The following is a 57671-nucleotide window of genomic DNA, read 5'->3' on the forward strand; positions in this document are numbered from 1 at the left end:
AGATGTGTATAAGAGACAGTTTTAGCCCTTGGCCCTTAACCGCCAGACAGAAAAGGAAAGGGTCGCGCATGAAGGTTCTGTTGATCGGATCGGGCGGACGCGAGCATGCGCTCGCCTGGAAGCTGGCGCAATCGCCGTTGATGACGGAATTCTACGCCGCACCCGGCAATCCGGGCATTGCCGAACACGCCGTCCTCGTGCCGGTTGATATCGAGGATCACGAAGCGGTCGCGGCCTTCTGCAAGGACAAGGCGATCGATTTCGTCGTCGTCGGCCCGGAGGCGCCGCTGGTTGCCGGCCTCGCTGACCGGCTGCGCGCCGATGGCCTGGCGGTCTTCGGTCCTTCCGCTGCCGCAGCCCAGCTTGAGGGCTCCAAAGGCTTCACCAAGGATATCTGCGCCCGCTACGACATTCCGACAGGCGCCTACCAGCGGTTCAACAATGGACCGAAGGCCAAAGCCTATATCCGCGCTGAGGGTGTGCCGATCGTCGTCAAGGCCGACGGCCTCGCCGCCGGCAAGGGCGTGACGGTTGCGATGACGCTCGATGAAGCCTTGGCCGCGGTCGACGACTGCTTCGAGGGCGCCTTTGGCGCCGCCGGCGCCGAAGTCGTCGTCGAAGCCTATCTCGATGGCGAGGAAGCGAGCTTCTTCTGCCTCTGCGATGGCAAACATGCGCTGCCGCTCGCAACCGCCCAGGATCATAAGCGGGTGGGCGAGGGCGATACCGGCGTCAATACCGGCGGCATGGGCGCCTATTCGCCGGCGCCTGTCATGACCGCCGAGATGGTCGAGCGGACGATGAAAGAGATCATCGAACCGACGATGCGCGGCATGGCCGAAAGCGGTCATCCCTTCTCCGGCGTCTTTTTCGCCGGGCTGATGATCACCAAGAAGGGGCCGGAGCTTATCGAATACAATGTCCGCTTCGGCGATCCCGAATGCCAGGTGATGATGATGCGGTTGAAGAGCGATCTTCTGCCGCTGCTGCTCGCCACCGCCAATGGCACGCTCGATCAGGTGAACGCCGAGTGGAACGACAATCCGGCACTGACGGTGGTCATGGCCTCCAAGGGTTATCCCGGCACCTACGAGAAGAACACGCCGATCGTTTCCCTGCCGGACGCAGGCGCGGGCGAGAAGGTGTTTCATGCCGGCACGGCTCTGAAAGACGGTGCACTGGTTGCGACTGGCGGCCGCGTGCTGAACGTCACCGCGTCAGGCGGCACGGTCGCCGAGGCCAAGAGCCGCGCCTACGCGCTGCTCGACAGGGTGAGATGGGAAAACGGCTTCTGCCGGCGCGACATCGGCTGGCGGGCGATCGAGCGCGAAACCGGCTCGGAATGAGTATAAACCGGCCCGTTCTTTAAATTTTTACCCTTTCCCCTGACGGGATGGAAACAAAGCTGCGCTATACCGCTCCCAAGATGAGACGGAGTGGCATTGATGCGTCAGATTTTCCTCGGTGCGGCAATCCTGCTGATGGCAGGCTCTGCGATGGCGTCCTCGATAGAGGTGGTCGGCAAAACTGCGCCGCGCGCTGAGGGCAGCATCGTCACCGAAACCTGTGCCGATTGTCCGCCGCTCCAGGCCGAATTGACCAAGAAGGACTATACGGTGCCGGAGCTGAAGCCCGGCGTCCTCCAGGCGAGTGAAATCCGCGATGTCGGCGGCGAAAAGAAGATCTATCGCACCGAAGGCTGGATGGGCGGCTCGCCGGTCGTCTTCGTCAGCAAGGCGACGCCTGAATCCATGATTGCCGCCGCGCCGCCGGCGGCGCCGGTAGACGGTATCGACATGAATGCAACCACCGCGGCCGTCATAGGCGGCGACGCCAGGCCCGTTGCGGCAGGTATGGCGGAACAACCGGCAGCAATTAACGTTTCCGAGTTCAAGCTGCGTTTCTAAAACATAAAGTTCCCTGCCCCTGCCTGATCAAGGTTTCGATCGCTTGGGGTTCCACCACCGGTGGACGAATGCACCCTCGATGAGCAGCGGGGGTGCATTCCTGTTTTGATGCGCCGGGCACGCTGAGAATTCGAAAAGAAATGATATTAGGCCGCCGGATGAGAATCCGGCGGTTTTGCTTTGTAAGCACCCCTGGATTTTTAGGGAAACTCGTATCGCGTTCAATAAAGTTAAAGCTTTTTTATAGGATGGGCATCAATTGTTGCTTACCCGGTCGCAGCATGTTTGTTTTAGCAGCGGTAGACGCGTCGTCTTGTTTGGCGCGCTCGCACAGGCGGTAGAAAACCGCACCGGAATGCAGCTACCCATTCCCGTTGCGAGGCGTCATGAAAAATTTGAAAATATCAAAGCAGCTCATATTGCTGGTCGTCGGCCTGATGATCGCCTTTGCGATCGCCACCTCCCTGCAGATCCGCTCCTCGGTCGATGCGATCTACAAGGAGCGCTATGACATGCTCCGCGCCGAGGTTCAGTCGGCGGTCTCGGTTCTCAAAATCTACCAGGCAAAGGTGACTGCCGGCGAAATGACGCTGGAAGACGCCCAGAGGCAGGCCTACGCCACGGTCAATGCGATGAAATACGACCCCGATGGCTATTTCTTCGGCTATAGCTACGACATCCAGATGATGTTCCATTATGATGCCGCGAAAGTCGGTCAGGTCAACAAGGGCCAGCCGGACAGCAAAGGCAAGCTCTATCGCGAAGAGCTGGTCAAGCTCGGGCAGCAGGGCGGCGGTCTCGTCGAATATTATTCCACAGCCAAACCGGGCCAGCCCGCCGGCGATTTTCGTAAGACGGCCTATGCACAGGCCTTCGATCCCTGGAAGGTCGTCGTCGTCACCGGCGTCTACATGGACGATCTCGATGCTCAGATAAACAGCACGATCCTGACCGCGCTCTCCGGCAGCATCGTTCTGTTCTTCCTCGCCATGGCCGCCGCCTACGTCGTCATCCGTGGCATATCGGGACCTCTCAACAACGTCCATGCCGCCCTGCAGTCGGTCGCCGAAGAGGATGTCTCCATCACCATTCCGCATATCGGCATGAACAACGAAGTCGGCATGATGGCGAAGGCGACGCAGTCGCTGCAGGAAAAGATCAGGGAGCGCCATGCGATGTCCGATCGCGAGGCGGCCCAGCAGTTGGCGCTGGAAAGCGAGCGCGAAAACAATCTGCGCCAGCAGCAGGATGAAGCAACGCTGCAGGCGCGGGTGGTGACGACGATCGGCCAGGCGCTGGAGATGATCGCCCGCGGCGACCTCACCGTGCGTTGCGCCGATCTCGGCCAGAAGTATGCCGCCCTTCGCGACAACTTCAACGATGCGCTGTCGCATCTCGAAGCCGCCATGGCCAAGGTCAGCGCCAAGGGCACCGACATCGGCACCAGCAAGGAAGAGATCCGCCGCGCTTCCAACGAGCTGTCGCAGCGCACCGAGCGCCAGGCCGCCAGCCTGGAAGAAACCTCGGCTGCTCTCGATGAGCTGACCGTCGCCGTCCGTCAGACGGCCGATGGCGCCCATGAAGCGAGCAAACGTGTTCACTCGGTCAGCACCGAGGCCACCCATAGCGATGCGATCGTCACCCAGGCGATCGAGGCAATGAGCGGCATCGAGAAGTCGTCGTCGGAGATTACCAAGATCATCGGCGTCATCGACGAGATCGCCTTCCAGACCAACCTCCTGGCGCTGAATGCCGGCGTCGAGGCGGCTCGTGCCGGTGAATCCGGTAAGGGTTTTGCGGTCGTCGCCCAGGAAGTCCGTGAGCTTGCCCAGCGTTCCGCCGCTGCCGCCAAGGAGATCAAGGACCAGATCGCCCGCTCCTCCAGCCAGGTGGATCACGGCGTCCGTCTGGTCGGCGAGGCTGGCGAGGCGCTGAAGCGCATCTCCGACCAGATCAAGGCCGCCAACGAGATCGTCGCCAAGATCGCCCACAGCGCCTCCGAACAGGATACGACGCTGCGTTCGATCTCCTCGTCGATGAACCAGCTCGACGCCGCCACCCAGCAGAACGCTGCCATGGCCGAAGAGACCACCGCATCGGCCGAAACGCTGGCCACCGATACCGACGAACTGATCGACCTCATCCGCGGCTTCCGCGTCAGTGGCGAAAGCGCTGCCCCGGCCATGCATCAAGGTCGCCGTGCCGCTTAAACGGCGCGGGGACAAAAGCGTTTTTATCACCAAATTTTTAGCGGCCGTCGGTTCTCCGGCGGCCGTGCCTTTTGAGGCTTATTGCGCGATACGTTCGATCAGCCGCGCGATCTCATGATCGGAAAACACTTCGACACCGGCCGCTTTCAGCGCCGCCGCCGTCACGCCGGCGCCGGCCTGCTTGTGGCCGGAAAAGGTGCCGTCATAGATGAAATCGGATCCGCAGGACGGGCTGCCGTCGATGAGCAGTGCATAGCGGCAGCCGGCCTGCCTTGCGAGCGCCACGGCATTTTCCGCCGCCAGCAGGAACTCTTCCGTTACGTCGGCGCCCGTCAGCTCGACAACCCGCGCCATGCCGGCCAGCACATCCTCGCCGGTCGCAGCATTTCCAATCTCGGCCGGAGGGCGCGGCACCTTCATGCCCGCCGACATCTCCGGACAGATCGTCACCAGCCGGCCCTCGGCCCGCCATGTCTCGATTACCGGGTGAAGCAACGGCTTCGCCCGCCCGTCATAGCGGACGGGGTGGCCCATGAGACAGGCGCTGACGAGAATCTTGCTCTGCATGTCTCTTGAATAACGCTACGGCGGCCGCAATACCAGACCGCCGATGGCGGCCGAATATCACCCCGAGATCTTCGAGAAATCCGCAACCGTTCCCGTCGCCTCGCGGATCAGCCGCAGCAGGGCGAGACGGTTGGCGCGGATGGCGGCGTCCTCGTCATTGACGAGCACGTCTTCGAAGAAGCGGTCGACCGGGCCGCGCAGCTTGGAAAGCGCTTCCATTGCCGAGCGGAAGTCCTCGCCGGCGACGGCGTCCGAGGCATCCTTCGAGGCGCTGGAGATCGCGGCGAACAATTCCTTCTCGGCATCGAGCTTCAGAAGCGCTTGCGAAACGCCGTCGGCGATCACGGTGCCCTTCTTTTCCTCGGCGGCGAGCAGCTGCGTCGCCCGCTTGGTGCCGGCGAGCAGGTTCTTGCCGTCTTCCGAGGTGATGAAGGCCGTCAGCGCTTCGACGCGGCGCGCCACCATCAACAGGTCGTCGGCATCGGGTGTCAGCACGGCGTCGATGAGATCGTGGCGGGCGCCCTGGTCGCGCAGATAGACCTTGAGACGGTCGTGGAAGAAGGAGAGCAGGTCGCCATCCCTTGTCGTTGCCAGCAGCGGCAGGCGGATCCTTCGCTCCAGCAGGATCCTGACGACACCGAGGGCGGCACGCCGCAGCGCAAACGGATCCTTCGACCCCGTCGGCTTTTCATCGATCGCCCAGAAGCCGATCAGCGTATCGAGCTTGTCGGCAAGGGCGATGGTGATCGCCACTCTGTCCTCAGGCACGCGGTCCGACGGACCCTGCGGCTTGTAATGGTCCTCGATCGCTGCGGCAACGGAAGCATCCTCACCCTGCAGCACCGCATATTTGCGGCCCATCAATCCCTGCAGTTCCGGAAATTCGCCGACGGCTTCGGTGCGCAGATCGGCCTTGGCGAGCACGGCGGCGCGATCGACGAGGGCTGGGTCGGCACCGGTGGTGTCGGCCAATTCCTTGGCCAGCGCCCGGATGCGGGCGACGCGCGCGCCCTGTGTGCCGAGCTTGGCATGGAACGTCACGTCGAGCGCATCGAGCTTGGCCATGCGCTGGTCGAGCGGCTTCTTGATGTCGAGGCCGAACTTTGCCGCCGACGCCGTCAGCGTCTCGAGATCCGGCAGATTGCCCTGGTCGCGCTTCCAGAAATGCAGCGCATCCGACAGCCGGGCCCGCACCACCTTGCCGTTGCCGTGGACGATTTCCTTGCCGCCGTCGCTTGCCTGGATATTGGAGACGAGGATGAACTTGTTCGAAAGCGTCTCTTCACCCTGTTTGCGGGTGACAAAACACTTCTGGTTGGTCTTGATCGTCAGCCGGATGATTTCCGAGGGGATTGAGAGATAATCCTCCTCGAAGCTGCCCATCAGTACCTGCGGCCATTCGACGAGGCCGGAGACTTCCTCCAGCAGGCCTTCGTCTTCCACCAGCTCCAGCCCGTTGGCAAAGGCGATGTCGCGGGCGTCATGCAGGATGATGTCCTTGCGTCGCTCGGCATCGAGGATGACCTTGGCCCTTTCCAAATTCGCCGCATAATCGTCGAAGCGCCGGACGGTGATCGCCTCGGGCGCATGGAAGCGATGGCCGTAGGTGATATTGGAAGCGGTGATACCGTCGATCTCGAAGGGGATGACGGTGGTCTCTTCATGCTCAGGCCCGAAGGTGCAGACGATCGACTGCAGCGGCCGCACCCAGCGCAGCGCGCCGGGCTTCGACGAGGCCTTGCCCCAGCGCATCGATTTCGGCCAGGGAAAATCGCGGATGATGCCGGGCATGATATCGGTGACGATCTCTTCCGTCGCGCGGCCGGGCTTGGAGATGACCGCGACGTAGAAATCGCCCTTCTTCGGATCGCTTACCACCTGCGCTTCGGAGACCGAGGAAAGGCCGGCGCCGCGCAGAAAACCCTCGATCGCCTTCTCGTTGGCGTCGGTGCGCGGCCCCTTGCGTTCCTCGCGCACATCGGCCGAGCGCGCCGTCAGGCCGTGAATGTCGAGCGCAAGCCGCCGCGGCGTCCAGTATTCGCGCGCGCCCTCGTAGGACAGGCCCGCTTCGACAAGCGCATCGGTGACGAGCTTCTTCAGGTCGCCGGCAGCCTTGCGCTGCATGCGGGCCGGAATCTCTTCGGAGCGGAGTTCGAGAAGAAGGTTTGGCATGTCAATCTTTTCCTTGCGCCCGCGGGCAGGGCGATCCAAAAACGTTGCTTCTGCTATCAAAGAATGCCGCATCTGCACAACCGCAAAAACGGAAGAGAGCGATGGGGTGGGGTGACCGGCAGGTGTTGCCGTGTGGCCCCCTCATCCGCCCTGCCGGGCACCTTCTCCCCGATGGGTAGAAGGGGAGTTGCGGCAGCGGTCTACTCTTGCCGCCGCCGTTTGTTATGGAGGAAACCAGTGCGGCATATCCCTTCTCCCCTCGGGGGTCCGAAGGACGGACGAAACCGGCGGCTCGCCCCGGTCGATGCCGGCAGGCAGATGAGGGGGCCACACGGCAACACGCGATGGTTCCCCAATCCATTAACTTCCGCTGTGAAAACCACAGTCGGGCATTGCCTTGCCGCTTTTCGCCGCTATGGTCCCGCCACCTCTGACGAAACAGGAAATCCCATGGCCGCAGACCTCCGTTTTCTCGCAGCCCGCATCTCCGCCGAAATCAACGCCCGGCCCGAACAGGCCAAAGCCGCCATCGAGTTGCTCGACGAGGGTGCCACCGTGCCCTTCATCGCCCGCTACCGCAAGGAAGTGACGGGCGGGCTGGATGATACGCAGCTGCGCAATCTCGCCGAGCGGCTGGTCTATCTGCGCGAGCTCGAAGCCCGGCGCGACGCGATCGTCGAATCGATCACCGGCCAGGGCAAGATGACCGATGAGTTGATGACCAAGGTCGCCGGCGCCGAAACCAAGGCCGAGCTCGAAGATCTCTATCTGCCCTACAAGCCGAAGCGCCGCACACGCGCCGAAATCGCCCGTGAACGCGGCCTCGGCCCGCTCGCCGAGACGATCCTGGCCGACCGCGCCAGGGAACCGGCGGTCTTGGCCGAAGGCTTCATCACATCTGATGTGCCCGATGTGAAGACGGCGCTCGAAGGCGCGCGCGACATCATCGCCGAAGGCATTGCCGAAAATGCCGACCTGCTCGGCAAGTTGCGCGCCCATATGCGCCAGGCCTCGCTGCTGAAGGCGAAAGTCGTCGACGGCAAGCAGGCGACCGGCGAGAAGTTTTCCGATTATTTCGACCATTCCGAACGCTGGGCGACCGCCCCCGGCCACCGCGCGCTCGCCATGCTGCGCGGCTGGAACGAGGAGGTGCTGACGCTGACGATCGAGGCCGACGCCGAGACCGCCTCTCCGAACAAGCCGGTCGAACGCATGATCGTGGCGGCTTACGAGATCGGTACGAGCCGTCCCGGCGACCGCTGGCTGATGGAGGTCGCAAGCTGGACCTGGCGCGTCAAGCTTTCCATGTCGCTCTCGCTCGACCTGATGCGGGAACTGCGCGAAAGGGCCGAAGAAGAGGCGATCCATGTCTTCGCCCGCAATCTCAAGGACCTGCTTTTGGCAGCGCCCGCCGGCTCGCGCGCGACGATGGGTCTCGATCCCGGCATCCGCACCGGCGTCAAGGTCGCCGTCGTCGACGGCACCGGCAAGGTGGTGGCGACATCGACTGTCTATCCCTTCCAGCCGAGGAACGACGTGCGTGGCGCCCAGGTCGAGCTCGCATCGCTGATCCGCAAGCATAATGTCGAGCTGATCTCGATCGGCAATGGCACCGGCAGCCGTGAAACCGAAAAGCTGGTGGCCGACATGCTGGCCGAGTTGCCGGCGCCGAAGCCGACCAAGGTCATCGTGTCGGAAGCCGGCGCCTCGGTCTATTCCGCCTCGGCGACCGCAGCGGCAGAATTCCCTGATCTCGACGTGTCTCTGCGCGGCGCCGTCTCCATCGCGCGGCGCCTGCAGGATCCACTCGCCGAACTCGTCAAGATCGAGCCGAAGTCGATCGGCGTCGGCCAGTATCAGCACGACGTCGACCAGCAGAAGCTGTCGCGTTCCCTCGATGCGGTGGTGGAAGATGCGGTGAATGCCGTCGGTGTCGATCTCAACACCGCGTCTGCGCCGCTGCTGTCCCGCGTCTCCGGCCTCGGCCCGTCGATCGCCGACGCCATCGTCCGCCACCGCGACAGCGAAGGCCGTTTCGAGACGCGAAAGGATCTCCTGAAGGTCGCCCGCCTCGGCGGCCGCACCTTCGAGCAATGCGCCGGCTTCCTGCGCATTCCCAACGGCAAGGAGCCGCTCGATTCCTCCTCGGTGCACCCGGAGGCTTACGGCGTTGCCAAGAAGATCGTCGCCGCCTGTGGCCGCGATCTGCGCGCGCTGATGGGCGATAGCGCGGTGTTGAAATCGGTTGATCCGCGCCAGTTCATCGACGAGAAATTCGGTCTGCCGACGGTCAAAGACATCATCGCGGAGCTGGAAAAGCCCGGCCGCGACCCGCGTCCGAGCTTCAAGACCGCGACCTTTGCCGAGGGCGTCAACGAAATTTCCGACCTCAAGCCCGGCATGGTGCTGGAAGGCACGGTGACCAATGTCGCCGCCTTCGGCGCCTTCGTCGATATCGGCGTGCACCAGGATGGTCTGGTGCACGTGTCCCAGCTTGCCGATCGCTTCGTCAAGGATCCCCACGAGGTCGTCAAGGCGGGCGATGTCGTCAAGGTGCGGGTTGTCGAAGTCGATGCCAAGCGCAAGCGCATCGGTCTTTCCATGCGACGCGATGACGGCTCATCAGCGCCGCCGCCGCGTGGTGATTCTCGCCCAAGCCAAGGGTCGCGGCCGCAGAACGAGCGCCGGCCCGCGGCTCAGAAACCGGAGAGCCAGGGCGCATTCGGCGCGGCACTTGCCGAAGCCATGAAGCGAAAATAAGGGTTTAACCGGTATTTCGGCAAAAATGCAACAGTTTGGCAGCGTTCTGAACGGAGTGCTAAATCCGGCGCTTGTAAGGCGAAAGAGAGCTACTAAGTTGATGTGACCATCCTGTCACATTTGCGAGGCGTCCATGGCGTCGGCATTCTTATCGATCGTCCAGCAAATCGTCCGCAAGGGTTCGTTGAAACTTACCCTTGCCAATGGCGAAACCCATACTATCGGCGACGGCACGGGTGAAATCGTCGCCGCCCGCCTTGCCGATCAGGAGGCAGAGGACGCCATCCGGCGCGATCCGGCCATGAAGCTCGGCGAAATGTACATGCAAGGCCGGTTCGTTCTCGAACAGGGCGACATCTACGATTTCCTGTCGCTGGTGAAACAGAACACCACCAACGAAATCTTCGATTTCAAGATGGCGGCACTGCTCCTCGGCCGCATTGCCTGGCAGCAGCTGAAGAGCCGCGTGCCGGTCAATCGCAACAAGCATAATGTCGCCCATCATTACGACCTGTCGGCCAAGCTCTTCGATCTTTTCCTCGACGAGGACTGGCAATATTCCTGCGCCTATTTCGAGCCGCCGGGCATCAGTCTCGACGAGGCGCAGCTCGCCAAGAAGCGCCATATCGCCGCCAAGCTGCTGCTCGAGCCGAACCAGCGTATCCTGGAGATCGGCTCGGGCTGGGGCGGCATGGGCATGTACCTGACGGAGGCGACCGACGGTGCCGATTTCACCGGCATCACGCTGAGCGAGGAACAGCTCAAGGTCTCGCGTGCGCGCGCCGAAAAGCGCGGCCTTGCCGACCGGGTGCGTTTCGAACTGCAGGACTACCGCACCATGACGGGCAGGAAGTTCGACCGCATCGTCTCGGTCGGCATGTTCGAACATGTCGGTATCGGCAATTACGGCAATTTCTTCCGCAAAGTATCGGATCTGCTCGATGACAACGGCGTCATGGTGCTGCATTCGATCGGCCGCCCGAAGCCGAGCTTCGGCACCAATGCCTTCATCGAGAAGTACATCTTCCCCGGCGGCTACATCCCCTCCGTCGGCGAGGTCCTGCCGCCGCTCGAAAAGGCCGGGCTGCTGGTCAAGGATGTCGAAATCCTGCCGATGCATTATGCCTATACGCTGCGCCATTGGCGTGAACGTTTCGTGGCGCGCAAGGCCGAAGCGGTGGCGCTTTACGACGAGCAGTTCTTCCGCATGTGGGAATTCTATCTGGCGGGTTCGGAAATGGGCTTCCGCTGGGACGAGCTCTTCATCCTGCAGATCCAGATCGCCAAGAACCAGTTCGCCGTTCCCGACAATCGCAATTACATCGCCCGCAACGAAGCCAAGCTGAAGGAATTTGAGGCGAGGCGCGCACCGCTGGAAAAGGTGACGTTCTGATCCCGCGGAAGTGCCGCTTCCACTGGCGGTTTTGCCGAGGGACCGGTTCCAATGAAAGGACGTGCCGATGAGCAATGCGTTTCCCGAGATCTATCTGGTCCGCCACGGTGAAACCGAATGGAGCCTGTCCGGGCGCCATACTGGACGCAGCGATATTCCCTTGACGGCGAACGGCGAGGCCGCCGCCCGCAAACTCGCCGACCGGCTGGCGGGCCTTACCTTCTCCGCCGTCTGGTCGAGCCCGTCCGAGCGGGCCCGCAAGACCTGCACGCTCGCCGGGTTCGGATCGGGCGCGGTGATCAAGGACGATCTCGCCGAATGGGACTACGGCGCTTATGAAGGTATCACCACCAAGGCGATCCTTGCCGACCGCCCCGGCTGGCAGCTCTTTCGCGATGGTTGCCCGAATGGCGAGTTCGCCGCCGATGTCGGCGCCCGCGCAGACGCCGTCATCCATGCGCTTCGCGAAACGGCCGGCACCATTCTGATCTTTTCGAGTTCGCATTTCCTGCGGGTCCTCGCCGCCCGCTGGCTCGGCCTGCCGCCGGAAGACGGCTCCCGTTTCGTGCTCGATACGGCCAGCATCAGCGTGCTCGGCTACGAACACGATCTGACCGAACCGGTCATCCGCCGCTGGAACCAACGGTAAAGCAATTGCGGGACCGGTTTTGCGGAATTCGATAGCAGATACCACCAGCCTTTCATTAGCGCCCTTTGCTTCGCCGTGGTTAACATTGGGGTAACGAGATCAGGATAAATGTAGCGAGCGCCGCCCTCCGCGGCTTTGTTTTTGCGTTTTCTGGAGTGCGGACGTGTCTCATCGATCAGTCGTATCGATCTCATTGGCTATTGCCCTTTCTTCTTTTGGTTCGGCCGCCGCGCAGGAAAGCGGCCAGCACTTCTGGTCCGGCGACTGGTATCTGAGCGTCGGCGTCGCCGGCTTTTCGGCCCCGAAATTCGAGGGCTCGTCGCATAATGAATTCAAGTTCAGCCCGCTGATCTCGGTCGGCCGCCAAGGCGCCGGCCCGCGTTTTTCCTCGCGCAACGACAACCCGTCCTTCGCTCTCATCGACAAGGGCGCCTTCCGTGCCGGCATCGTCGGCAAATTCGTGCCGTCGCGCGATGACGGCGATGGCAGCGAGCTGAAGGGCTTGAAGAAGGTCAAATGGGGCGCGGAAGCCGGCGGCTTCGTCGAAGTCTACCCGACCGATTTCCTTCGCGCCCGCGCCGAAGTCCGCCAGGGCATCCGCTCGCATGACGGTATCGTCGCCGATCTCGCGGTCGATGCCTTCACCGATATCGCGCCCGACCTGCAGCTATCAGGCGGCCCGCGCGCGACATTTGCTACCAGCGGCTATTACGACGCCTATTACGGCGTTAACGCCAAGCAGGCGGCGGCAAGCGGCCTTGATTCCTATAAACCCTCGTCGGGCATCCAGTCCTATGGCGCCGGCACGGCTCTCACCTGGAAGGCGACGGAAAATCTCTCGGCCAGTTCCTTCCTCGAATATAAGCGGCTGGCGGGTCCTGCTGCCGACAGCAGCCTCGTGCGCGAGCGCGGCTCGAAGAACCAGGTCCTGATCGGCGTCTCGGCGACCTACAAGTTCAATTTTTCCCTGCAGTGATTGCCGCCGCCGCGGGTCCTTTCAGACGTGCGGAGCGCCGTGACATATTGAATTTACGTATAATTTTACTCTTAAATCGATTCCGATCTAGGGAGGGATGCAACTGGAAATACAATGATCGCTTCTTGACCGGATCGGCGGCCCGCCGCTAGATGAGCGGCATGCACGATACTGGCGACTTCAACGATCGCGTCTCCGACGCACCTTCCGATAACTGGGTCTACCGGATCCTGCCGCCATGGCTTTGGCCCTATGCGCAGCTCGCGCGCTGGGATCGCCCGATCGGCTGGCAGCTCTTGATGTGGCCGTGCTTCTGGTCGGCGACCCTTGCCGCCAATGCGGCGATCGGTGAGGGGATCTATTCCGGCAGCCTGCTGGTATCTCACCTGTTCCTCTATTTCATCGGCGCGGTCGCCATGCGCGGCGCCGGCTGCACCTACAATGATCTGGTCGACCACGAGATCGATATGGAAGTGGCGCGCACGCGGTCACGTCCGCTCCCCTCCGGCCGCGTCACGCGCCGTCGGGCGAAGATCTTCATCGGCTTGCAGGCGTTGGTCGGCCTCTTCGTGCTGCTGCAGTTCAACTGGCTCAACGTCTTCCTCGGCGTGCTCTCGCTCGGGATCGTGGCGTTTTATCCCTTTGCCAAACGCTTCACCGACTGGCCGCAATTCTACCTGGGGCTTGCCTTTTCCTGGGGCGCGCTGATGGGTTGGGCCGGCATTTTCGGCGGCCTCTCCTTTGCAGCCATCCTGCTCTACGCCGCCTCCGTCGCCTGGACGATCGGTTATGACACGATCTATGCGCATCAGGACAAGGAGGATGACGAGCTGATCGGCGTCCGCTCCACGGCGCGCCTGTTCGGCGACAGGACGCGGCTATGGCTGATCGGCCTTTATGGGCTGACGCTGGTGCTGATGTTTATCGCTTTCGCTCTGGCCGGCGCCAATCTCATCGCGTTTCTGGGTCTGTTCGGTGCGGCCGGCATGTTCGCCTGGCAGATCGTCCGGCTCGATATCGATGATGCCGACCAGTGCCTGGCGCTCTTCAAGTCAAACAACCGCGTCGGGCTGATCATCTTCTTCGGCCTCTTCATCTCGCTGCTGTTTGCCATTCCCTGATTGGGACGACGAATGAAACGATAAACCCGGCGCGAGCGCCGGGTTTCAAAATGGTTCCGAAGCGATGTCGCCAAATGGAACTGTCGCGTTTTTGTTCAGTTGCGGGCGATGATTTCCTTACCTTCGATCTTCATCGCGACGCCCAGCCGGCCGGTGGTACGGCGCACGAGGAAGCGCGGACGGCGATTGGCGAAGTAGGAATGACGGCGGCGAGGCTTGAGATCGCTGGTGCGTAAGGCGCCAATATGGTCTTCGAGCGGCCGGGCAACACCGTCGGCCTCGACCATCAGCATCGGAATGCGGAAGGCCTCGGACCAACTGCGCCAGTCGGCGGCGATGTCGCTGAGATCATGGGCGACGAGCAGCGGAATGCAGAGCTCCGGATCGGCGTGATGGAGTTCGAGGGTTACGGTGACATCGCCGTCGCCATGGTCGATGGCGCGGGCGGCGACGCCCTTGAAAACGCGCTTCGGCAGCGCAATCGAGAGCGGTAGGCCGCTGGAGGGGAGGACCTTGCGCAGGACCGCACCGCGTTCGTCTATCGTGATATTGACGTCATCCGAACAATCGTGGATGGCGTAGCTGACCTGCTGGGGAAAGCGGGACGGATCGAGGCGTAACGTCGTGCCAGCCCAAGCGGGCTTCATAACGGGATTGTTCATTTCATTCTACCCTTGTCTTACCTGAGAGCCGATTTCCGGTCTTCTCCTTGGGACTTTTCGTCCTCTGTGGCCGACAATAGGCAGCCGCCGTTCCGTACAGCTTAAAAATTGCGGTTAAGAAAACTTTGCCTCCTCTGATGGTTATCAAAACCGAATCCGGCAGGGTTTCCGGAAGGTGAACGGCGTGGTGTTCTGAAATGATGCATCCAGAGGTAAGCCTCAGGTAAGTTTTCCATGGCAAAATGTGCTCACCAGCAGTTCGTCGTTCTTTTAGAGATTTTGCCGAAAAGGGCGCTTTTTATGATCACGGCTTCCCTCGCTTACACGATCCTGTCGCGAGATATGACGTCCAGCCTCAACAAGGTTGCGTCGCAGGCGACGGTCAAGAAGGATGCCCAGTACTACGCTGACCATATCAACAAGGTCACCTCCGTCGACGACTTCCTCGGCGACTACAAGCTCTACAGCCATGCGATGAAGGCCTATGGCCTCGAGGACATGACCTACGCCAAGGCCTTCATGAAGAAGGTGCTCGAGAGCGATCTCACCGATCCCAACAGCTACGCCAACAAGCTTTCCGATACGCGCTACCGCGAGTTCGCCTCCGCCTTCAATTTCAACGAGCCGGCCAAGGACGTGCAGACGGACGCGCAGGAGGACGACCTTATCGGCCTCTACAAGCAGTCCTTCATCGATGCCGACAAGGCCGCGACCGCCGAGAGCACCTATTACAGCAACAATATCGATAGCGTGAAGACCGTCGACGACCTGGTCAACAACACGCGGCTGCGCACCTATGTGCTGAAGACCTTCAAGATCGATCCGACCTATGCGTCGAAGGATTTTCTGCGGCAGGTACTGACGAGCGATCTCAGCGACCCCACGAGCGTCGTCAACACGCAAGGCGGCGACAAGTACAAGGCGCTTGCCGCCCAGTTCAGCTTCAATGCAGATGGTACCGTCAACGGCACGGCGCAGACCGCCGCGCAGAAGGCCTCGGTCATCGAGTCCTACACCCTGAATTCCCAGTCCCTCATCATCGACAATTCGGTCGGTTCGGATGTCTACTACGTCGGCCAGACGGCGGCGGACTACAACAAGGCCTATTACACGGCGAAGATCGGCACGATCACCAATGTCGACGATCTGGTCGCCGACAAGCGCCTGGTCTCCTACATCACGACGGCCTACAGCATGGGCGCCGACTTTACCGCGGCAGCGCTGCGCGCGGTGCTGACCGATCCCAGTTATGCCCAGCTGATGGGCTTTACCAATGTCTACAATGCTTTCAACTTCAAGGCTGACGGGTCGACCTCCAGCACTGCGCGCGTCCAGTCGGTCGACCAGGCAAACAGTCTGAAGGCGGCCGCATCGAGCACCAACAATTATTATTCCGTCACCTCGCAATCGACCGCCATCACCAACGTCGACGACCTGCTCGCCGACAACGTGCTGGCGCGCTACATCAAGGATGCGTATGGGCTCGGCACGAGTTTCAGCAATGCCGACCTGAAGAACATCCTGACCGATTCGGCCTATGCCGCGGCCCAGGGCCATGCCGACCTCAATGCCGACTTCAATTTCCAGGCAGACGGCTCGATCAACGGTTCCGCGATCCAGACTGCGGCGCAGCGGAAGTCGACCACTGACAAGTCGGCGGCGAACGCAGCGCATTTCAACAGCATGATCGGCAGCGTCACCAACGTCGATGACATCATGTCGGATGCCGTTGCGGTCAGCTACATCAGAAACAGCATGCAGATCGCCGACAGCGTCTCCGATGCGACGTTGAGGACTTTCCTCGTCGATCCCGCCGCTGCCAGCGCCCAGGGCTACAGTGACGTTCACGACCTCTTCAATTTCAAAGCGGACGGTTCGGTCGCGACCCTTTACGCCTCGCAGAGCGCGACGCAAAGCGCCAGCACCACCAGCAAGGCCGACGATGCGGCGGTCTACTACCAGGCAACCATCGCCGGCATCGCCAATGTCGATCAGTTGCTGGCGGACCAGAAGCTGAACAATTTCGTCCGCAACGCCTTCGGCATCCCGTCGACCGTCACCGACGTCGCTCTTCGCAATATCCTGACCGATCAGAGCGGCACCGGCACCTATGCCGACGTTGCCGCCGCCTTCAATTTCAAGGCGGACGGCACGCTTGAGGACGGTATGACTGCGCAGACGGCCAGCCAGATCAGCAGCACGAAATTTACCGCCGCAGCGCGCACGGACGATTATTCCACCCGGATGGCGACGATCGCCAATGTCGATGATCTCATCGCCGATGGCACCATCACCAATTTCCTGAAGAGCACCTACAATCTGTCGTTCGATATCTCGGATGCCGATCTGAAGAGCATCCTGACCGATGCGACGGCCGCTGCCGCAGCCGGTCACGCCGATCTCAACGCCGACTTCAACTTCGCCGCCGACGGATCGCTTCCAGTGGTGAGCTCGGTCCAGACGGCCGATCAGGCACAGACCACCAACGACAATTACGCGGCCCGTTATGACGACGAACGCGACGAGGCGATCGACGAAGTCGCATCCAACTACCAGAAGCTTATGGCTGACAGCAGCAGCCTGCTGAATTTCTCCGACGTCAAGAGCGTCAATGATTTCCTGCGCAGCAATTCGTCCGCCGATTTCAGCAAGAGCAATGACAATCTGCCGGATCTCTACCATGTGGCGCTGCAGGCCTTCGGTCTGACCGACCAGGACGTCCCGCGCTCGATGATGCGCAAGATCCTGACGAGCGATGCCTATGATCCGGATGGCTATATCGCCTCGCTCAAGGATGAGCGCATCACCAACCTTGCCCGCGCCTTCAACTTCGGCCCCGACGGCAAGGCGGCGTCACCCTTCCAGGCGCTTCCCGACGCGACCATGGCCAAATACGCCACCGACTATAAATCGCATATCACCATGCTGATGAAGGACGGTCCGGTGAAGGACAAGGCATCGAAAGATGCGACAGCTGAAGTCGACTATTTCGCCAAGGGTATGGCGAAGGTGAAGTCGCTCGACGATTTCCTGGATGACAGCCGCCTGACCGACCTGGTGCTGAAAGCGAACAACCTTGACCCGAAGGATTACGACAAGGCCACGCTGAAGAAGATCTTCACCTCGGATCCCGACGACAAGAAGAGCTACCTCAACACCAAGGCCGATGCGCGTTTCCAGGATATCGTCGCCGCCTTCAACTTCGACAAGGACGGCAATCTGACCCGCGCCAAGATCGGCACGATCCAGAACAAGGCGGCCGAGGACCATACTCAGGAGCTCTACGTCCAGCAGACGATGGAAGCCCAGCAAGGCGAAAGCAACGACGGCGTTCGCCTGGCGCTCTATTTCAGCCGCAAGGCCTCGAGCATCACCTCGATCTATTCGATCCTCGGCGACAAGGCGCTTTATCAGGTCATCACCACGGCCTACAGCCTGCCATCGCAGATCTCGGGCATGGATGTCGCCAAGCAGGCTGATCTCATCAACCGCTTCGTCAAGCTCGAGGATCTCCAGGATCCGAAGAAGGTCGACAAGCTGCTGCGCCGGTTCACCGCGATGTACGATGTCCAGAACGCTGCCCAGCAGTCGCCGGCGCTGATGATCCTGACCGGCGGCGGCACGCAGCAAAGCTGATCGCCCCGACCTGCTGCACGCAGCAGGCCTTATCGCTCTGACTGTCGGCCTCACGGATCGAGGCTGACAACCTTTCCCGGGTTCATGATATTGGCGGGATCGAAGGCGCGCTTGATGCGACGCATCAGTTCGATTTCGATCGCAGGCCGGATCGCCGCCAACTCGTCGCGCTTCAGCTGGCCGATGCCGTGCTCGGCCGAGATCGAGCCGCCATGCGCCAGCACCAGCCCATGCACGATGTGGTTCATTTCGCGCCAGCGGGCGATAAAGGCGGCCTTGTCGGCGCCGAGCGGCTGGGAAATATTGTAATGAATATTGCCGTCGCCCATATGGCCGAAGGCGCAGATGCGGGCGCCCGGCATCGCCGCCATCACAGCTTCTTCAGCCTCGGCCATGAAATGCGGGATCTTCGATACGGGCACGGAAACGTCGTGTTTGATCGACCCGCCTTCCGGCTTCTGGGCATCCGACATGCTCTCGCGCATGTGCCAGATCGCTTTCTGCTGGGCCACGGATGCGGCGATTGCGGCATCCAGCACCAGCCCCGCCTCGAAGCCCTGTTCCAGCACGCCATTCATCATCCGCTCCGCCGTCTCGGCCGAATCCGAGGTCGAAATGTCGATCAGCACGTACCAGGGATAGGCCGCGTCCAGCGGATCGCGCACGCCGGCGATGTGGCGCGTGGTGATCTCGACACCGAAACGTGGCATCAGCTCGAAACCGGTGAGCGAGGCGCCGCAGAGGCTGGAGGCCAGGTTGAAGAGGGCAAGCGCATCCGCCACCGAATTCAGGCCGGCGAAGGCCACCTGATGGCCGAGCGGCTGGGGAAAGAGCTTCAGCACCGCGCCGGTGATGATGCCGAGCGTGCCCTCGGCGCCGATGAAGAGATCGCGCAGATCATAGCCGGTATTGTCCTTCTTCAGGCGGCGTAAGCCGTCCCAGATCTCGCCGGTCGGCAGCACCACTTCGAGGCCGAGGCAGAGCTGGCGCATATTGCCATAGGCAAGCACGGCGGTGCCGCCGGCATTGGTGGAAAGGTTGCCGCCGATGCGGCAGGAACCCTCCGAGCCGAGCGACAGCGGAAACAGCCGCCCATGCGCCTCGGCCGCCTTCTGCACCTCGGCCAGGATGGCGCCGCCATCGGCCACCAGCACGTTCGCCACCGGATCGACATCACGGATCTTGTTCATGCGCTCGAGCGACAGGATGATATCGGACTTGCCCTGACGCGGCGTCTGGCCGCCGACGAGACCGGTATTGCCGGTCTGCGGCACGATCGCCGTTCCGGTCTCCGTCGCAAGCTTCATGATATCAGAGACTTCCTCGACCGAGCCGGGTTTCAAGAGGAGAGGCGAGGAGCCATGATAGAGCCCGCGGTTTTCGATCAGATGCGGCGCAAGATCGGCCTCGCTGCGCAGCGCGTACTTTTCGCCGACGATGGCCGTAAAGCGGTTGAGGAGTTCGGTGGAAATGCTGGAATTGCTCATTCAGGCTCGGTCCTCCATCATCATGCGCGGTCTTTTCAGTCGCGGGGTGCCGCCGCCCGCTGCAGGCGGTCATTGATCGCCTCGCCCAGCCCCTCTTCGGGAATCGGCGAAAAGGCGATGCTCTGGGCGCCGCTGGCATCGGCCCGCTTCATGTAGTCGAAAAGATTGGCGGCCGCCTCGGCCAGGTCGCCGCGCGGGCTGAGATCAAGCACGATCCGTGCACCGTTTGCGCCGGAGACCGCAGCGCTGCCGAAGGCGATCAGCGCCTCACCGGGTTCCACCGCTGTCGCATTGAGGCGCACGGAAGCGCCCGGCGCATAGTGCGAGGCGAGCATGCCTGGCGCCTCGATGGCCGCCGATGCCGTTTTCGCGCGCAGCAGCGGCTGGCCTGCGACGCGCTCGATCTCGCGCGCCGCCAGTCCACCCGGCCGAAGCAGCCTCAGCCGGCCGCCCTCTGCCTTGACGATCGTCGATTCGACGCCGACAGCGCTTGGGCCTGCATCGAGGATCAACGGGATCCTGGCCCCGAGATCGGCTTCGACATGGGCGGCACTCGTGGCGCTTACCCCGCCGGACGTGTTGGCGCTGGGGGCGGCGAGCGGCCGTCCGAAGGCGCCGATCAGCGCGCCTGCGAAACCCTTCGGCACACGGATGCCGACGCTGTCGAGCCCGGCGGTCGCCAGCGAATGGATCGAGCTCTGAGGCTTCAGCGGCAGCACGAGGGTCAGTGGGCCGGGCCAGAAGGCTCTGGCGAGCGCCCGTGAGACCGGGTCGAATTCGGCATGCTCTTCGGCCATGGCGAGGTCGGCCATATGGCAGATCAGCGGGTTGAAGCGCGGCCGTCCCTTTGTCTCGTAGATGCGGGTGATGGCTGCGGGATTGGTGGCGTCGGCTGCCAGTCCGTAGACGGTCTCGGTCGGGATGGCGATGGCAAAGCCGTCGGCAAGAGCGGCTGAGGCCGCCTCTAGTGCTGCCTGCCTGTCTGCCGTGATATCGATCGTGCGTGCCATATCCTGTCCGGTATCTGCAACTCGCCCTTTGTGCGTCTGAAAAGACGCGCGGCGCTGTAATCCCGGCAGTCATTAGGCTTTCCGCCGCCCGCGATCAATCGCGTTGTTCATCTATGCATGTCGCCCAAAAGTGTGCAGCGGTTTTGGGATCACGACATGCATCAAGCAAGGATTATGCATGTTGCCCAAAAGTGTGCAGCGGTTTTGGGACCACGACATGCATCAAGCAAGAACCTAAAGCGCGGCGCGCTTTAGAGTTGGCGGATGATTTCGCGCAGCTGTTCGTTGCGGGCGCCGAGCAAGAGGATGTTGCGGATCGCCGCCTGCGGATCATGGGTGCGGAAGAGCAGGCCGTTGCCGCGCACCGACCGGTCGATGCTCATCTTTTCCGCGGAGTTCTCGCCGGGTTTGATCGCGACGGCGAAATACATGCGGGAATAACCGACATCGATGCGCTCGAAGAAATTATCGTTCTCGCCGATGTCGGAATAGAAATTGGAGATGTAGAAGGCCCAGCTGACCTCTTCGTAATGGGCGAATTTCGTCCGCGCGGCAGTGACGTGGCAATAGCCGAGATGCGGGCTGTCCTCCAGCGTCCGGTGGAAGATCATCTTCGGAAACTGGATCGAGTGGTGAAAGCCGTTGATGTGCTGATGCGTCTTTTCGCCGGCGACCTGCAGCTTGCGGCCGGTCTTTGCCGCGACCTCATCATGGGAGAAATAGCGTTTTTCCTCGGCCAGCCAGTGCCGCCGCTCGCGGGGGATGCGACCGGTGCGCAAAAATTCGGAATGCGCGGCAATCAGCTGCGGCTCTTGCTGTTTGCCTGCTTCTTTCGCGTCGAAATAACGGAGTTTGGCCATGGTTCGCGTTCTTCGGTCGGTCTGAATCAGCAACAGGATAGGACCGTATGCTTAAGGCGATGTTAAAAAATCGCCATGGCAGCCGGCCGGCTGAAAGGCAAATGCCGACAGATGTCGCAAACGCGACTGACATCGATGCCAGGCAGCCGGCCTCTTTGCGCAACGGGTCTTTACGCCATGTCGCAATTGACGATAATTGCCGGGAGAGTCGGGCGATGTCATCGACCGGGATGGGCCGCTTGAGGCTTGCTGCATCCTGTCGTCAATTTCGAAGCCGATGTCGCATTACAACCAAGCGGCAGCCATGCTCGGTGATTAAATGGCGCCATGAACAATTCTCCCGAAGGAGAAGGAAGCGGGCGCGCTTCCGCCGGCCTTCCCACGCGAGGGTGGCAACCGGGTGCACGAGGACATGAAGATGGATATTCGCAGCAACGTTTTGCGTCAGCTCAAGAGCCGCCGTGAGGGCTTCAGCCTCGAACAGCCGTTCTATACCGACGAGGATTATTTCCAGCTCGACATGGAGATGATCTATTATCGCGACTGGCTGTTTATCGGCCATGATTGCGAGCTGCCGAAGCCGGGCGCCTATTTCACCGTCCAGATCGGCAGTTATCCCGTCGTCATCGTCCGCGGCCGCGACAATATCATCCGCGCCTTCCACAACAGCTGTCGCCATCGCGGCTCGCGCGTCTGCACCAAGGAGCACGGCTCCTCCGTGCGTCTCGTCTGCCCCTATCATCAGTGGACCTATGATCTCGAAGGCAAGCTCGCCTTCGCCCGCCACATGGGCGATGATTTCGACAAGACCGGCTTCAATCTGAAGCCCGTCCATTGCGAGGTCGTCGCAGGCTATGTGTTCATCTGCCTGGCCAACGCCGCGCCGGATTTCCAGCCGGTGCGCGACAAGATCGAACCCTATGTCGCGCCGCACCGGATCAGTGAGAGCAAGGTCGCCTTCCAGAGCACGATCATCGAGAAGGGCAACTGGAAGCTTGTCTGGGAAAACAACCGCGAGTGCTATCACTGCGCGGCCAATCATCCCGAACTCTGCCGCACCTATCCCGAAGCCCCGAGTGTCACCGGCACGGATGGCGGCGCTGATGATCCCGAGATCGCCGGCCATTGGGCGCGCTGCGAGGCTGCCGGCCTGCCGAGCAAGTTCCAGATTTCGCCGGACGGCCAGTTCCGCACCGCCCGCATGCCGCTGATCGAAGATGCCGAGAGCTACACCATGTCGGGCAAGCGCGCCGTCCAGCGCCAGCTCTCCGACGATATTTCGATCAGCCATATCGGCGCCATGCTGCTCTTCCACTACCCGACGACGTGGAACCATCTGCTCGGTGACCACGCCATCTCCTTCCGCGTGCTGCCGCTCAGTGCCAACGAGACGGCGGTGACGACCAAGTGGCTCGTCCACAAGGATGCCGTCGAAGGCGTGGATTACAATCTCGAAGAACTGACCCACGTCTGGACCGAGACCAACGATCAGGATCGCCGCATCGTCGAGGAAAACGCCTTCGGCATTCACTCGCCCGCCTATGAGCCCGGCCCCTATTCCGCCTTGCATGAAGGCGGCGTCATGCAGTTCCTCGAATGGTATTCGAACTTCATGGTGAACCGTCTGCAGGGTGACCAGGCGAAATTCTCGGTCGTTGCCTGATAGCGCTAAAGCATGTCGCGCAAAAGTGTGCAGCGGTTTTGCGGCAACGACATGCGGGAAACTAGGACCTAAAGCGTGGCAGCGAATCTGAAAGATCGCGACGCGCTTTAGCCGCACCGGTTAATGTCCGGTTCAGTTCAGCTGATCTAAAAGGGAGAGCAGCCGGCCCCGGCCGCTTTCGGAACCATTCAGACGCGAAAGCGTTGCAGGCAGGCGGTGATCACTGTTGTATGGGAGTTGAAGCAATGATCGGGCTGAGAAACAAGATCGCGACTGCAGTTCTGGCTGCCGCCGTGGTGCTGACGGGTTTTGCGCCGTCGCAAGCAATCCAGATGCCTACCGCCCCGCAGGTGGAAAAATCCTCCGCAGTCGAGAATGTCCAGTACCGCCGCTATTATCGGCCCGGCTATCGTCCAGGCGCCTATTACCGGCCTGGCTATCGCCCCGGCGCCTACTATCGGCCCGGCTATTACGGCGGCTATCGCGGATATTCCTATTACCGCCCGGGCTATCGCCATTATAACGGTTATTGGTATCCGCTCGCCGCCTTCGGCGCCGGCGCAATCATCGGTGGCGCCATTGTCGCGCAGCCGCGCTACGTCGAGCCTGCCCCCCGCATGGGTTCGAGCCACGTCGCCTGGTGCGCCAACCGCTACCGGTCCTATCGCGCTTATGACAACACCTTCCAGCCCTATAACGGCCCGCGCCAGCAGTGCTATTCGCCGTATTGATCGAAAGCGTCTGCCCCTCACCCTAACCCTCTCCCCGTAAAAACGGGGCGAGAGGACGTGCCCTGCGAGAGGTGGGCGGGGGACGGAGAGGTCGCGGCATATCACCTTCTCCCCGCGGGCGGAGAGAAGGTGGCGGCAGCCGGATGAGGGGCTGCGCGCACCCAGAATGCTGCACGTTCACCCTCAAAGAATATCCACGCGCCTCAACAGCCACCAGGCAAAGGCGATGGAGGCGACGATGAGGGCGACGGCGTATTCGGTGCCGTAGTCGCCGACGGCGAAGGGCAGGTTTGCCGTGTTCATGCCGAAGAAACCCGTCACCAGCGTCGGCGGCAGCAGGAAGGCCGTCATGATCGACAGCAGATAGAGGTGACGGTTGGTTTCGGAGGATTGTTTCGAATCGATTTCTTCGTGCAGCAGGCGTGCCCGATCCTGCAGCGCATAGATATCGTGGTCGACCGTTTCCAGCCGGCTCGTCAGCCGCCGGGCCACATCGTCGAAGCCGAAGGGCACCTCGTCGTCGTCGGCCGCCGCCGCCCGGCGCATCAGCGCCAGCACGGTGCGCAGGTGCCGATGCAGCCTGACAACGGTGCGCCGGACCGGCGCCAGGCGCCGGCGCTCGTCGCGCTGCGCACTGTCGTAGACGATATCCTCGATCTGGTTCAGCTCTTCGGTGAGTTCGATGACGATCGCGATCAGCGTGCGCTGGAACTCGATCACCAGCAGTTCGAAGAGATCGACCGGCCGGGAGAATTTGCCCGGGTTTTTCTCGATCAGCGCCCGCGCCCGTTCGACGCTGCGCAGCGGCTGCAGCCTCGTGGTGATGAGGAAGCGGTCGGACATGGCGAAATGCAGCCAACCAAGATTGTTGGTATCCTGGGCAAAATCGCGCTGGCAATCGACGAGCGTCCCATAGAGCATCTGCTCGTCGACGGTGATGGCCGCATGCGTATCGCGCGTCGTCAGCGCCGATTTCGCGTCCTCAGTCAGCCCGTCCAGCGTATCGAGCAAGGCCGGCACGCGGGCGTCGACAAGATTGAGGTGCAGCCAGTAGAAACAGTTGTCGGCGGTCAGTTCCGCCACCGTCGCACTATTGTTCAGTCGCACTGCGGTCTTTTCCTCAGGCGAGAAGCGATAGGCCCAGACGAAACCGGGTATGTTGACGGGCAATGTATCCATTGGTCGCCGATCCTTTGCGAAGGCGATGTCATTCCTTAGAGTGTCTCCATGACGTTCATTTGTGCAAGGGTGCAAGAACAAAGCGTCATGTCAGGTGATTTATCGCATGGCGGCCGAGGAAATCGAAATTGACGTTTACGTAAAAATCAATTAGCCCTTGCCTCGGAGGGGCTTTGCCGCGTGTGAGGCCGGTCTGCGGAGGAAAAACCATGTACAAGGCGCCCGTCGAGGAAATCGCTTTCACGTTGAAGCACGTAGCGGGTATGGGCGAGGCGATTTCCAAAGGGCTGCTCGGCGATCTCGGCGAAGATCTGGTCGATGCGATCCTCGCCGAGGCGGGACGTTTTGCCACAGAAGAAGTGGCGCCTCTCGCCGAAATTGGCGACCGCCAGGGCGCCCGTCTGATCGATGGCGAGGTCAGGCTGCCGGATGGCTGGCGCGATCTCTATCGCCATTGGATCGCCGGCGGCTGGAACGGCCTGACCGCGCCCGAAGCCTTCGGCGGCCAGGCCTTGCCGCATATGCTGAATGTCGCGGCGCTTGAAATGTGGAATTCCGGTTCCATGGCCTTCGCGCTCGCTCCGACGCTGACGATGGGCGCCATCGAGGCGGTCAGCACCCATGGCAGTGCTGCGCTGAAAGACAAATATCTGGAAAAGATGGTCTCCGGCGAATGGACCGGCACCATGAACCTGACGGAGCCGCATGCCGGCTCCGATCTCGGCGTGCTCAAGGCTCGCGCCGAGCGCCACGATGACGGCAGCTACCGCCTCTTCGGCCAGAAGATCTTCATCACCTGGGGCGAGCATGATGCGGCCGCCAATATCATCCATCTGGTGCTGGCCCGCCTGCCGGATGCGCCGGCCGGCACCCGCGGCATCTCGCTGTTTCTGGTGCCCAAGTTCCTGGTGAACGACGACGGTTCGCTTGGGCGCCGCAATGATCTGTTCTGCCACTCGCTGGAGCACAAGCTCGGCATCCATGGCTCGCCGACCTGCACGATGATCTACGGTGACGGAAAATTCGGCGGTGAAAAGGGCGCAGTGGGATGGCTGGTCGGCGAGGAGAACAAGGGACTGGCCTGCATGTTCACGATGATGAACAATGCCCGCCTTGCCGTCGGCATGCAGGGCGTGGCGATCGCGGAGGCCGCCACCCAGAAGGCTGTCAGCTATGCCAGGGAACGCACGCAGGGCAGGGCGCCGGGCGCAAGCGGCGCCGGCATGAGCCCGATCGTCGAACATCCCGATGTCGCCCGCATGCTCATCACCATGAAGGCTCTGACCCAAGGCGCGCGCGCCATCTCCTATGCCTGCGCCCATGCGATCGACATGTCGCACCGGGCAGGTGACACCAGCCGCCACTGGCAGGAGCGCGCCGCTTTGCTGACGCCGATTGCCAAATCCTTTTCGACCGATGCCGGCGTCGACGTCGCCTCGCTCGGCATTCAGGTGCATGGCGGCATGGGCTTCATCGAGGAGACGGGTGCGGCGCGTTATCTCCGCGATGCCCGCATCGCCCCAATCTATGAGGGCACTAACGGTATCCAGGCGATCGACCTCGTCACCCGCAAGCTGCCGCTCTCCGGCGGCGATCAGGTGAAGGGCTTCATCGCCGAGCTTAAGCAAATCGCTGATGGCGTTCGCCGCTCCAATCTCGATGGTTTCGGCGAAACCGCTGCGAGGCTCGACGCTGCGATTGCTGATCTCGAACAGACGACTGCCTGGCTCATCAAGACGCTTGCCGAGAACAGCACCGCCGAGGCGCTCTCGGGTGCGACGCCCTATCAGCGCCTGTTCGGCCTCGTGCTCACCGGCTGTTATCTTGCCAAGGGCGGCCTCGCCGAGGCAGCCGATGGGGCCGGTGAAGGCCGCATCGTGCTCTGCCGCTTCGCCGCCGAAAACCTGCTCGCCGAAACCGCAGCCCTTCGCGACCGGGTCGTCAATGGCGCGGCAAGCCTTGCCGCTGCCCGCAGCCTGCTTGCCTGAGGAGAAATTATGACCGATCACATCATCGTCGAGCAGCCTTCCGCCCATCCCGGCGTTCAGTCCATCCGCTTCAACCGGCCGGAAAAGAAGAACGCCATCACCCGGGCCATGTACCGGACGATGGCCGATGCGCTGAATGCGGCCAACACAAGCCCCGATATCCGCGCCACCGCTTTCCTCGGCACCGAGGGCTGCTTCTCGGCCGGCAACGACCTGAACGATTTTCTGGCTGCCGCAATGGGCGGCCGCGGTCTCGAGCAGGAGATCCTCGATTTCCTCTATGCGCTGGTGAAGGCCGAAAAACCCGTCGTCTCCGGTGTCGACGGTCTGGCGGTCGGCATCGGCACGACAATCCATCTGCATTGCGATCTGACCATCGCCTCCAGCCGCAGCCAGTTCCGCACACCCTTCGTCGATCTGGCGCTGGTGCCGGAGGCAGGTTCCAGCCTCGTCGCGCCGCGGCTGATGGGCCATCAGCGCGCCTTCGCCATGCTGGCCGCCGGCGAAGCATTTTCGGCCGCAGAAGCGAGGGAAGCCGGCCTGGTCTGGAAGGTCGTCGAGCCAGGCGAGGTCGATTCACTGACGCTTGGCCTCGCCGCAAAGCTCGCCGCCAAGCCGCCGGAGGCGCTGCGCATCGCCCGCGACCTCATTCGCGGCGATCGTGGCGAGATCATCGCCCGCATCGACGAGGAGGCCCGCTATTTCTCCGCGCGGCTGAAAAGCGCCGAGGCCCGGGCCGCCTTCGAAGCCTTCATGCGCCGCTGAGCGCCGATCTCGGTCGTTTCCGAAGTATCCATGGCAAGCAGGCCGGCACCAACACCAGTCCGGGAGCAAACGGATGCCGATTAGACCGCCGGCACGTTGAATACCTCGCCGGCCCTGAGCGGCCGGAACCGTTCCGGGGGAATATCATGCTCGCTCATTGCGTCTTGCAACGCTCTTGCCGGCGCGTCGACCGCTTCATTTGTCAGCTGGAACGTGGCGAAGTGATGCCCGGCCACATAGGCCGCATTTGCCAACTTCATCCCGATCACCGCCTCCTGCGGATTCTGGTGCTGCCCTTTCATGAACCAGCGCGGCTCATATGCGCCGAAGGGTAAAATGGCCAAACGAAAGCCGCCATGCTTCTGCTGTGCCGCTTTGTAATTGATGCCGTCGTGAAAGCCCGTATCTCCGACGTGATAAATTTTTCCGGCTGGAGTCGACAAAACGAATGACGCCCAGAGTGCCATCCGGCGATCGGCGGTTCCGCGCGCGGACCAATGGTGTGCAGGCTCCGCATCAATGCTTATTCCGGCGTGCGAAATGCGCTCGCCCCAGTCCATCGATGTCGTCTGTATATCGGGCACGGCACGGCGAATGATCGTGTCATTGCCGAGTGGCGTCACGACACGCGGCCGATGCTTCGCACCCAACCGCCTGAGCGTTGCGATATCGAGATGATCATAATGATTGTGCGATACCAGCACGAGATCAATTGGCGGCAAATCATCGAACGCGATGCCCGGTTGGACGACGCGCCTGGGTCCAGCAAAAGCGAAGGGACTCACGCGCTCTGACCACACCGGGTCGGTGAGGATATTGAGCCCAGCGACCTGCACGAGCATTGTTGCATGACCAACCATGGTCACCCTTAGATCCTCGCCGTCTACGCATGGATCCGGCTTGGCCGCCGGGTATGGACTTGGGACCGACTGCGGCCAGCGCTCACGGCCACCGCCGAATTGCCACCGCAGCAGATCGCGGAAACCAAGGGGCTCAATACCGTCGGGATTGAAGAAATGTGTGCCGTCGAAGTGATCGGACACCGGGCCGTTATAGTAGGGGTTGCGTCTTTTGGTCTTTCCGACAGGCACGCCTATTTCTCCAGCGTCGCCACCACCTCGACATGCGAGGTCCAGAGGAACTGGTCGATCGGCGTCACTTGCGTGATCCGGTAGCCGCCCTCGACGAGGATCGCCAGGTCGCGCGCCAGCGTCAGCGGATTGCAGCTGACGGCCACGATCTTCTTCACCGCCGAGCGGGCAAGCTCCTGGCACTGGAACTCGGCACCGGCGCGCGGCGGATCGAAGACGACGACGTCATAGGGCTTGAATTCCTGCGTCATCAGGGGACGGCGAAAGAGATCGCGCTTCTCGACGGTGACCGGCTTCAGCCCCTGCGTGGTGCGGGCGGCATGGTCGAGTGCTGCGAGCGCCTTTGCTTCGGCTTCGACGGCGTGCACGCGGCCGATCCGCGCCAGCCGCAGTGAAAACGTGCCGGAGCCGGCAAAGAGATCGGCGATCCGCTTCGCCTTGCCGGCATGAGCCGTGACCAGCTCCGCCATCGCCTCTTCCGCCGGCTTGGTCGCCTGGGTGAAACCGCCCGGCGGCGGTGAAACCTGGACGCCGCCGAATTCGACCATCGGCTTCGACGGCTCGACGAGGATTTCGCCGTTCAGCGAAACACGGGCGATGCCGCGCAGGCCAAGCGCGGTCTCGATCGCCTTGCGCCGCTGCGGGTCGGAGAGTTTCTTCACGTCGTCGACGGATATGTCGAGGCCGGAAAGCGTTTCGAGCACCGCGACGCGGAAGGGTTCGGCGCTGGTCGCCAGCGAAGCTGCAACAGCCCTGATCGCCGGCAGCCGGGCGATAATCCCTGCTGACGAGATCGGACATTCCTCGATGGCGACGATATGGTGGCTTTCGGCCTGGTTGAATCCAACAAGCATGTCCTTCTCGGTCTTGCGCGCCGCAAACACCACGCGCCGCCGTTCGCCCGGCCGGGCCGGAACGATCTCACCGACCTCGGGTGTCAGCCCCTTCGATTTCAGCGCATCGATGACCAGCTGGCGCTTGAAGGCGCCGTAGGGCGCATCTGCCATATGCTGCAGCGTGCAGCCGCCGCAGGTGCCATTGACGCCATCCGGGCCAAAATGCCGGCAGGGCGGCTCCTGCCGGTCGGGCGATGGCGTCGTGATTGACATGATCGTGCCCTGGCTCTTGACCCGGGCAATCGCCACCGTTTCCCCGGGCAGGGAAAAGGGCACATAAACAGGTCCGCCGGCGCTGCTGGCGATGCCGTCGCCCTGGGCGCCGAGCTTCTCGATCGTGACGGTTTCGGTGCTCACGGTTTCAATCCTGCCAGAAGGAATTCCTGATTGCCGTCGCCGCCGGAAATCGGGGAGGGGATGAGGCCGAGGCTTTTCCAGCCCATGTCCTCGACGAACCAGCGCTCCAGTTCTGCAGCAACGGCGGGAGCAGACGTGGGGTCCTTCAGCATCCCGCCCTTGCCGATCGCCTCGCGCCCGGCCTCAAACTGCGGCTTGACCAGTAGCACGGCGACAGCGCCCGGTTCGGCGATCTCAAGAGCCGGCGCGAGCGCCAGCTTCAGCGTGATGAAGGAGACGTCGGAAACGATGAAGGTGGTGGGATGGCCGATATCCTCTGCCGTCAGATTGCGGGCATTGAGGCTTTCTTTGTTCGTCACCCGCGGATCGCCTGATATGCGCGGATGCATCTGCCCATGGCCGACATCGATCGCGGTGACATGCGCAGCACCGCGCTGCAGCAGCACCTCGGTGAAGCCGCCGGTGGAGGCACCGACATCGAGACAGTGATGGCCGGCAGGATCGAGCCGGAAATGGTCGAGGGCAGCGGTAAGCTTCAGTGCGGCGCGCGAGACATAGTCCTGCGCCGGATCGTCGATCTCGATTGCCGCGTCCGCACCGAACAGCGCGCCGGCCTTCGTGACCACCTGGCCACCGATCCTGACGGTGCCGCGCTGCACGGCGTCGCGGGCGCGTGAACGGCTGGCAAACAGGCCGAGAGAGACGAGAAGCTGGTCGAGGCGTTGGGTGTTTTGATCTGACATCGGCTGTGCATGACCGGCAAAGCCGCCGGTTGCAAGCATTTTGTTCCCAAGACCGTCATTGACCCTCAAAAGCTTTCGGCGATAATCCTGCCGCGGCGATCGCGGGGCGGACCGCAGACACGGGGGTGTTCCATGCTGAAGCTCTTCACTCTGATTGTCGCGGCAGTCATCGCATCGCCCGCGCTCGCGAACGACACTATGGCCGAGGTCAAGACCGGCGGGCTGATCTTTGCCCAATCCGATGATGTCAGCATGGCGGAAGAGGATCTCTTCATCTCCGCTTCGGAAGTGCGTGTCGACTATATCTTTGAGAATAGCTCCGACAAGGATGTCGAAAGCCTAGTCGCCTTTCCGATGCCAGACATATCAGGCCAGATCGACAACAATTCCGCCATCTCCGATTATGACAGCGACAATTTCCTACATTTTTCCACCGTGCAGGATGGCAGACCGATCACCGCCAAGCTGCAGCAGCGCGTTGTCTCGCTCGGCATCGACGTGACCGACGAGTTCGCCAAGCAGGGCATCCCCGTCCTGCCTTATAGCCAGAAGACGACCGAGGCACTTGCCAAGCTTCCCGAAACCGTCCGCAAGGACTGGATCGCCCGTGGCCTCGTCTATCCCATGGGCGCAGGCGATGCCGGGGTTGATCTCGTACCGCTCTGGACGCTGCGCTCGACATATTGGTGGCGCACCACCTTCCCGGCGAAGAAGAAGGTCAGCGTCGAGCATCGCTACAAGCCGGCCGTCGGTGGCACCGTCGCCATCAGCTTTCTCGAAAGTGGCGAGCCGAAGGGTGAGCGTTTCGAGGAATATTCCCGCAAATACTGCCTCGACGGAGATTTCGTCAGGGTTGCCCAGCAGCGTGCGCGGGAAGCTGAAGCCGGAGGCGCCAACTATACCGAAAGCTGGATCTCCTATGTGCTGTCGACCGGCGCCAACTGGGCGGGGCCGATCAAGCGCTTCCAGCTGACGATCGACAAGGGCAAGCCCGGCAGCCTCATCAGCTTCTGCGGCAGCAACGTTCAGAAGATCGGTCCGACGACCTTCCGGATGACATCAGAGGATTTCGATCCCACCAAGGATTTCGACATCCTGATCCTCAACCCTCCAGAAACGGCACAATAATCCTCAGGCTTGGTCGCTGTTGCGCCGCACAAATTTAAACAAATTTAAAGCCTGGCCGGATAGGTTCGGCGTGATTGTAGCGGTTCATCCAAGCCGCTCGGCGCCATGACGGCGCAAGCGTTTCCACGCCGATCATGTTCTCAGCTTCAAACATCCCGGCGGTTGCGTCTCGTGCGACCTGCCTCGCCGCGTCGACTGTCGTCAGGAGAAATCACCGATGTCCGCCAAAAACATATCCTTGAACGGTAAACTTGCGGCCACGTTCGCAGCCCTCATTCTTATTTTCGTCGCCATTTCCGCTTTTGTTTATTCCAAGGCGACGGCGTCCGCGGCTGCTTCTGCCGAGCAGGAAAAGTCCGAGCTGCTCGTCAACCAGATCGACGATGCGCTGCAGGCGATGCTCGAGCAGGCGGTCAACCTGCGCGGCTTCATCCTCTTCCGCAGCGACAGCACCTATGGCGATGTCTTCACCAACCGCGAGCGCATGCTGAAGGCGATTGCCGCCGCCAAGCAGACGGCCACCGGCGAGCCGCAGCTGGTCGAGATGATTGACGGCATGCAGAAGGCCGCCGACCTCTATTTCCATGAACTTGCCGAGCCGCAGACCAAGGCGCGCAAGGAAACCGACATGCCGATCGAAGAGGTCGTCAAGATCGGCGTCAACGCCACCAAGGGCCAGCTCGACGGGTTCCGCCAGGCCTCGGCCAAGATCAAGGCCACCGCACGTGAAAAGTCGAACGCGCTTGCCGCCATCCGCGCCGATGCCAACAGCGATCTGAAGACGACGCTGCTTGCCGGCGGCATCCTCGCCTCGCTTGCCGCTGCCGTTCTCGCCTGGCTGATGTCGCGCACCATCGTCCGGCCGGTCGTCGGCATGACTGCGGCCATGGATCGCCTTGCCGGCGGTCAGAACGACATCGAAGTCCCGGCTGTCGAGCGCGGCGACGAAATCGGCCGCATGGCCCAGTCGGTCCTGGTCTTCAAGCAGGCGGCGATCGAGAAGCTGCGCCTTGCCGGCGAGACCGACCGCATGCGCGACGACGCCGAGCGCCAGCGCCAGGCAGGCGACGAGCAGAAGGCGCGCGAGGAAGGCGAGATCCGCTATGCCATCGATGCCTTGGCGGGCGGCCTTGCCGAGCTTGCCAATGGCGATATGGCCGGTCGTATCCAGACGCCGTTCGCCTCGCAATATGACAGCCTGCGCAATGACTTCAACCATGCCGTCGAGAAGCTGCAGGCGGCACTGCAATCGGTCGGCCGCAACGCTTCGGCGATCAATGCCGGCGCCGGCGAAATCCGCTCGGCCGCCGATGATCTTGCCCACCGCACCGAGCAGCAGGCTGCCGCCGTCGAACAGACCGCCGCAGCGCTCGAAGAAGTGACGACGACCGTCCGCGACAGCGCCAAGCGCGCCGAGGATGTCGGCAATCTCGTCGAGCGCACCCGCCTCGGCGCCGAGAAATCAGGTGAAGTCGTCCGCAAGGCCGTCTCCGCCATGCAGCAGATCGAGAAGTCCTCGGGCGAAATCTCCAACATCATCGGCGTCATCGACGACATCGCCTTCCAGACCAACCTGCTTGCTCTCAACGCAGGCGTCGAAGCCGCCCGCGCCGGCGATGCCGGCAAGGGCTTTGCGGTCGTCGCCCAAGAAGTGCGCGAGCTCGCCCAGCGCTCGGCCAAGGCGGCCAAGGAGATCAAGGCGCTGATCACCACCTCCGGCGAACAGGTCGTTGCCGGCGTCGGCCTCGTCGGCGAAACCGGCAAGGCGCTGGAGGTCATCGTCTCCGAGGTGCAGGAGATCAACCACCACGTCAACGCCATCGTTACCGCCACCCGCGAACAGTCGATCGGCCTGCAGGAGATCAACACCGCCGTCAACAACATGGACCAGGGCACGCAGCAGAACGCGGCCATGGTCGAGGAGCAGACCGCGGCCAGCCATGCGCTCGCCCAGGAGGCAAACGCTCTCGACGAACTGCTGCGCCAGTTCAAGCTCGGCCAGGCGGCCCCGGCGCCGCGCGCTGCCGTCGCCGGCACCAGCTCCCGCCCGGTCGCCTCCCCGGCCCACGCCCTGACCCGCACCGTCGCCAAGGCCTTCGGCGGAAGACAGGCAGCTGCTACGGCTACCGTTCAGGAAGAGTGGACGGAGTTCTGAGAGCACGCCTTTCCTAGGGAAGGGACGTCAAATCAAGAGGGCGGTGCAGTGATGCGCCGCCTTTTTTGTTGAGCGGAACTGCATAGGCGGGAGCAAGAGGCTGCCCCTCACCCTAACCCTCTCCCTGTAAACGGGGCGAGGGGACTTGCCCTGCGAGAGGTTGGTGGGGAACGAAGAGGTTGCGGCATATCCCCTTCGCCCCGCAAGCGGGGAGAAGGTGCCGGCAGGCGGATGAGGGGCCATCACACGGCACACCCTCGCAATTCACCTATCCCGCAACCCCAACCGCAACACCGCGCCCCAGCGCCTTGAACACCGTCGAGACGATGCCGGCGCGGTCGAGGCCGGCGTGGGCGTTCATGGCTTCGGGTTTGGCCTGTTCCATCCAGATGTCGGGCATCACAAGCGAGCGCAGCTTCAGGCCGTTGTCGAGCAGGCCTTCAGTGGCGAGGAAATGCATCACATGGCTGCCAAAGCCGCCGATCGAGCCTTCCTCGACGGTGATCACCATCTCGTGGTGGCGGGCAAGCTGGCGGATCAGGTCGTGGTCGAGCGGCTTGGCGAAGCGCGCATCGGCGACCGTCGTCGAAAGCCCCGCGGCGTCGAGATCCTCGGCGGCAAGCAGACAATCGGCAAGCCGGGTGCCGAAGGAGAGCAGGGCCACCTTGGTGCCTTCCTTGACGATGCGGCCCTTGCCGATCTGCAGGATTTCGCCGCGCGCCGGCATGTCGACGCCGACACCTTCGCCGCGCGGATAGCGGAACGAGATCGGCCCGCCATCATAGGCGACAGCCGTGCGCACCATATGCTTGAGTTCGGCCTCGTCGGCCGCCGCCATCACCACGAAGCCGGGCAGGGTGGTGAGGAAGGTGGTGTCGAAGGAGCCGGCATGCGTCGGCCCGTCGGCGCCGACGAAGCCGGCACGGTCGATCGGGAAACGCACCGGCAGTCCCTGGATCGCCACGTCGTGCACGACCTGGTCGTAGGCGCGCTGCAGGAAGGTGGAATAGAGGGCTGCGAAGGGCTTGTAGCCTTCCGCCGCAAGGCCGGCGGCGAAGGTCACGGCGTGCTGTTCGGCAATGCCGACATCGAAACAGCGCGACGGAAAGGCCTCGGCGAGCTTGTCGAGGCCGGTACCATTAGGCATGGCGGCGGTGATGCCGACGATCTTGTCGTCGAGGGCGGCTTCCTGCACCAGCGCTTCGGCAAAGACGCTGGTATAGCTCGGCGCATTCGGCTTGACCCTTGCCTGGGCGCCGGTGATGACATCGAACTTGTTGACGCCGTGATATTTGTCGGCCGCGGCTTCCGCCGGCGGATAGCCCTTGCCCTTCTGGGTGACGACATGGATCAGCACCGGTCCGCGCCCATTGTCGCGCACGTTGCGCAACACGGGCAGCAGGTGGTCGAAGGAATGCCCGTCGATCGGGCCGATGTGATAGAAGCCCATCTCCTCGAACATCGTGCCGCCGGTGACATAGCCGCGCGCATGCTCGACGGCGCGGGTGATCGCCCGGTCGATGTTCTTGCCGAGATAGGCCGTCAGCTTCTTGCCGAGATCGCGGAAGCCCATATAGGTGCGGCCCGAAGCGAGGCGGGCGAGATAGGCGCTCATTGCGCCCGTCGGCGGCGCGATCGACATGTCGTTGTCGTTGAGGATAACGATGAGGCGGGCGTCGAGGGCGCCGGCATTGTTCAGCGCTTCATAGGCCATGCCGGCCGACATCGCTCCGTCGCCGATGACGGCGATGACGCGGCGGTCTGATTTGTCGAGGTCGGCGGCAATCGCCATGCCGAGGCCGGCCGAGATCGAGGTCGAGGAGTGTGCCGCGCCGAAGGGATCATATTCGCTCTCCGCCCGGCGGGTGAAGCCGGACAGCCCGTCTTCCTGGCGCAGCGTCCGGATGCGGTCACGCCGGCCGGTGAGAATCTTGTGCGGATAACATTGATGGCCGACATCGAAGATCAGCCGATCATCAGGTGTGTCGAAGACGCTGTGGATGGCGATCGTCAATTCGACGACGCCGAGACCGGCGCCCAGATGGCCGCCGGTGCGCGACACCGCATCGATCATTTCGTCCCGGACTTCGCGGGCAAGCTGCGGTAGGTCGCGATCCTCGAGCTTGCGCAGGTCGGCGGGATAGATGACCTGGTCGAGCAGGGGGGTCTTCGGCAGTTGTGTCACGGGCGGGCGCTCTTTCTTGCTTTTCCTTGTTCCGCTTTATTCGATTAGATTGCGGCAAAACAAGTGCATTTCAGGAACCGAAGGTTTTCACCTTAGAGCATGATGCCGAAAAGTGTGAGCGCTTTTCGGCGGATATCACCCTCTATTTCTTCGATCCGGAGCATTAGGATCAGGGGTTCAGCCTTCCGGCAAAGGCACGAATTCCTCTTCGTCGCCAGGAACGATATCGAAGCGGCCGGTGCGCCATTCCTCCTTGGCCTGTTCGATCCGCTCCTTCGAGGAGGAGACGAAATTCCACCAGATATAACGTTTCGAATTGAGCGCCGCACCCCCGAAGAGCATCAGGTGACAGCCATCGCGGCCGGCTTCCAGCGTGATCGCATCGCCCGGCCGGAAGACCAGCAACTGGTCGGCAGCGAAGCGGTCGCCTGATATGACGACTTCGCCCGAGAGCACATAAACGGCGCGCTCCTCATGGCCCGCGCCGAAGGGAAATTTGGCGCCCGCCTGCAGGTCGAGATCGACATAGAGCGTGTCGGAGAAAACACCGACCGGCGATGTCATGCCTTCGAACGAGCCGATGACCACGCGCCCGCGCACACCTGCCGTCTCGATCAGCGGCATGGCGGACTTTTCCGTATGGGCGAAGGAGGGATCGATCTCCTCCTTGTCGTCGGGCAGCGCCAGCCAGGTCTGCAGCCCCGACATCAGCAGCGGATGGCCGCGCAGATTGTCCGGCGTGCGCTCGGAATGCACGATGCCGCGGCCGGCCGTCATCAGGTTGATATCGCCGGGACGGATGACCTTTTCTGTGCCGAGGCTGTCGCGATGGCGGATCTCGCCGTCGAACAGATAGGTGACCGTCGACAATCCGATATGTGGATGCGGCTTGACGTCGAGCGCCTCGTCCGGCTTCAGGATCGCCGGCCCCATGCGGTCGAAGAAAATGAACGGCCCGACCAGCCGCCGCTGCCGGCTGGGCAGCGCGCGGCGCACCTGGAAACCGCCGATATCGCTGGTGCGCGGGATGATCAGGTTCTCGATCGCGTCGCAGGCGAAGGCATCGCCGGGCAGGGGGTCTTTACCGGGAAAGAAGGACATCAGGGATCTCCGATCGCTACAGTGCCGAGCGTCATTGACCACAGATAGCGCCTGGAGCGCCGCGCGTCCAATCGGACGCGTAAAGGACGCTCCAACACTTGAAAGCGCGCCGCGTGAATGACTCAGATCGCGGTAAAACCGTTGTCGACGAAGAGATGGGCGCCGTTGACGAAGCTCGACTCGTCGCTGGCGAGATAAAGGGCGGCCCGCGCCACGTCTTCCGGCTCGCCGATCCGCCCCTGCTGCGCGGCAATGGCGGCATCCGAAACGTCGACGCCGAGCGCCTGCAGGTCGGCCACCTCCCGCAGACCGTGTGGCGTGCGGATGAAGCCCGGGCAAACGGCGTTGCAGCGGATGTTGCGATCGCGGAATTCGACCGCGATGGCGCGGGCAAACATATGCACGGCACCCTTGGTCGTGTCGTAAAGCACTTCCATCGGCGTGGCGGCGACCGCCGAGATCGACGAGGTGCAGACGATCGATCCGCCGCCGCTCGCAATCATCTTCGGCAGCACCGCCTTGGTCATCAGGAACATCGAGCGCACGTTGACGGCATGCAGCCAGTCCCATTCCTCAACAGTCGTTTCCAGGAACGGTTTGATGACGATCGTACCGGCGTGATTGAAGAGCACGGTCACTGCGCCGTAGCGTTCCTCCACACCGGCGACGGCGGCCTTGACGGCGGCTTCGTCCGAGACATCGGCCGTCCAGCAATCGGCCTCGCCGCCGGCATCACGGATCGCTTGGACTGTCTCGGCTGCCGCTTGGTCATTGCGGTCGATGATCGCTACGCGCGCACCTTCCGCCGCAAAAAGCTTCGAAGCGGCACCGCCCATGCCGGTGGCGCCGCCCGAGATAATGGCGACCTTGCCCTTCAATCTGTCCGACATTTCCTTGTCCCCTCATCGTTTTGGATGGGGATCATAGATCGGTCTGAAGCCGATAGCCAAGCGCCTTCAAAAGGGAGTTTGCTGCGCCTCAGGCGCCGTCCAGCGGCTCAACGCCCTGCGGCTTGCCGGCGCGGTCGAGCCGGATCTTCTCGATGCGGTTCTCGGCGGCCGAAAGCAGGGTCTCGCAATGTTTCTTCAGCGCTTCGCCGCGCTCGTAGATCTCGATCGATTCATCCAGCGCCACATCGCCGCGTTCCAGCCGGGCGACGATGCTTTCGAGTTCGGCGACCGCCTTTTCGAAGGAAAGGCCTGATACCTCAGGCTTGGCGCTGTCAGTCATTCTCAACCCTTCATCATTCTCAGAATATGCATGCCCGCCGATTCGGCGAGTCCCTCGAGATCATAACCGCCTTCGAGCAGGCTGACGACCCGGTTCTTCGCGTGCCGGTCCGCGAGTTCGAGCACGCGCCCGGTCGCCCAGTCGAAATCCTCACCGGTCAAATTGATCTGCGCCAGCGGATCGCGGTGATGCGCGTCAAAGCCGGCGGAGATGATGATGAGATCCGGCCGGAAATCGTCAAGCGCGGGCAGCACGCGCGATTTGAACGCCTCGCGGAAGTGGTCGCTGCCGACATTCGGCGAAAGCGGCGCATTGACGATGGTGTTGTGCGTGCCCTTCTCGTCCTTGGCGCCGGTGCCGGGATAAAGCGGCATCTGATGCGTCGAGCAGAACAACACCGAGGCATCGTCCCAGAAGATATCCTGCGTGCCGTTGCCGTGATGCACGTCCCAATCGACGATGGCGATGCGCTCGGCGCCATGCGTCTTCTGCGCATGCCGGGCGGCGATCGCCGCATTGTTGAAGAAGCAGAAGCCCATCGCCGTCATCTTCTCGGCATGGTGCCCCGGCGGGCGGGCAGCGACGAAGACATTGTCGGCCCGGCCGGTAAAGACGTCATCGACCGCCGCCATCGCCCCGCCGATGCCGGTCAGCGCCGCCTGCAGGCTTTTGCTGCTGGCATAGGTATCGGCTTCGATCTGGTTGATCTCACCCTCTTCCTCGGGGATCTCCCGCATGACGGCGATGAGATGTTCTTCGGGATGGGCAAGCAGCACCGCATCCTCGTTCGCCTGCGGCGCCTGCCGGCGCTCCAGCCGCTCGAAATTCGGATGTTCCAGCGCGACATTGATGGCGCGGATCCTGTCCGATCGCTCCGGATGGCCGGCGGGCGTCACGTGTTCCAGAAAGATCGGGTGTTCATAAAGACGGGTGCTCATGAAGACACTCTATCGGTCGCTTATGTCATGTGCCACAGCAGATGGGGCATCATCGGTCGATTTCAACAAGCGCTCTTGCCGCCGTCCAACCGTTTGCCTGTCACAACTGTCTCATTTGCGCCGTTTCCGTCGAGCGGGTCCATTGCAACGGCGCCGAATCCTTTCAGGCGCGTGGAGGATACTGTAACACTTTGAACTATTGCGTAATTTTATCCTTAAGCCGGTTCCGATATAAGCTATTATGAAGTAGTGTTGCCATGGGAACTCTGTAAGGCAGATCTGTTGATGAGTCAGTCGAAACGTCCTGATGTGGCGGAAATACGTGTGCCGTTTCGCGATGTCGATATGACCGGCCAGATGTTTCTGGCCTCCTATATTTCCTATGCAGAGTCCGTCCTTGCGAGCTTCTGGTCCTCACGGCCCGATATCGATGACGAACCCGTCTATAGCCCCAGCAAGGTTTCCTGCATGCTCCACCGCCCGCTGCACTATGACGAGCCGGCAACCTTCACCGCCACCGTCGACAAGATCGGCATGCATTCCATCGGCTTCCTCATTTCGATCGACACCGGCGAGGAGCGTGCCGCCGAGGTCGAGATCATCTGGCAGGCCCGCACCCGCGAGGACCAGTCGCCGGCCTCGCTGCCGGAGGAAACGCGCGACTGGCTTTATCGGTTTTTGGATTAGGGTATTTCAGAAATCGCGAAACGGTTTTCCCAGGAGTTGCGATGGAGGACTCCTTCTGGCGCTGCTGCACCGACCCTATCTGCTGTCACGAATAGCAAACCAACGCGATCCGGCTTCGACAGCGTCTTCAGGATTCGCCTCGCCCTTACAGGCCCAGGCGACAATTCCATCGGGACGGACGAGCAGGGTGGTCAGTCCCAGCCGGTCCTTCACCTCACCCTCGACATATTGGACCCGGTCACCCCAACGGCGTGCGATCGGTCTAAGCGGTGCGCGGTCGCCGAAGTCGATCAGCAAACCCCTGCCGTCGGCGAGCAGGGCGGCGAGCCTGGTACCGTCAGTCCATTCGAAGTCCGGAGCGCTGCGGCCGGCCAGCGCGTGGCCGGCGCCGAGATCGTAGTGCATCGACGCATTCCACACCCGGTCGGCGAAATAGGTGGCGCCGTCGCGGGTGGCGATGAGATCGCGGATGATGGCTTCCATCGCGCGGGCGTGGGGGCTTGGCCGCATGATCGAGACCTGCGCCCGCGACCAGGCGAGAACCTGTTCACCGATCGGATGCCGTTCGGTGAAATAGCTGTCGAGCAATTGGTCCGGCGCGTCGCCCCGGACGGTTGCGGCGAGCTTCCAGCCGAGATTCATGGCGTCGCCAAGTCCGAGATTGAGCCCTTGCCCGCCGAGCGGCGAATGAATATGGGCGGCGTCGCCAGCAAGCAGCACCCGGCCCCTCCGGTATTCCGTCGCCTGCTGGGCGCGATCGGTCCAGCTCGTGGCGACGTGCAGCTCAGTCAGCGTGACATCCTTCTGCGTTATCCGCCGCAGTACCGCTTGCACATGCGCAAGCGTGATCGGTTTGGCGCGGTGAGATGCGCCGCCATCAAACTCCACCATGCCGAAGTGGCCGGGCTGCGTCTGGAAATACATGCCGGTCGGCGTCAGCTGTCGGCCGAGCTTCAGTTTTTCCGGGTCTGCAATATCGACCTGCACGGAATAGCCGGTAAATTCGGGATCGGTTCCGACGAAGGAAAAGCCGCCCGCCTTGCGCACCATGCTGCGGCCACCGTCACAGCCGACCAGCCAACGGCCTTCAAAACTCTGATCTCCAGTTTGGATCGTGACCCCATCGGCTGATTGTGCGAAGCCTTCGACGCGCACACCCCGCCTGATCTCGACGCCGATGGACTGAGCGCGATCGGCAAGGACCGTCTCGATCCGCTCCATTTCGGCCGCCATATTGCTGTCGGCCGGGCTCGGCAGCCGATAGGCCCATTTTGAGCTATCGATCCTGTCATAATCCAAGGGGATTCCGGCGAAGTGTCCGGCCTGCCTGCGCACTTGTCCCGCCGGCTTCGCTTCCCGCCTGGCCGCTGTAAGCTCATCGAGCAGGCCGCGCCTGTAGAATGCTTCAATGGTCGGCATCGTCAGGCCGCGCATGCCGAAGGGCAGCTTTTTCAACGGCGAGTGCGGATTTTCCGCTTGCTCCAGCACCAGCACGGAAACCCCGGCAAGGCGGAGCTCGCAGGCCAGCAACAGGCCGACCGGACCGGCGCCTGCAATCACGACATCGAAGAGAAAAGAAGATGGGTGGCGATTATTCATGAACGGCTCCTTTTTGGTCGTTCGACCGGAGCAGTTCGTCGTTCTGACAACCACACGGACGAACGGTGGGCGCTTTCAGCGTCCGACGTTCGTCGCGGGGTCTCATGCCTGGGGGCAGGGGACAGAGCTTCCGTTTCCAGAAGGACTTGGGCTTACCAAACCAAGTCTGCCTTTTCCGACACGGGCACCATAGCGGCATGCCGTTTGGTCCGCAACGGCTCCGTGACCAAGCGGAAGCATCGTGCCCGGTCAAAGCGCGCGCTTGTTCGAAACCGCTCTTAATGATAGGTAAATTGCATGGACAACACCGTGATCAGCACTTTCGTGATGATGATGCCGCGCTCATAGCGTGGCGGGTTTCGTGCGTCCAGAATGCACCAGCGACCGCCCTCGAGGCGGTCTTTTCATGGGTCGATCCGTCTCGCGGGCAATAACAGCCTTCGAAAGGAAACGCCGATGAACAAGATCTACATCACCACCTCGATCCCCTATGTGAATGCCACGCCGCATGTGGGCTTCGCTCTCGAACTCGTCCAGGCCGATGCCTATGCCCGCCATTTCCGGCTTCTCGGCCACGACGTCAGGTTCCAGTGCGGAACCGACGATAACAGCCTGAAGAATGTCCGGTCGGCGGAAGCCGCGGGATTGCCCGTGAGGGACTTCGTTAATGCCAACGCCGACAGGTTCGAGCGCCTTGGCGGCCTGCTCGATATCTCCAACGAGGAATTCGTCCGCACGTCGCGCGATCCGAGGCACATCACCTGCGTCCATGCCTTGTGGAGGGCATGCGCCGGAAATGGCGACCTTTATCGCAAGGCCTATGAGGGCCTCTATTGCGTTGGTTGCGAGCAATTCTACGAGCCGTCGGAACTCGATGACGGGCGCTGCCCGGAACACGGCATTGCCCTTGAGACCATCCGTGAAGAGAACTGGTTCTTCCGTCTCTCCCGATACGGCGACCGGCTGCTTGAGCTTGTCGAGACCGGCGAGCTTCGCATCGTTCCAGCCCATCGTCGCAACGAAGTCCTTGCCCTGCTGCGGCGTGGCCTGACCGACATCAGCGTGTCGCGCAGCGCCGAACGGGCGCGCGGCTGGGGCGTGCCCGTCCCCGATGGGGATGAGGTCGTCTATGTCTGGTTCGATGCCTTGGCGAACTACCTCACAGGTCTCGGCCACGGGTCCGATCCAACCCTGCTGCAGCACTATTGGAACGGCGGCCAACGCATCCACGTCGTCGGCAAGGGCATCTCCAAGTTCCACGCTATCTACTGGCCGGCCATCCTGCTGTCCGCAGGCCTGCCGCCGCCATCGTCGATCCTCGTGCACGGCTATGTCACAGTGGACGGCAGGAAGATCGGCAAGTCGGCCGGCAACGGGATCGATCCTGAACGCATCATCCAATCCTACGAAACGCCCGACGCACTGCGATATTACCTGCTCCGGCATATACGCTCGGGAGACGATGGCGACTTCTCGGCCGAGCGTCTCGAAGCCGCTTGGTCGGGAGAGCTCGCAGGACAGCTCGGAAATCTCGCCAACCGGGTGCTTGCCCTTCTCTCTACCTCGTTCAACGGCATCGTCCCGCCCGTGCCAGACAATGAGTTCGTCGAGGCTGCGGCCCGCCTTCCGGCGAAGGTGGCCCAGGCCTTAGATGCCTACGAACTCCATGTCGGCCTCGCCGATATTTTCGAGTTTATCGGCGAGGCGAACAGGCGGTTTACACAACGCGCGCCATGGGCGGATGCAAAAGCGCTGCTTGGCGATCTCACGCCGGAGGATCGCAAAGCGACCGCCGCGCGCCTCGGCGCCTCCCTGGCCGAACAGGTCTACGGCCTGGCGATTGTTGCCCGCTGCCTCTTGTCGTTCCTGCCAAGCTCGGCCGCAAAGCTACATTCCAGGCTGGGAATACCGTCTCCTAGCCTCTATCGGGACCCCTTGATCGTGACGGGCGTCAAAGCCGCCCCGCAAGCCGTCCTCTTTCCGCAAAGAGCGGTGGCTTGAAGGGGAACCAGCCCGAGATCCTCTGCGCTGCAACTTAGGCAGCGCAGAGTTTTGACGTGATCCAGAGTGTCATGAAAGTTTCATATTCAGGCTATTTCCGGGAGCGGGAAAATAATCTACTATTTTAGTCAGGAAACGAGATTTCCTGAAACAACGAAAGGATACTGATTGGAGACATTTCTTGTGGTTACCGTGCTCGTTGGAGGCTTCGCACTGATCTTTGCGCTTATCGCAAGGGCAGAAAGAGGCGCCACCACCCAGACCACCGCAAACACCAATTCGGGAGGCTCCGGCGATGGAGGTGGAGGCTGGTTCGACGCCTCAGGCGACTGTGATGGCGGTGGCGGAGATGGCGGAGGAGGAGACTAAATCAAACTGAAAGCGATAGAATGCCCGACCGCCTCAAGGCGGTTTTTTGTTGCCCGGATTTCGGGCCGTGCCGAGACGGCTGTAGGCGGAACTCAGGCAGAGTTGCCGAAAGCTATCTGACGGGCAAGTGGACCAGCTGATCCACAATCATAAATCCTACGCCAACTGCGAGTATCTTGCGCCAATATCCAAGTCCAGGTAGTAGTGGACTAGGTTTTGGGGGAAATCGCTATGGTAAAATCTGAAGCCGGCAGCCCGTATATTTACGGCATCGACGCACTACGATTTGTATGTGCGCTCATGGTGACGATGTTTCATCTTGGATTTGCTTCCTGGGCTTCGCCCTTATATCTAAGACCCTATGAAATGCCGCTGATTGAGAATATTGCCCAACCTGGATGGGTTGGTGTCGAATTGTTCTTCGTCATATCAGGGCTCGTCATCGTCAACTCTGCCGCTGCAGCCAGCGCGATGTCGTTTCTCAAGGGACGAATTCTACGGCTCTATCCAGCGGTATGGATTTGTGCGTCACTGACGCTGATCGTCATCGCCACGCAAGACGTTAATAGGCGCATCATCAAGAACTATCTGCGGTCGGTCACCCTCTACCCTGGCGGACCATGGATCGATGGCCAATATTGGACGCTGGCATGTGAGATCTGTTTCTACGCCCTTGTTTTCATCATGTGCGCGATGGGTCAGAAGGCGAGGATGCCTGCTCTAGCGCTCGGCCTGTCGCTCGCCAGCACGATTTTTATCGCTCTGTTAAACGCCTTTCCCGATTCAGACATTCTGGCCATATTCACCGAGACCGCGTGCCGGGCCATCCCGTTTTATTATGGCTGCCAATTTGCGATTGGCATCTACATATGGCTTTTGTCTCAAGCCCGGATGAGCCGAATTTCCTGGGTGGGTCTCATCTGCGCCTTGGTGACGGGAGCTGCTCAGATATACATGGCAGGCGAAAATACCAGCGAGCGCACTCTTGCCGCAGCCGGTCATTCCTTCTCGCCGCTTCCCGCAGTCGCAATCTGGGTGGCGGGACTGATCTTCATCGTTGCAAGCGTGACCTACAGTAGGCAGATCAGTCGTCTGCCGACGGCCTTCCTTCAATCGGTCAAAACCCTCGGCTCGATGACCTACCCGCTCTATCTGCTGCATTTCGCGATCGGCGTCCAACTGCTCGACTGGCTGACCGATCTGGGGATGACACCGCTGTTGGCGCTTGCATTTGCCGTTGTGATCGTCTGTCTAATGTCGCTGGCTGTGTGCAAATGGGGAGAGCCTCCCATCCGCAGCGTTTTGCGATTGGTCTTCGATAGGCTTGGGCAACGAATTGCTGGTTTTCAGACGAAAGAGTCTCGGGTTTAGGTGGAGGGTGTTTTGGATGACGTGACCGCGGCCGCCGGAGCCTCGGCAAAGCGGCCCATGCCGGCGCAGCTGTGCAGCGCGGATCAATCCAACGGCATCACAAAGGTGAAGCGCGTCTCCTTGTCATCGGAACTGACCGTGATCGTCCCACCATGGGCGCGGGCGATTTCCGAAGCGATGTGCAGGCCCAGCCCCAATCCTCTTTGACTTGAGCCGATTTCGCCTCTGAAATATGGCTGAAAAAGCCTTGTCATCGCATCGCTGGAAATCGGAGCGCCGCTGTTGGCGATCCAAAGTTCCAGCCTTCCGTCAACAGTTGCCGCAGATAGCCGCACCGGTTCGTCCGCCTTCCCATGGGTCAGGGCATTTCCGAGCAGGTTGGACACCAGCTGGCCAATCCGGTCGCTGTCGCAATTTATGGGTCCGGCGAATTCGATGCTCACCTCAATCCCGCGGTCGAGATGACAGGAGCGGAGTTCTCCGATGACCTGTCGCAGGATCGGCTCGAGCTGCTGCGCTCGCCGCTCGAGCGTGATGCCGCCACCCAATCGTCCGCGCGCGAAATCGAGGACGTTGTCAATCAGGCCGGACATGCGAACGACGCTGCCCTGCATCAAATCGAGAACGTTAATCGAGCGATCGGTCTGCTCCTCTTTTCGCAGCATGCGAGCCGCGGCGGCAATCGAGGCAAGCGGGTTGCGCAGGTCATGGCCAAGGACAGCGATGAACTGCTCCCGCAACTCGGCGGTTTGCTGTTCGAGGTCGAGCTGGGATCTGACCATGGCGCCGGCTGCGTCGGCGGCTGCGCGCGCGTCGACAAGCTCCCGTTCATAGCGGCGACGCTCGGCTGCCTGGAACATCGTCACACGGGTGAAAAGCAAGGCGCCGTCTTCCGCACGCCTTTCCATTGCATTGGCGAGCACAGGCAAGGTTCTGCCGTCGGCCGTGACAAGATCGAGGGCAACCTCATTGAAAAACCCCTGCATGCGCAGCAGAGGCGCAAAATGGGTTTCGTAGAATATACGCCCCGAGGTGTTGAGCAGGTCGCGAAGCCGTTTGCCGAGGAGTTGCTCGGCTGGGATGCCGATCCAGGTCGATAGCGTTCGGTTCACCTTGACGATGCGTCCGTCCGGCTGCAGCGAAAGATAGCCGCACGGCGCGTTTTCGTACAAGTCCTCAAGGTCTTCCGCCGGCATGAAGACCTGCGTGTCGGCACCGGTCATCACACGAACCGCCGGATTGCAGATATGACCTCGTCGGGAGCGCTGAGGTTAGGGCAGTGGCCACTCGCGTTCAGCACGACCAATTGACTATTCGGGACCTGCTGATGGACGAATTCGCCGACCTCTTCGGAGGCGATGATATCATCGCGGCATTGAAGGATCAGCGTTCTGGCGGTGACTTCAGGAAGGTCGCTGCGATTGTCTGAGGTGAATGTCACCCGTGCAAACGCCTTGGCGATCTCAGGATCGGTGCGGCAGAAACTATTTGTCAGCTCTTCGCCGAGTTCCGGTCGATCCGGATTGCCCATGATGGCGGGCGCCATGGCGGCAGACCACCCCATGTGGTTGTCGTCCAATGATGTCAGGAGTTCGTCTATCTCAGCGGCGCTAAAACCGCCGATATAGTCATCGTCGTTGATATAGCGCGGCGACGGCCCGACAAGGATCAGGCTTTCAAACAGCTCCGGTGCCTGCAGCGACGCGATGACGCCAATCATCGCGCTGACGGAGTGCCCGACGAAGACCGTTTGCGTCAAGCCAAGTTCGCGGCAAATTTCCACCAAGTCATCCGCATAACCTGACAAGGAAGAATATTTTTCGGCATCATAAGCCGTAAGATCGGATCGTCCCGCGCCAACGTGATCGAACAGCACGGTCTTGAAGTCGCCTTCAAAAGCCGGAGCCACGAAACGCCACATATTTTGATCGCATCCGAACCCATGCGAAAAGATCATCGCACGCTGGCCATCGCCCCTGATTTGAACATGATTTCGATCGATGACGGTCATCTCGCCCTCTTCCCTGCTTTCATAGCATGTTCAGCCTGTTTTGGATTGGGGAAAGATTATTCAGCTGCCAGCCGTTTGCTGCATATCTCAGTCCTTTACCTTCAGGAGCTTGAAGAAGAACCGTCGAGGGTCGTCGCGCACGCACATCATTCCGGCAATCTCGTCATCGTCAATCTTCCGGAAGTAGTCCACGATCGGCTGTTTGTCGTAGATCATCGCAGCCGTTTCGATGCCGTCGAGGGCCTGAAGCCGCAACGAAGCGGTCGTGCCTCTCGCTCGAAGCAGCTTCTGCAGGTATGAGAACCAGCCGCGGGCGACGACCGTCCGGCCAAAGGGCGCCATCTTGATCACCAGCCTAACGGGTAAGAATCTTGGCTCGAGCGCCACGAGTCGGCCCGGTCTCCATTTGAAGAGCAGGGCGTCCGCCCGCATGTCGGAATGGAAGCGCTTGCCAAACCAGTTGAGATTCTCGAGCACGCCGTCCAGCGGATGATCCGACGGAATACCGACGCCACTCCAAAGACCGACCATGTCCTTCGGCTGGACAGGATCCAGCGCGCGGAACCAGGCAGCCATCTCCTCCTGCTGGTCGCTTGGCATGGGTTCTCCTTCAGGGACGGTCATTGCGGAAAAATGAAAAGAAGGTTTGGAAGTTCCCGTTCATGCGGATCGGGCGGAACGCCTGATCAAGGCTTTCGCATTTTGGCCGTCTATGTCTTTAAGCGCAACGGCCCCCGAAGGGGCCGTTGGGGTGTTCACCAGACAAGACCGGCCTAGGCGTCAGGCGCGCGACGGCAACAGGGGATAGCCGACCATGACGGCGCGGCCAAGCAGGGCTGCGACGAAAGCCTTGATCACGTCGCCGGGAATGAAGGCCATCGAGCCGACGAAGGCTTTCGTGAAGCCGAGGCCGGCGACGGTCGCGAGATAGGTGATGCCGAAAGCGTAGAGCACGACGATGCCGCCGGCCATGGCGGTGAGGAAGAAGCTCACCGTCTGCACCAGGGCGGATTGCTGATGGTTGACCAGCCGTTCGCTGAGGTAGCCAGTGACGAAGGCGGCAAAGATCCAGCCAATCAGGAAGCCGGCCGTTGGCGACGCGAAGATGGCAAGCCCGCCGCGGCCGCCGGAAAGCACCGGCAGGCCGATCGCCACCAGAACCAGCACGATCAGCACGGCAATCGCGCCGCGCCGGGCGCCGAGCACGACGCCGGCCATCATGACGCCGAGCGATTGGGCGGTGATCGGCACTGGAATGAAGCCGAGCGAGATCGGCGGCAGCAGGCCGAGCGCCACGATGATCGCGGCAAAGAGGGCGGTAAGAACGAGGTCGCGAGTGCTCATCATGAATTCCGTGTTTATCAATCGTTAACTCACATGCCGCCGAATGCCGCGCGCGTCAATCGCCGCGGCGATATTATCCGCATCCTTAAGGGTCAGGATGATCAGCGGCGCAAGCAGCGTGGTCGGCCGGACCTTCAGCCCGCGTGCCTTATGCGCCTCGCGGATCGCCTGATAACGCCCGACGATCTCAGGCACGAAGCGCAGCACCAGCCCGAGCGCCAGGCCGATATCGTCGGCCTGCACCCAGCCGGTGCGTTCGAGCGGGCGGGCAAGCGCCGTCACCTCGTCGATGAACTCGGTGATCGACGTCGTCGCCGTCACGGTGGCGGCCAGAAGCATCAGCGCCGTCAGCCGCAGCAGGGGCACGAGCGCCTCCTGCCAGGGATTGAAGATGAGGTTGAAAAGCGCCACGACCGCGATCGTCAGGAAGACCGGCCGCAGCCGCCTGAGCCCATCGGCAAACGGCAGGCCGATCATCCGGTAGAGAACCGCCGTCAGCAGCACGGCGATCGAAAGCAGGATGAGGTTGTCGCTGATGAACAGGAGGACGCCGAAGGCCGTCAGCGACAACAGCTTTACCCGCGGCGAAAGCCGGTGCATCACGCTGTTGCCTTCGACATAGAGCGATTGCATCAGGCGGCGATCTCCCTGTAGCGGGCAATCGCCTCGGCAGCGGGCGCATCGGCGGCAAGCTGCCCTTCATGAAACAGCAGCACCCGATCGAAATCGGCGATCAGCTCCAGATCATGCGTGATGATGATGGCGCTTTCCGGCAGTCCGGCGATGATCCCTTCGACCAACGCCCGGTTCTTGAGGTCGAGTTGGTTGGTCGGTTCATCGAGGATGAGAATGCCTGGCCCCGTCGCCAGCACCGAGCAGAGGGCCGCCACCTGCAGCTCGCCGCCGGAAAGCTCGTGCGCGCGCCGATCGGCCAGCGCCTCAGCGCCGAAGCGGGCCAGCACGCCCTCGACCTTCGCCTCGATCTCCGCCTTGCTGAAGCCGCGCCGCTTCAGCCCGAAGGCAATGTCGTCTTTAACGATCGGCAGGATGATCTGGTTCTGCGGTGACTGGAAGATGAAACCGACATCGGCCACAGCCGTCTTCTCATCGCTCGTGTCGCGGCCGTTGACGGTGACGCGCCCGACCGATGGCTTGGTCAATCCATTGATCAGCCGCGCGAAAGTGGTCTTGCCCGAACCGTTCAGCCCGATGACGCCGATGCGTTTTCCACTGATGCCGAGCGTCAGCGGCTGCAGCGCCACCCGTGCCCCGAAACTGACCCCGGCGCCTTCGAAACGAATATCCAAACCCATCCCTCGCATCCTCGCGATCCCGCTTCTATACGGGGAATCTCGAGTGATGAAAGAGTAAATCTCCTTGTCGATATCGGGTGGCTAGGAAGATTTTCCGGATTATGATGGGGCCATGACGAATCTGCTTTCCAATTCCGACGCCCGCCGTGTCTTTCTTGCCAAGCAGGGCCTCAGCGCCCCGCCGAACCGCGCCTTGACCAAGGCCGGACTGCTGCAGCTCATCCATGAGCTGGGTTTCGTCCAGGTGGACAGCATCCAGACGGTGGAGCGGGCGCATCATCAGATCCTGTTTTCCCGCAACCAGACCTACCGGCGCGAACATCTGACCGCGCTGCTCGAAAAGGACGGCGCGCTGTTCGAACACTGGACACATGACGCCTCGATCCTGCCCAGCGCCTTTTTCGTCTATTGGAAGCACAAGTTCCGCCATCAGGAGAAGGTGATCGTCGAGCGCTGGCGCAAATGGCGCGGCGAGGGCTTCGAGGCGGCGTTTGCGGAGACCTATGAGCGCGTTGAGCGCGACGGCGCGATCCTGGCGCGCGACATCAAGGCCGATGGACACGTTTCCGGCGGCTGGTGGAACTGGCATCCGAACAAGACGGCGCTCGAATATTTCTGGCACACCGGCAAGTTCGCCATCGCCGGCCGCTCGAATTTCCAGAAGATCTATGACCTGGCGGAACGCGTCATCCCGGCCGAATTCCGCGAGCCGGAGGTGAGTCGCGAGGAATTCGTCGACTGGGCCTGCTGCAGCGCGCTTACCCGGCTCGGCTTCGCCACCCACGGCGAGATATCAGCCTTCTGGAACCTGGTCTCGCCCGATGAGGCCAAGGCCTGGGTATCAGCTCATCGCGACGAACTGATCGAAGTTCTGATCGAACCGGCGCTGGGCGGCAAGGCGCGGCCATCCTGGGCCTTTGCCGATTTTCTGTCGACGCTCGACAATTACCCCGACGCGCCGCCGCGCATCCGGGTGCTCAGCCCCTTCGACCCGATGATCCGCGACCGTAACCGCACCGAACGCCTGTTCGGCTTCTTTTACCGCATCGAGATTTTCGTGCCCGAGCCGAAGCGCGAATATGGCTATTACGTCTTCCCGCTGCTCGAAGGCGACAGGCTGATCGGCCGCATCGACATGAAGGCGGATCGGAAGAAATCGACGCTTGATGTCAAGCGGCTCTGGCTGGAGCCCGGTGTAAAACCGTCAGCCGGGCGGCTGGAGAGGCTGGAAGCGGAGTTGGAGCGGGTCGCGCGGTTTGCGGGTGTGGAGAAGGTTGTGCTGCTCGACGGGTGGAGAGGGTAGTCCCTTCGCCGGAGCAGCGGCATCTTGCGCGAAAACCCCTCCCCAACCCCTCCCCACAAGGGGGAGGGGCTGCCGTGTGGCGCCCGTCGAGTTTCATTCCTGACGATGCAGCGTGTGGTGGCGCATTTTGGTGGCAGAACCCCGCCGCGGGTTAGTCCCTCCCCCTTGTGGGGAGGGGTTGGGGAGGGTTTTTTTCTTCAGCAGATCTCTGTCGTGCTGATCTTGATGCCGAAACCTTCGAGGCCGACATAGTGGCGCTCGCGGCTGGTGAGCAGCTTGATCGAGCTGACGCCGAGATCCCTGAGGATCTGTGCGCCGAGGCCGATTTCCAGCCATTCGCTGTCGCGCGTCTGGGCTTCGGCATGGGCTTCGCGGCCCTGGTTGCGGGCCTTGCGGCCGTTGTCGTGGTGGCCGACGCCGACCGAGCCTTCGCGCAGATAGACGATGACGCCGCGGCCTTGCTCGGCAATCTTCTGCATGTAGAAATCGACCGGGCTGTTCTTGCCGAAGAGATCCTCGGCGACATTCTCCGGATGCAGACGCACCGGGATGTCGACACCGTCGCGGATGTCGCCGAAGACGACGGCGAGATGCTGCATCGGGTCCCAGGGCAGGGAATAGGTATGGGCCTTGGCCTTGCCGAAGGGCGTCTCGATGTCGAAGCTGGTGCCGAGTTCGATCAGCGTTTCCTTGCGCTGGCGATAGGCGATGAGATCGGCGACGGAGACGAGCTTCAGCCCGTGCTGTTCGGCAAAGTCCACCACCTCAGGGCCGCGCGTGACGGTGCCGTCGTCGTTGACGAGTTCTGAGATAACGCCGATCAGCGGCAGGCCGGCGAGCTTGCAGAGGTCGACGGCAGCTTCCGTATGGCCGGAGCGCATCAGCACGCCGCCTTCGCGGGAAACCAGCGGGAAGATGTGGCCGGGACGGACGAAATCGGAAGCGCCGACATTCGGATTGGCGAGGTTACGCACCGTCAGCGTCCGGTCGTCTGCGGAGATGCCGGTCGACGTGCCGTGCTTGAAATCGACCGAGACGGTGAAGGCCGTCGTATGGGCCGAATCGTTTTCCGCCACCATGGCGTTGAGGTTGAGGCGCTTGGCCTCTTCCTTCGGCATCGGCGCGCAGACGATGCCGGAGGTGTGGCGGACGATGAAGGCCATCTTCTCCGGTGTGCAATGCACGGCAGCGACGATCAGGTCGCCTTCGTTCTCGCGGTCATTGTCGTCCATGACGACGACGATCTCGCCGGCCTCGAAGGCCCGGATGGCGTCGACGACACGCTTCTGGTCATAAGACATGGGCGAGCGCTCCTATTTCAGACGGCCGGTCTGGCCGCGGTCGCGAAGATAGTGGTCGGCGACGGCGCAGGCGACCATCGCCTCGCCGATCGGCACGGCGCGGATGCCGACGCAGGGGTCGTGCCGGCCCTTGGTGCGGATATCGACATTCTTGCCCTCCGCATCGATCGACTGGCGTTCGGTCAGGATCGAGGAGGTCGGCTTGACGGCGAAACGCGCCACCACCGGCTGCCCGGTGGAGATGCCGCCGAGAATACCGCCGGCATTGTTGGAAAGGAAGATCGGCGTGCCGTCATTGCCCATGCGCATCTCGTCGGCATTGTCTTCGCCTGAGGTTTCGGCGGCGGCAAAACCATTGCCGATCTCGACGCCCTTGACGGCGTTGATCGACATCAGCAGCGAGGCGATATCCTGGTCGAGCTTGGCATAGATCGGCGCGCCGAGGCCGGCCGGCACACCTTCGGCGATCACTTCGATGACCGCGCCGATCGAGGAGCCGTTCTTGCGGATGCCGTCGAGATATTCCTCCCAGACCGGCACGATCGCGGCATCGGGCGAGAAGAACGGGTTCTGATCGACCTGATCCCAATCCCAGTTGCGGCGGTCGATCTTGTGTTTGCCGATCTGCACCAATGCGCCGCGCACGGTGACGCCCGGTACGATAAGACGGGCGATGCCGCCGGCAGCAACCCGCGCAGCGGTTTCGCGCGCCGAGGAACGGCCGCCGCCGCGATAGTCGCGAATGCCGTATTTGAGGTCATAGGTATAATCGGCATGGCCGGGGCGGTATTGTTTCGCGATCTCGCCGTAATCCTTGGAGCGCTGGTCGGTGTTTTCGATCAGCATGGAGATCGGCGTGCCGGTGGTCGTCATCGTCTCGCCGTCGGCGTCCAGCATGACGCCGGACAACACCTTTACCAGATCGTCCTCGCGCCGCTGCGTCACGAAGCGGGATTGTCCGGGCTTGCGCTTGTCGAGCCAGACCTGCAGGTCCTCGAGCTTGAAGCGCAGCCCCGGAGGGCAGCCGTCAACGACGCAGCCGAGCGCCGGACCATGGCTTTCGCCCCAGGTGGTTACGCGGAAAAGGTGACCGAATGTATTGTGCGACATGTGTTCCCACGGTGGCGCGCCAAAGCCGATCGCTGCCGGCCGCGCCATTGCTTGAAAAGGCGCGACACTCATAGGCCAAAAATCCGCCGAGGCAAAAGCCTTTCTTTGCGTCAAACCGGCAGCCCAGGAAATGCTGTTTCCGTCTTTGCCGGTGATCGACGGCGCATTGTGCCGCCATTCTCTCTGCGCAGGCGGGGAGGGGTCCGGACGACGCCGATCAGCAGGCGGCGATCATGATGCCAGCCGCCACCCCGTTCCTGTGGCTTCGTTGGTGAAATCGTCGAAGGAGAGCGGTCGCGAGAAGGCAAAGCCTTGCAGGATATCGCAGCCGAGATCACGCAGCAGCGCGGCATGCGCTGCCGTCTCCACCCCTTCGGCCACCGTCTCGACGCCGAGCGAGCGGGCGATCTCGATGATCGAGCTGACCAGCGCCCGCTCCTGCGAGGCATTGACGATCGGTTGCACCAGCTGGCGGTCGATCTTCAGGCGTTTGGGCTTCAGCTTCAACAGGCTGACGATCGAGGTATGGCCGGTGCCGAAATCATCGATCTCGATATCGATGCCGAGCGCCTTGATGCGCTCGAGATTCTGCGAGACGACGTCCTCGCTCTCGTCGAGAAAGATCGATTCCACCAGTTCGAAGGAGATCTCACCCGGACGGATATGCAGGTCGGCGAGCGATTCCAGCAGGCTCCCGTCATGCAGCCGCCGCGCCGAAACATTGACCGAGACCTTGGGCACGGCAATGCCGCGCGCTGTCCAGCGCACCTTGTCGCGCAGCGCCGTTTCCAGCACGATCCGGTCAAGCATCTGCACGACATTGATCTCGTCGGCGATGCGCAGGAACTTGTCGGGGGTCAGCAGCCCCTTGGACGGGTGCTTCCAGCGCACCAGCGCCTCGACGCCGGTCAGTTCCATCGTCCGGGCCGAGAATTGCGGCTGGTACCAGGCGGTGAATTCGCAATTGTCGATGCCCGCGAGGATCTCGTCGGCGGTGCGCTTGGTGTTGATGATATCGGCCTGGAGATTGTGATTGAAGAATTCGAAGCGGTTGCGGCCCATGCTCTTGGCGCGATAGAGCGCGATGTCGGCATTGATCAGTACCTTGCGCGCATCGACATGGATGCCGTTGGCGAGTGCAATGCCGATCGACACGCCGCAGCGGCAGGAAAAGCCCTGGAAATCGATCGGCTGGCGCATCTCCTCGATGATCCGCGTCGAAAGCTGGGCCATCTCCTTGTCGCCGACATCGAGGGCGAGGATGACGAATTCATCGCCGCCGATGCGTGCGACGATATCGCTGCCGCGGACATTCTTGGCGAGCACCTTCGAGGCGTGCACCAGCATCGCATCGCCGGCGGCATGGCCGAGCGTGTCGTTGATGTCCTTGAAGCGGTCGAGATCGATGTGCAGGATCGAGAATTTCTGCCGCTGCTGCCGGCCGTCATGGGTGAGATTTTCGAGCGCGATGTCGAGCTTGCGGCGGTTGGCGAGTGCGGTCAGCGGGTCGTGCAGCGAATTGTGCTCGATCCTGTTCTTGACAAGCTCGAGCTCGATATTCTTGGCGACCGCCTCGTCCTTGGCAGCCTTCAGCCTGATCGTCATCAGCACGTCTTCGGTGGCATCGAAGGCGATGCCCATGATCTTCATCTCGCCGGTCCCCGTCTGGTGGACCTTGCCGACCGAGCGAACATAGCGCACCGAGCCGTCGTCGACGATCACGCGGCAGACGAGGGTGTGCGTATCGCCGTTGTGCTTGAAGTGACGCGCACTTTCGAGCGCCAGGCTCCTGTCCTCGGGGTGGATGCGGCTAAGCCAGGTCTCCTCGGTCATGAAGCCGTTGCGCGGCGCAAGCCCGTAGAGCTCGTGCATCCGCTCGTTCCAGATCGAGCCGCCGAGGCCGGGCCGCGCCTCCCATATGCCGCACTGATAGGAATTGAGCGCCAGGTCGAGCCGGCTGGAAAGCTCGGCCAGCTGCCCCTCGCGGCTTGAGAGCTCTTCAAGCGCCAGCTCCAGCTCGGCATTCTTGACCTCGCTCATATCCTTGGCCTTGCGCAGCGTGTCGGTGGTCACCGCATCGGCGGTCACGTCCCAGACGATGCCGATCGTCTTGCTGACGCCGCCGGCATCCGTATAGAAGGCGCCGACCGAGCGCAGGTGGCGGATGCCGCCATCGCCAAGCAGGATGCGGTACTGCGCCGTGCAGGCAGCGCCGGCGATGCTGCAGCTGAAGAAATGCACTTCGGCGGTTTCACGATCCTCGGGCAGGATCGCCGCCAGCCACTCGTCGAGCGCCCGGCTTCCTTCTTTGGCCGCTTTGCCGTGCAGGGCTGCAGCGCGCGCGTCCCAGAGCAGGCTGCTCGAATGATCCTCCAGCTCCCAGATGCCGATATTGGAGGATTCCAGGGCCAGATTGAGACGCTGCGACAGTTCCAGCAATTTTGCCTCGCGCCTCTCCAGCGCGGTAATATTGCGATTGCGCTCGCCGAGCAGAAGGGTCGCGAAGAAGATCGGCACGATGATGATGAAGCCGGCGGCAAGGATGATCAGACGCAGCTCGGTGCGGTTTTCGGGGATCGCGTTCCAGCCGCTGTTCGGGACCGCGGAAAGCTCCCACTTGCCGCCGGCAAAGCCGATCTTCTGGCGCATCGGATCCTTGTCATCGATATCGGACGAACCGAAGAACGGCGCCGGCAGAGCAGCATTGGTCGCGGCCGCCGCGCCGATATCGCGGATGGCGATCGAAAGATGGTCGAGATGTGGATAGCGTTCCCGGTTCTCGCGGTCGCGTGCCGGCATCAGCCCGGTCGCCTGGTAGAACATCGTCTGGTCGATCGCGACCTCGACTGCCCCCCAGAGCCGCCGCTCGCCGTTCTCCCTGACGAAAACCGGGAAGAAGATGGCAAAGGCGTCGCGGCCATCAATGCTGATCGGGCCGTAGAAGCGCGCCGACTGGTCGCCGGCCGCGCTGGTCATCGCCTGGCGGAAGAAGAGAGTTTCGCGCACGTCGCGGCCGATCCGCTCATTGCTGGATTGCGGCGGGTGGATGTCGCGGATGATGAAATCAGGGGCGACGGCAATATGAATGAAAGACGGGTTCTGGATCAGCAGCCAGTTGATCTGGCGCTCCATCTCCTCTCCGTTTGCCGCGCTGAGGGAGATCAGGTTCGTAAGGTCGCGGACGACGCTGAGGTCCAAATTGATCTCGGCCATGACCCGGGCGCGGATCAGGTTCGTCTCGTTTTCGGTGCGGATATGAAGTTCGCGCACATAAGACGCAGTATTGGCCCGGTCGAGCCCGAAGCCGACCATGATGACGACGAGGGCGACAAGCGACGAAACCAGAAACGAAACGCGAGTATTCTTCAACACGCGCCGCAACTGCTTGCTGTCGCTGAGCCTGGATAGCAAAATGAAACTCCCCTGTTGGCGAGCAACTGTAGGACGCGCGGGTTAATTTACGATTGCCCGCCGGCGATGCCGAAAAATCGTGTGAAGGGAAAAACCGCGGGTTAACGCGGCATCTTGATTATATTTAAAATCCTATTCATCAATTGGGCGGGAAAAGCCATTCTTACGGGCAATTTTCGCCATATTCAGGAGCTTATCTGTGGCCAGTCATGTTCTCGTGCAGCGTCTTAAAAGGATTGTCGCCATGCGTTTCGTCGTCGCCACGCTTTTGGCAACAGCAAGCTTCCTGTC

General features: G+C 61.9%; 46 protein-coding genes (1 of these 46 running past the window's edge). 21 read left to right on the forward strand and 25 right to left on the reverse strand.

All coding sequences use genetic code 11. The features are described 5' to 3' along the window. The first annotated feature begins 68 nt into the window (after positions 1 to 68). The 3 genes from purD to ELH03_RS02915 all read left to right on the forward strand — a co-directional run bounded on the left by purD (position 69) and on the right by ELH03_RS02915 (position 4117). Complete coding sequence (gene purD / locus ELH03_RS02900) at positions 69 to 1346, forward strand: phosphoribosylamine--glycine ligase (protein ID WP_130766004.1); 1278 nt, start codon at positions 69 to 71, stop codon at positions 1344 to 1346. A gap of 99 nt (positions 1347 to 1445) precedes the next feature. After that, positions 1446 to 1907, forward strand: coding sequence for a plant virulence effector HPE1-like domain-containing protein (locus ELH03_RS02905; protein ID WP_130766005.1), 462 nt, complete (start codon positions 1446 to 1448; stop codon positions 1905 to 1907). A gap of 386 nt (positions 1908 to 2293) precedes the next feature. Continuing rightward, positions 2294 to 4117: a methyl-accepting chemotaxis protein gene (locus ELH03_RS02915; protein ID WP_130766007.1), complete on the forward strand. Its 1824-nt coding sequence runs from the start codon at positions 2294 to 2296 to the stop codon at positions 4115 to 4117. A 78-nt stretch (positions 4118 to 4195) separates the two neighbouring features. Here the strand turns inward: ELH03_RS02915 and ELH03_RS02920 are convergent, their stop codons facing one another. Together ELH03_RS02920 and glyS are read right to left on the reverse strand one after the other, a co-directional pair. Continuing rightward, complete coding sequence (locus ELH03_RS02920; RefSeq protein WP_128402771.1) at positions 4196 to 4684, reverse strand: 2-thiouracil desulfurase family protein; 489 nt, start codon at positions 4682 to 4684, stop codon at positions 4196 to 4198. A 57-nt stretch (positions 4685 to 4741) separates the two neighbouring features. Next, positions 4742 to 6856, reverse strand: a complete 2115-nt coding sequence (gene glyS / locus ELH03_RS02925; RefSeq protein WP_128411443.1) for a glycine--tRNA ligase subunit beta — start codon at positions 6854 to 6856, stop codon at positions 4742 to 4744. Positions 6857 to 7306: 450 nt separating this feature from the next. Between glyS and ELH03_RS02930 the strand changes: the two genes are divergently transcribed. From ELH03_RS02930 to ubiA, 5 genes are all read left to right on the forward strand, one after another. Further along, a complete protein-coding gene (locus ELH03_RS02930) occupies positions 7307 to 9616 on the forward strand; it encodes a Tex family protein (protein WP_130766008.1) in 2310 nt (769 codons plus the stop codon). A gap of 133 nt (positions 9617 to 9749) precedes the next feature. Further along, positions 9750 to 11009 (forward strand): cyclopropane fatty acid synthase, encoded by a 1260-nt coding sequence (locus tag ELH03_RS02935; RefSeq protein WP_130766009.1) that lies wholly within the window; start codon positions 9750 to 9752, stop codon positions 11007 to 11009. Positions 11010 to 11076: 67 nt separating this feature from the next. Beyond that, on the forward strand, positions 11077 to 11658 hold the full coding sequence (locus ELH03_RS02940; RefSeq protein ID WP_128411445.1) for a histidine phosphatase family protein: 582 nt from the start codon (positions 11077 to 11079) through the stop codon (positions 11656 to 11658). Positions 11659 to 11821: 163 nt separating this feature from the next. Then, entirely contained in the window at positions 11822 to 12634 is an 813-nt protein-coding gene (locus ELH03_RS02945; RefSeq protein WP_128402766.1) for a MipA/OmpV family protein, read from the forward strand. 161 nt (positions 12635 to 12795) lie between these two features. Continuing rightward, positions 12796 to 13755 (forward strand): 4-hydroxybenzoate octaprenyltransferase, encoded by a 960-nt coding sequence (ubiA, locus tag ELH03_RS02950; protein WP_128402765.1) that lies wholly within the window; start codon positions 12796 to 12798, stop codon positions 13753 to 13755. Positions 13756 to 13850: 95 nt separating this feature from the next. On the opposite strand, the gene ELH03_RS02955 is transcribed toward ubiA, so the two are convergent. Continuing rightward, complete coding sequence (locus ELH03_RS02955; protein WP_017990459.1) at positions 13851 to 14417, reverse strand: DUF6101 family protein; 567 nt, start codon at positions 14415 to 14417, stop codon at positions 13851 to 13853. Between the two features lie 300 nt (positions 14418 to 14717). Between ELH03_RS02955 and ELH03_RS02960 the strand changes: the two genes are divergently transcribed. Further along, the gene (locus tag ELH03_RS02960; RefSeq protein ID WP_128411446.1) at positions 14718 to 18053 is read left to right on the forward strand and encodes a DUF1217 domain-containing protein; all 3336 of its coding nucleotides are present in this window, start codon (positions 14718 to 14720) and stop codon (positions 18051 to 18053) included. A gap of 50 nt (positions 18054 to 18103) precedes the next feature. Here ELH03_RS02960 and ELH03_RS02965 read toward each other — a convergent pair whose 3' ends face one another. From ELH03_RS02965 to ELH03_RS02975, 3 genes are all read right to left on the reverse strand, one after another. Continuing rightward, on the reverse strand, positions 18104 to 19540 hold the full coding sequence (locus tag ELH03_RS02965) for an FAD-binding oxidoreductase (protein ID WP_128411447.1): 1437 nt from the start codon (positions 19538 to 19540) through the stop codon (positions 18104 to 18106). Positions 19541 to 19575: 35 nt separating this feature from the next. After that, a complete protein-coding gene (locus tag ELH03_RS02970; RefSeq protein WP_128402762.1) occupies positions 19576 to 20550 on the reverse strand; it encodes an L-threonylcarbamoyladenylate synthase in 975 nt (324 codons plus the stop codon). A gap of 251 nt (positions 20551 to 20801) precedes the next feature. After that, positions 20802 to 21410 (reverse strand): DUF6656 family protein, encoded by a 609-nt coding sequence (locus ELH03_RS02975; RefSeq protein ID WP_128402761.1) that lies wholly within the window; start codon positions 21408 to 21410, stop codon positions 20802 to 20804. A 418-nt stretch (positions 21411 to 21828) separates the two neighbouring features. Between ELH03_RS02975 and ELH03_RS02985 the strand changes: the two genes are divergently transcribed. Continuing rightward, positions 21829 to 23073, forward strand: coding sequence for an aromatic ring-hydroxylating oxygenase subunit alpha (locus ELH03_RS02985; protein WP_130766010.1), 1245 nt, complete (start codon positions 21829 to 21831; stop codon positions 23071 to 23073). 245 nt (positions 23074 to 23318) lie between these two features. Beyond that, on the forward strand, positions 23319 to 23804 hold the full coding sequence (locus tag ELH03_RS02990) for a BA14K family protein (RefSeq protein ID WP_128402759.1): 486 nt from the start codon (positions 23319 to 23321) through the stop codon (positions 23802 to 23804). A gap of 183 nt (positions 23805 to 23987) precedes the next feature. Here the strand turns inward: ELH03_RS02990 and ELH03_RS02995 are convergent, their stop codons facing one another. After that, positions 23988 to 24983, reverse strand: coding sequence for a transporter (locus ELH03_RS02995; RefSeq protein ID WP_018068396.1), 996 nt, complete (start codon positions 24981 to 24983; stop codon positions 23988 to 23990). 209 nt (positions 24984 to 25192) lie between these two features. Between ELH03_RS02995 and ELH03_RS03000 the strand changes: the two genes are divergently transcribed. Both ELH03_RS03000 and ELH03_RS03005 read left to right on the forward strand, forming a co-directional pair. Then, positions 25193 to 26971 (forward strand): acyl-CoA dehydrogenase family protein, encoded by a 1779-nt coding sequence (locus ELH03_RS03000; protein ID WP_128411448.1) that lies wholly within the window; start codon positions 25193 to 25195, stop codon positions 26969 to 26971. A gap of 9 nt (positions 26972 to 26980) precedes the next feature. Then, complete coding sequence (locus ELH03_RS03005; RefSeq protein ID WP_128402756.1) at positions 26981 to 27736, forward strand: crotonase/enoyl-CoA hydratase family protein; 756 nt, start codon at positions 26981 to 26983, stop codon at positions 27734 to 27736. 80 nt (positions 27737 to 27816) lie between these two features. Here the strand turns inward: ELH03_RS03005 and ELH03_RS03010 are convergent, their stop codons facing one another. From ELH03_RS03010 to ELH03_RS03020, 3 genes are read right to left on the reverse strand one after another with little or no spacing between them, the layout of a single operon-like run. Continuing rightward, on the reverse strand, positions 27817 to 28827 hold the full coding sequence (locus tag ELH03_RS03010; RefSeq protein WP_128402755.1) for an MBL fold metallo-hydrolase: 1011 nt from the start codon (positions 28825 to 28827) through the stop codon (positions 27817 to 27819). Positions 28828 to 28829: 2 nt separating this feature from the next. After that, positions 28830 to 30080, reverse strand: coding sequence for a class I SAM-dependent RNA methyltransferase (locus tag ELH03_RS03015; RefSeq protein WP_128411449.1), 1251 nt, complete (start codon positions 30078 to 30080; stop codon positions 28830 to 28832). Beyond that, entirely contained in the window at positions 30077 to 30862 is a 786-nt protein-coding gene (locus ELH03_RS03020; RefSeq protein ID WP_245461715.1) for a TlyA family RNA methyltransferase, read from the reverse strand. Before ELH03_RS03020 ends, ELH03_RS03015 begins: the two co-directional genes overlap by 4 nt. A 93-nt stretch (positions 30863 to 30955) precedes the next feature. On the opposite strand from ELH03_RS03020, the gene ELH03_RS03025 reads away from it, so the two are divergent. Both ELH03_RS03025 and ELH03_RS03030 read left to right on the forward strand, forming a co-directional pair. Continuing rightward, entirely contained in the window at positions 30956 to 31951 is a 996-nt protein-coding gene (locus ELH03_RS03025; RefSeq protein WP_128411450.1) for a DUF4424 domain-containing protein, read from the forward strand. A 217-nt stretch (positions 31952 to 32168) separates the two neighbouring features. Beyond that, on the forward strand, positions 32169 to 34106 hold the full coding sequence (locus tag ELH03_RS03030; RefSeq protein ID WP_128411451.1) for a methyl-accepting chemotaxis protein: 1938 nt from the start codon (positions 32169 to 32171) through the stop codon (positions 34104 to 34106). A 268-nt stretch (positions 34107 to 34374) separates the two neighbouring features. Here the strand turns inward: ELH03_RS03030 and dxs are convergent, their stop codons facing one another. From dxs to ELH03_RS03055, 5 genes are all read right to left on the reverse strand, one after another. Continuing rightward, on the reverse strand, positions 34375 to 36291 hold the full coding sequence (dxs, locus tag ELH03_RS03035; RefSeq protein ID WP_018496852.1) for a 1-deoxy-D-xylulose-5-phosphate synthase: 1917 nt from the start codon (positions 36289 to 36291) through the stop codon (positions 34375 to 34377). A gap of 177 nt (positions 36292 to 36468) precedes the next feature. Further along, positions 36469 to 37392, reverse strand: coding sequence for a pirin family protein (locus ELH03_RS03040; RefSeq protein WP_128402751.1), 924 nt, complete (start codon positions 37390 to 37392; stop codon positions 36469 to 36471). 122 nt (positions 37393 to 37514) lie between these two features. Then, positions 37515 to 38282, reverse strand: coding sequence for an SDR family NAD(P)-dependent oxidoreductase (locus ELH03_RS03045; protein ID WP_128411452.1), 768 nt, complete (start codon positions 38280 to 38282; stop codon positions 37515 to 37517). Positions 38283 to 38370: 88 nt separating this feature from the next. Further along, positions 38371 to 38622: an exodeoxyribonuclease VII small subunit gene (locus ELH03_RS03050; protein ID WP_003545921.1), complete on the reverse strand. Its 252-nt coding sequence runs from the start codon at positions 38620 to 38622 to the stop codon at positions 38371 to 38373. 2 nt (positions 38623 to 38624) lie between these two features. Further along, a complete protein-coding gene (locus ELH03_RS03055; RefSeq protein ID WP_018449324.1) occupies positions 38625 to 39560 on the reverse strand; it encodes a histone deacetylase family protein in 936 nt (311 codons plus the stop codon). A 285-nt stretch (positions 39561 to 39845) separates the two neighbouring features. Here ELH03_RS03055 and ELH03_RS03060 point away from each other — a divergent pair, with 285 nt between their 5' ends. Continuing rightward, positions 39846 to 40247, forward strand: coding sequence for an acyl-CoA thioesterase (locus tag ELH03_RS03060; RefSeq protein WP_128402748.1), 402 nt, complete (start codon positions 39846 to 39848; stop codon positions 40245 to 40247). A 75-nt stretch (positions 40248 to 40322) separates the two neighbouring features. Here ELH03_RS03060 and ELH03_RS03065 read toward each other — a convergent pair whose 3' ends face one another. Then, the gene (locus ELH03_RS03065; RefSeq protein WP_128411454.1) at positions 40323 to 41846 is read right to left on the reverse strand and encodes an FAD-dependent monooxygenase; all 1524 of its coding nucleotides are present in this window, start codon (positions 41844 to 41846) and stop codon (positions 40323 to 40325) included. A 456-nt stretch (positions 41847 to 42302) separates the two neighbouring features. On the opposite strand from ELH03_RS03065, the gene metG reads away from it, so the two are divergent. The 3 genes from metG (at position 42303) to ELH03_RS03080 (ending at position 45587) form a co-directional block, all read left to right on the forward strand. Then, a complete protein-coding gene (metG, locus tag ELH03_RS03070) occupies positions 42303 to 43847 on the forward strand; it encodes a methionine--tRNA ligase (RefSeq protein ID WP_128411455.1) in 1545 nt (514 codons plus the stop codon). A 168-nt stretch (positions 43848 to 44015) separates the two neighbouring features. Beyond that, positions 44016 to 44216 carry a hypothetical protein gene (locus ELH03_RS03075; RefSeq protein WP_130766011.1) on the forward strand — a complete coding sequence of 67 codons (201 nt, stop codon included), beginning with the start codon at positions 44016 to 44018 and terminating at the stop codon, positions 44214 to 44216. A 231-nt stretch (positions 44217 to 44447) separates the two neighbouring features. Next, the gene (locus ELH03_RS03080) at positions 44448 to 45587 is read left to right on the forward strand and encodes an acyltransferase family protein (protein WP_128411456.1); all 1140 of its coding nucleotides are present in this window, start codon (positions 44448 to 44450) and stop codon (positions 45585 to 45587) included. Positions 45588 to 45670: 83 nt separating this feature from the next. Here ELH03_RS03080 and ELH03_RS03085 read toward each other — a convergent pair whose 3' ends face one another. The 6 genes from ELH03_RS03085 to ELH03_RS03110 all read right to left on the reverse strand — a co-directional run bounded on the left by ELH03_RS03085 (position 45671) and on the right by ELH03_RS03110 (position 50249). After that, a complete protein-coding gene (locus ELH03_RS03085) occupies positions 45671 to 46810 on the reverse strand; it encodes a PAS domain-containing sensor histidine kinase (RefSeq protein ID WP_128411457.1) in 1140 nt (379 codons plus the stop codon). Beyond that, positions 46810 to 47598 (reverse strand): alpha/beta fold hydrolase, encoded by a 789-nt coding sequence (locus ELH03_RS03090; RefSeq protein WP_128411458.1) that lies wholly within the window; start codon positions 47596 to 47598, stop codon positions 46810 to 46812. Before ELH03_RS03090 ends, ELH03_RS03085 begins: the two co-directional genes overlap by 1 nt. A gap of 87 nt (positions 47599 to 47685) precedes the next feature. Next, complete coding sequence (locus ELH03_RS03095; protein WP_130806651.1) at positions 47686 to 48222, reverse strand: GXWXG domain-containing protein; 537 nt, start codon at positions 48220 to 48222, stop codon at positions 47686 to 47688. A gap of 156 nt (positions 48223 to 48378) precedes the next feature. Then, complete coding sequence (locus ELH03_RS03100; RefSeq protein WP_047614436.1) at positions 48379 to 48942, reverse strand: biotin transporter BioY; 564 nt, start codon at positions 48940 to 48942, stop codon at positions 48379 to 48381. Between the two features lie 24 nt (positions 48943 to 48966). Continuing rightward, a complete protein-coding gene (locus ELH03_RS03105; protein ID WP_128402740.1) occupies positions 48967 to 49575 on the reverse strand; it encodes an energy-coupling factor transporter transmembrane component T family protein in 609 nt (202 codons plus the stop codon). Beyond that, entirely contained in the window at positions 49575 to 50249 is a 675-nt protein-coding gene (locus tag ELH03_RS03110) for an energy-coupling factor ABC transporter ATP-binding protein (RefSeq protein ID WP_128402781.1), read from the reverse strand. The genes ELH03_RS03105 and ELH03_RS03110 overlap by 1 nt, the downstream gene beginning before the upstream one ends. 118 nt (positions 50250 to 50367) lie before the next feature. Between ELH03_RS03110 and ELH03_RS03115 the strand changes: the two genes are divergently transcribed. Next, positions 50368 to 51558: a winged helix-turn-helix domain-containing protein gene (locus ELH03_RS03115; RefSeq protein ID WP_128411460.1), complete on the forward strand. Its 1191-nt coding sequence runs from the start codon at positions 50368 to 50370 to the stop codon at positions 51556 to 51558. A gap of 197 nt (positions 51559 to 51755) precedes the next feature. Here ELH03_RS03115 and ribB read toward each other — a convergent pair whose 3' ends face one another. From ribB to ELH03_RS03130, 3 genes are all read right to left on the reverse strand, one after another. After that, complete coding sequence (ribB, locus tag ELH03_RS03120) at positions 51756 to 52859, reverse strand: 3,4-dihydroxy-2-butanone-4-phosphate synthase (protein ID WP_018449308.1); 1104 nt, start codon at positions 52857 to 52859, stop codon at positions 51756 to 51758. Positions 52860 to 52871: 12 nt separating this feature from the next. Next, positions 52872 to 53969, reverse strand: a complete 1098-nt coding sequence (aroC, locus tag ELH03_RS03125) for a chorismate synthase (RefSeq protein WP_128411467.1) — start codon at positions 53967 to 53969, stop codon at positions 52872 to 52874. Between the two features lie 231 nt (positions 53970 to 54200). Next, a complete protein-coding gene (locus ELH03_RS03130) occupies positions 54201 to 57380 on the reverse strand; it encodes a bifunctional diguanylate cyclase/phosphodiesterase (protein ID WP_128411461.1) in 3180 nt (1059 codons plus the stop codon). A 244-nt stretch (positions 57381 to 57624) separates the two neighbouring features. On the opposite strand from ELH03_RS03130, the gene ELH03_RS03135 reads away from it, so the two are divergent. After that, positions 57625 to 57671, forward strand: partial view of a DUF1344 domain-containing protein gene (locus ELH03_RS03135; RefSeq protein ID WP_003569889.1) — the beginning only. It continues 214 nt past the right edge of the window; 47 of the gene's 261 nt are visible here — the first part of the coding sequence; it begins with the start codon at positions 57625 to 57627; its stop codon lies beyond the right edge, outside the window.

Origin of the sequence: Rhizobium beringeri, assembly GCF_004306515.1 — a bacterium.
Lineage (GTDB): Bacteria > Pseudomonadota > Alphaproteobacteria > Rhizobiales > Rhizobiaceae > Rhizobium > Rhizobium beringeri.

Coding starts and splice junctions, on each gene's coding strand:
- purD (WP_130766004.1), top strand. CDS start 69: ATGAAGGTTCTGTTGATCGGATCGGGCGGACGCGAGCATGCGCTCGCC.
- ELH03_RS02905 (WP_130766005.1), top strand. CDS start 1,446: ATGCGTCAGATTTTCCTCGGTGCGGCAATCCTGCTGATGGCAGGCTCT.
- ELH03_RS02915 (WP_130766007.1), top strand. CDS start 2,294: ATGAAAAATTTGAAAATATCAAAGCAGCTCATATTGCTGGTCGTCGGC.
- ELH03_RS02920 (WP_128402771.1), bottom strand. CDS start 4,684: ATGCAGAGCAAGATTCTCGTCAGCGCCTGTCTCATGGGCCACCCCGTC.
- glyS (WP_128411443.1), bottom strand. CDS start 6,856: ATGCCAAACCTTCTTCTCGAACTCCGCTCCGAAGAGATTCCGGCCCGC.
- ELH03_RS02930 (WP_130766008.1), top strand. CDS start 7,307: ATGGCCGCAGACCTCCGTTTTCTCGCAGCCCGCATCTCCGCCGAAATC.
- ELH03_RS02935 (WP_130766009.1), top strand. CDS start 9,750: ATGGCGTCGGCATTCTTATCGATCGTCCAGCAAATCGTCCGCAAGGGT.
- ELH03_RS02940 (WP_128411445.1), top strand. CDS start 11,077: ATGAGCAATGCGTTTCCCGAGATCTATCTGGTCCGCCACGGTGAAACC.
- ubiA (WP_128402765.1), top strand. CDS start 12,796: ATGCACGATACTGGCGACTTCAACGATCGCGTCTCCGACGCACCTTCC.
- ELH03_RS02955 (WP_017990459.1), bottom strand. CDS start 14,417: ATGAACAATCCCGTTATGAAGCCCGCTTGGGCTGGCACGACGTTACGC.
- ELH03_RS02960 (WP_128411446.1), top strand. CDS start 14,718: ATGATCACGGCTTCCCTCGCTTACACGATCCTGTCGCGAGATATGACG.
- ELH03_RS02965 (WP_128411447.1), bottom strand. CDS start 19,540: ATGAGCAATTCCAGCATTTCCACCGAACTCCTCAACCGCTTTACGGCC.
- ELH03_RS02970 (WP_128402762.1), bottom strand. CDS start 20,550: ATGGCACGCACGATCGATATCACGGCAGACAGGCAGGCAGCACTAGAG.
- ELH03_RS02975 (WP_128402761.1), bottom strand. CDS start 21,410: ATGGCCAAACTCCGTTATTTCGACGCGAAAGAAGCAGGCAAACAGCAA.
- ELH03_RS02985 (WP_130766010.1), top strand. CDS start 21,829: ATGGATATTCGCAGCAACGTTTTGCGTCAGCTCAAGAGCCGCCGTGAG.
- ELH03_RS02990 (WP_128402759.1), top strand. CDS start 23,319: ATGATCGGGCTGAGAAACAAGATCGCGACTGCAGTTCTGGCTGCCGCC.
- ELH03_RS02995 (WP_018068396.1), bottom strand. CDS start 24,983: ATGGATACATTGCCCGTCAACATACCCGGTTTCGTCTGGGCCTATCGC.
- ELH03_RS03000 (WP_128411448.1), top strand. CDS start 25,193: ATGTACAAGGCGCCCGTCGAGGAAATCGCTTTCACGTTGAAGCACGTA.
- ELH03_RS03005 (WP_128402756.1), top strand. CDS start 26,981: ATGACCGATCACATCATCGTCGAGCAGCCTTCCGCCCATCCCGGCGTT.
- ELH03_RS03020 (WP_245461715.1), bottom strand. CDS start 30,862: ATGCTTGCAACCGGCGGCTTTGCCGGTCATGCACAGCCGATGTCAGAT.
- ELH03_RS03025 (WP_128411450.1), top strand. CDS start 30,956: ATGCTGAAGCTCTTCACTCTGATTGTCGCGGCAGTCATCGCATCGCCC.
- ELH03_RS03030 (WP_128411451.1), top strand. CDS start 32,169: ATGTCCGCCAAAAACATATCCTTGAACGGTAAACTTGCGGCCACGTTC.
- ELH03_RS03040 (WP_128402751.1), bottom strand. CDS start 37,392: ATGTCCTTCTTTCCCGGTAAAGACCCCCTGCCCGGCGATGCCTTCGCC.
- ELH03_RS03045 (WP_128411452.1), bottom strand. CDS start 38,282: ATGTCGGACAGATTGAAGGGCAAGGTCGCCATTATCTCGGGCGGCGCC.
- ELH03_RS03050 (WP_003545921.1), bottom strand. CDS start 38,622: ATGACTGACAGCGCCAAGCCTGAGGTATCAGGCCTTTCCTTCGAAAAG.
- ELH03_RS03055 (WP_018449324.1), bottom strand. CDS start 39,560: ATGAGCACCCGTCTTTATGAACACCCGATCTTTCTGGAACACGTGACG.
- ELH03_RS03060 (WP_128402748.1), top strand. CDS start 39,846: ATGAGTCAGTCGAAACGTCCTGATGTGGCGGAAATACGTGTGCCGTTT.
- ELH03_RS03065 (WP_128411454.1), bottom strand. CDS start 41,846: ATGAATAATCGCCACCCATCTTCTTTTCTCTTCGATGTCGTGATTGCA.
- metG (WP_128411455.1), top strand. CDS start 42,303: ATGAACAAGATCTACATCACCACCTCGATCCCCTATGTGAATGCCACG.
- ELH03_RS03080 (WP_128411456.1), top strand. CDS start 44,448: ATGGTAAAATCTGAAGCCGGCAGCCCGTATATTTACGGCATCGACGCA.
- ELH03_RS03085 (WP_128411457.1), bottom strand. CDS start 46,810: ATGACCGGTGCCGACACGCAGGTCTTCATGCCGGCGGAAGACCTTGAG.
- ELH03_RS03090 (WP_128411458.1), bottom strand. CDS start 47,598: ATGACCGTCATCGATCGAAATCATGTTCAAATCAGGGGCGATGGCCAG.
- ELH03_RS03095 (WP_130806651.1), bottom strand. CDS start 48,222: ATGACCGTCCCTGAAGGAGAACCCATGCCAAGCGACCAGCAGGAGGAG.
- ELH03_RS03100 (WP_047614436.1), bottom strand. CDS start 48,942: ATGAGCACTCGCGACCTCGTTCTTACCGCCCTCTTTGCCGCGATCATC.
- ELH03_RS03105 (WP_128402740.1), bottom strand. CDS start 49,575: ATGCAATCGCTCTATGTCGAAGGCAACAGCGTGATGCACCGGCTTTCG.
- ELH03_RS03115 (WP_128411460.1), top strand. CDS start 50,368: ATGACGAATCTGCTTTCCAATTCCGACGCCCGCCGTGTCTTTCTTGCC.
- ribB (WP_018449308.1), bottom strand. CDS start 52,859: ATGTCTTATGACCAGAAGCGTGTCGTCGACGCCATCCGGGCCTTCGAG.
- aroC (WP_128411467.1), bottom strand. CDS start 53,969: ATGTCGCACAATACATTCGGTCACCTTTTCCGCGTAACCACCTGGGGC.